Source organism: Clostridium beijerinckii (genome assembly GCF_036699995.1).
Taxonomy (GTDB): Bacteria; Bacillota; Clostridia; order Clostridiales; family Clostridiaceae; genus Clostridium; species Clostridium helianthi.
The window spans coordinates 3,638,701-3,696,371 of sequence record NZ_CP144906.1 but is presented as its reverse complement, the minus strand read 5'-3'; the positions used below and the strand labels follow the sequence as shown (position 1 = coordinate 3,696,371).

The 57,671-nt window shown below is 29.3% G+C and carries 51 protein-coding genes (1 of these 51 running past the window's edge); 44 read left to right on the top strand and 7 right to left on the bottom strand.

The window, feature by feature from the left end:
• A protein-coding gene (locus tag PZA12_RS17005; RefSeq protein WP_103698749.1) for a GGDEF domain-containing protein crosses the window boundary here: on the bottom strand, nucleotides 1–829 show its 5' end (the start). It extends 878 nt beyond the left edge of the window; the window shows 829 of its 1,707 coding nt (coding positions 1–829); its start codon is at nucleotides 827–829; its stop codon lies off the left edge, out of view.
• Nucleotides 830–1,207: 378 nt separating this feature from the next.
• Here PZA12_RS17005 and PZA12_RS17000 point away from each other — a divergent pair, with 378 nt between their 5' ends.
• Nucleotides 1,208–2,341, top strand: a complete 1,134-nt coding sequence (locus PZA12_RS17000; RefSeq protein ID WP_103698748.1) for a deaminase domain-containing protein — start codon at nucleotides 1,208–1,210, stop codon at nucleotides 2,339–2,341.
• Between the two features lie 85 nt (nucleotides 2,342–2,426).
• On the opposite strand, the gene PZA12_RS16995 is transcribed toward PZA12_RS17000, so the two are convergent.
• Nucleotides 2,427–2,729, bottom strand: coding sequence for a hypothetical protein (locus PZA12_RS16995; protein ID WP_242984861.1), 303 nt, complete (start codon nucleotides 2,727–2,729; stop codon nucleotides 2,427–2,429).
• 223 nt (nucleotides 2,730–2,952) lie between these two features.
• Between PZA12_RS16995 and PZA12_RS16990 the strand changes: the two genes are divergently transcribed.
• The 5 genes from PZA12_RS16990 to PZA12_RS16970 all read left to right on the top strand — a co-directional run bounded on the left by PZA12_RS16990 (nucleotide 2,953) and on the right by PZA12_RS16970 (nucleotide 8,921).
• The gene (locus PZA12_RS16990; protein WP_103698755.1) at nucleotides 2,953–4,671 is read left to right on the top strand and encodes an ABC transporter ATP-binding protein; all 1,719 of its coding nucleotides are present in this window, start codon (nucleotides 2,953–2,955) and stop codon (nucleotides 4,669–4,671) included.
• A 6-nt stretch (nucleotides 4,672–4,677) separates the two neighbouring features.
• Nucleotides 4,678–6,528 (top strand): ABC transporter ATP-binding protein, encoded by a 1,851-nt coding sequence (locus PZA12_RS16985; protein ID WP_103698746.1) that lies wholly within the window; start codon nucleotides 4,678–4,680, stop codon nucleotides 6,526–6,528.
• A 22-nt stretch (nucleotides 6,529–6,550) separates the two neighbouring features.
• Nucleotides 6,551–7,249 carry an MBL fold metallo-hydrolase gene (locus tag PZA12_RS16980; protein ID WP_078117463.1) on the top strand — a complete coding sequence of 233 codons (699 nt, stop codon included), beginning with the start codon at nucleotides 6,551–6,553 and terminating at the stop codon, nucleotides 7,247–7,249.
• 169 nt (nucleotides 7,250–7,418) lie between these two features.
• Nucleotides 7,419–8,162 carry a hypothetical protein gene (locus tag PZA12_RS16975; protein WP_023976481.1) on the top strand — a complete coding sequence of 248 codons (744 nt, stop codon included), beginning with the start codon at nucleotides 7,419–7,421 and terminating at the stop codon, nucleotides 8,160–8,162.
• 198 nt (nucleotides 8,163–8,360) lie between these two features.
• Complete coding sequence (locus PZA12_RS16970; RefSeq protein WP_078117464.1) at nucleotides 8,361–8,921, top strand: class I SAM-dependent methyltransferase; 561 nt, start codon at nucleotides 8,361–8,363, stop codon at nucleotides 8,919–8,921.
• 217 nt (nucleotides 8,922–9,138) lie between these two features.
• Here PZA12_RS16970 and PZA12_RS16965 read toward each other — a convergent pair whose 3' ends face one another.
• Together PZA12_RS16965 and PZA12_RS16960 are read right to left on the bottom strand one after the other, a co-directional pair.
• Complete coding sequence (locus tag PZA12_RS16965) at nucleotides 9,139–10,332, bottom strand: IS701 family transposase (RefSeq protein WP_103698745.1); 1,194 nt, start codon at nucleotides 10,330–10,332, stop codon at nucleotides 9,139–9,141.
• A 443-nt stretch (nucleotides 10,333–10,775) separates the two neighbouring features.
• The gene (locus tag PZA12_RS16960) at nucleotides 10,776–11,498 is read right to left on the bottom strand and encodes a hypothetical protein (protein WP_078117466.1); all 723 of its coding nucleotides are present in this window, start codon (nucleotides 11,496–11,498) and stop codon (nucleotides 10,776–10,778) included.
• Nucleotides 11,499–11,725: 227 nt separating this feature from the next.
• Here PZA12_RS16960 and PZA12_RS16955 point away from each other — a divergent pair, with 227 nt between their 5' ends.
• Complete coding sequence (locus PZA12_RS16955; RefSeq protein ID WP_078117467.1) at nucleotides 11,726–13,513, top strand: GGDEF domain-containing protein; 1,788 nt, start codon at nucleotides 11,726–11,728, stop codon at nucleotides 13,511–13,513.
• A gap of 254 nt (nucleotides 13,514–13,767) precedes the next feature.
• On the opposite strand, the gene PZA12_RS16950 is transcribed toward PZA12_RS16955, so the two are convergent.
• Nucleotides 13,768–15,099, bottom strand: coding sequence for a DUF346 domain-containing protein (locus tag PZA12_RS16950; protein ID WP_078117468.1), 1,332 nt, complete (start codon nucleotides 15,097–15,099; stop codon nucleotides 13,768–13,770).
• 376 nt (nucleotides 15,100–15,475) lie between these two features.
• Here PZA12_RS16950 and PZA12_RS16945 point away from each other — a divergent pair, with 376 nt between their 5' ends.
• The 14 genes from PZA12_RS16945 to PZA12_RS16880 all read left to right on the top strand — a co-directional run bounded on the left by PZA12_RS16945 (nucleotide 15,476) and on the right by PZA12_RS16880 (nucleotide 29,260).
• The gene (locus PZA12_RS16945) at nucleotides 15,476–15,907 is read left to right on the top strand and encodes a MarR family winged helix-turn-helix transcriptional regulator (protein ID WP_078117469.1); all 432 of its coding nucleotides are present in this window, start codon (nucleotides 15,476–15,478) and stop codon (nucleotides 15,905–15,907) included.
• Between the two features lie 53 nt (nucleotides 15,908–15,960).
• Nucleotides 15,961–17,694: an ABC transporter ATP-binding protein gene (locus PZA12_RS16940; RefSeq protein WP_078117470.1), complete on the top strand. Its 1,734-nt coding sequence runs from the start codon at nucleotides 15,961–15,963 to the stop codon at nucleotides 17,692–17,694.
• 31 nt (nucleotides 17,695–17,725) lie between these two features.
• Nucleotides 17,726–19,618, top strand: a complete 1,893-nt coding sequence (locus PZA12_RS16935) for an ABC transporter ATP-binding protein (RefSeq protein WP_103698754.1) — start codon at nucleotides 17,726–17,728, stop codon at nucleotides 19,616–19,618.
• Nucleotides 19,619–19,851: 233 nt separating this feature from the next.
• Complete coding sequence (locus tag PZA12_RS16930) at nucleotides 19,852–20,904, top strand: galactose ABC transporter substrate-binding protein (RefSeq protein ID WP_078117472.1); 1,053 nt, start codon at nucleotides 19,852–19,854, stop codon at nucleotides 20,902–20,904.
• An 83-nt stretch (nucleotides 20,905–20,987) separates the two neighbouring features.
• Nucleotides 20,988–21,212: a hypothetical protein gene (locus PZA12_RS16925; RefSeq protein WP_078117473.1), complete on the top strand. Its 225-nt coding sequence runs from the start codon at nucleotides 20,988–20,990 to the stop codon at nucleotides 21,210–21,212.
• Nucleotides 21,193–21,573 carry a DUF2085 domain-containing protein gene (locus PZA12_RS16920; protein ID WP_338481368.1) on the top strand — a complete coding sequence of 127 codons (381 nt, stop codon included), beginning with the start codon at nucleotides 21,193–21,195 and terminating at the stop codon, nucleotides 21,571–21,573. Before PZA12_RS16925 ends, PZA12_RS16920 begins: the two co-directional genes overlap by 20 nt.
• A 213-nt stretch (nucleotides 21,574–21,786) precedes the next feature.
• The gene (locus tag PZA12_RS16915; protein ID WP_078117474.1) at nucleotides 21,787–23,775 is read left to right on the top strand and encodes a methyl-accepting chemotaxis protein; all 1,989 of its coding nucleotides are present in this window, start codon (nucleotides 21,787–21,789) and stop codon (nucleotides 23,773–23,775) included.
• Between the two features lie 176 nt (nucleotides 23,776–23,951).
• On the top strand, nucleotides 23,952–24,932 hold the full coding sequence (locus tag PZA12_RS16910) for a substrate-binding domain-containing protein (RefSeq protein WP_078117475.1): 981 nt from the start codon (nucleotides 23,952–23,954) through the stop codon (nucleotides 24,930–24,932).
• Nucleotides 24,933–25,422: 490 nt separating this feature from the next.
• On the top strand, nucleotides 25,423–25,884 hold the full coding sequence (locus PZA12_RS16905; RefSeq protein ID WP_078117476.1) for a hypothetical protein: 462 nt from the start codon (nucleotides 25,423–25,425) through the stop codon (nucleotides 25,882–25,884).
• A 1-nt stretch (nucleotide 25,885) separates the two neighbouring features.
• A complete protein-coding gene (locus tag PZA12_RS16900; RefSeq protein ID WP_078117477.1) occupies nucleotides 25,886–26,209 on the top strand; it encodes a thioredoxin family protein in 324 nt (107 codons plus the stop codon).
• Between the two features lie 131 nt (nucleotides 26,210–26,340).
• Nucleotides 26,341–26,772: an HD domain-containing protein gene (locus PZA12_RS16895; RefSeq protein ID WP_078117478.1), complete on the top strand. Its 432-nt coding sequence runs from the start codon at nucleotides 26,341–26,343 to the stop codon at nucleotides 26,770–26,772.
• Between the two features lie 199 nt (nucleotides 26,773–26,971).
• On the top strand, nucleotides 26,972–27,442 hold the full coding sequence (locus PZA12_RS16890; protein ID WP_077839639.1) for a GNAT family N-acetyltransferase: 471 nt from the start codon (nucleotides 26,972–26,974) through the stop codon (nucleotides 27,440–27,442).
• A 600-nt stretch (nucleotides 27,443–28,042) separates the two neighbouring features.
• Nucleotides 28,043–28,834 (top strand): polysaccharide deacetylase family protein, encoded by a 792-nt coding sequence (locus tag PZA12_RS16885; protein WP_078117479.1) that lies wholly within the window; start codon nucleotides 28,043–28,045, stop codon nucleotides 28,832–28,834.
• A 141-nt stretch (nucleotides 28,835–28,975) separates the two neighbouring features.
• Nucleotides 28,976–29,260 (top strand): hypothetical protein, encoded by a 285-nt coding sequence (locus PZA12_RS16880; RefSeq protein WP_012059467.1) that lies wholly within the window; start codon nucleotides 28,976–28,978, stop codon nucleotides 29,258–29,260.
• 516 nt (nucleotides 29,261–29,776) lie between these two features.
• Here PZA12_RS16880 and PZA12_RS16875 read toward each other — a convergent pair.
• Complete coding sequence (locus PZA12_RS16875) at nucleotides 29,777–29,914, bottom strand: hypothetical protein (protein WP_161223461.1); 138 nt, start codon at nucleotides 29,912–29,914, stop codon at nucleotides 29,777–29,779.
• 276 nt (nucleotides 29,915–30,190) lie between these two features.
• Here PZA12_RS16875 and PZA12_RS16870 point away from each other — a divergent pair, with 276 nt between their 5' ends.
• The 17 genes from PZA12_RS16870 (at nucleotide 30,191) to PZA12_RS16790 (ending at nucleotide 49,532) form a co-directional block, all read left to right on the top strand.
• Nucleotides 30,191–31,174 carry an HD-GYP domain-containing protein gene (locus PZA12_RS16870; protein WP_078117480.1) on the top strand — a complete coding sequence of 328 codons (984 nt, stop codon included), beginning with the start codon at nucleotides 30,191–30,193 and terminating at the stop codon, nucleotides 31,172–31,174.
• A gap of 701 nt (nucleotides 31,175–31,875) precedes the next feature.
• Nucleotides 31,876–32,124 (top strand): hypothetical protein, encoded by a 249-nt coding sequence (locus PZA12_RS16865; protein ID WP_078117481.1) that lies wholly within the window; start codon nucleotides 31,876–31,878, stop codon nucleotides 32,122–32,124.
• 118 nt (nucleotides 32,125–32,242) lie between these two features.
• On the top strand, nucleotides 32,243–32,413 hold the full coding sequence (locus PZA12_RS16860; RefSeq protein WP_171983670.1) for a hypothetical protein: 171 nt from the start codon (nucleotides 32,243–32,245) through the stop codon (nucleotides 32,411–32,413).
• Nucleotides 32,414–32,579: 166 nt separating this feature from the next.
• Nucleotides 32,580–32,837: a hypothetical protein gene (locus PZA12_RS16855; protein ID WP_012059465.1), complete on the top strand. Its 258-nt coding sequence runs from the start codon at nucleotides 32,580–32,582 to the stop codon at nucleotides 32,835–32,837.
• A gap of 218 nt (nucleotides 32,838–33,055) precedes the next feature.
• Nucleotides 33,056–33,226: a hypothetical protein gene (locus tag PZA12_RS16850; protein ID WP_168983469.1), complete on the top strand. Its 171-nt coding sequence runs from the start codon at nucleotides 33,056–33,058 to the stop codon at nucleotides 33,224–33,226.
• A 655-nt stretch (nucleotides 33,227–33,881) separates the two neighbouring features.
• A complete protein-coding gene (locus PZA12_RS16845; RefSeq protein WP_012059464.1) occupies nucleotides 33,882–34,319 on the top strand; it encodes a YmaF family protein in 438 nt (145 codons plus the stop codon).
• 309 nt (nucleotides 34,320–34,628) lie between these two features.
• Nucleotides 34,629–35,777 carry a flagellin lysine-N-methylase gene (gene fliB, locus PZA12_RS16840; protein ID WP_103698744.1) on the top strand — a complete coding sequence of 383 codons (1,149 nt, stop codon included), beginning with the start codon at nucleotides 34,629–34,631 and terminating at the stop codon, nucleotides 35,775–35,777.
• A 648-nt stretch (nucleotides 35,778–36,425) separates the two neighbouring features.
• Complete coding sequence (locus PZA12_RS16835; protein ID WP_078117483.1) at nucleotides 36,426–36,893, top strand: hypothetical protein; 468 nt, start codon at nucleotides 36,426–36,428, stop codon at nucleotides 36,891–36,893.
• A gap of 255 nt (nucleotides 36,894–37,148) precedes the next feature.
• Nucleotides 37,149–37,970, top strand: a complete 822-nt coding sequence (nudC, locus tag PZA12_RS16830; protein WP_078117484.1) for an NAD(+) diphosphatase — start codon at nucleotides 37,149–37,151, stop codon at nucleotides 37,968–37,970.
• 796 nt (nucleotides 37,971–38,766) lie between these two features.
• Nucleotides 38,767–39,264 (top strand): DUF3850 domain-containing protein, encoded by a 498-nt coding sequence (locus tag PZA12_RS16825; RefSeq protein WP_078117485.1) that lies wholly within the window; start codon nucleotides 38,767–38,769, stop codon nucleotides 39,262–39,264.
• 666 nt (nucleotides 39,265–39,930) lie between these two features.
• Nucleotides 39,931–40,821, top strand: a complete 891-nt coding sequence (locus PZA12_RS16820; RefSeq protein ID WP_078117486.1) for a cation diffusion facilitator family transporter — start codon at nucleotides 39,931–39,933, stop codon at nucleotides 40,819–40,821.
• 605 nt (nucleotides 40,822–41,426) lie between these two features.
• Nucleotides 41,427–42,974: an acyl CoA:acetate/3-ketoacid CoA transferase gene (locus PZA12_RS16815; RefSeq protein WP_078117487.1), complete on the top strand. Its 1,548-nt coding sequence runs from the start codon at nucleotides 41,427–41,429 to the stop codon at nucleotides 42,972–42,974.
• A 30-nt stretch (nucleotides 42,975–43,004) separates the two neighbouring features.
• Entirely contained in the window at nucleotides 43,005–43,640 is a 636-nt protein-coding gene (locus PZA12_RS16810; protein WP_078117488.1) for a class II aldolase/adducin family protein, read from the top strand.
• Nucleotides 43,641–44,119: 479 nt separating this feature from the next.
• Entirely contained in the window at nucleotides 44,120–45,526 is a 1,407-nt protein-coding gene (locus PZA12_RS16805) for an amino acid permease (RefSeq protein WP_078117489.1), read from the top strand.
• Nucleotides 45,527–45,722: 196 nt separating this feature from the next.
• Nucleotides 45,723–45,932: an alpha/beta-type small acid-soluble spore protein gene (locus tag PZA12_RS16800; RefSeq protein ID WP_077840750.1), complete on the top strand. Its 210-nt coding sequence runs from the start codon at nucleotides 45,723–45,725 to the stop codon at nucleotides 45,930–45,932.
• 738 nt (nucleotides 45,933–46,670) lie between these two features.
• The gene (gene licT / locus PZA12_RS16795) at nucleotides 46,671–47,501 is read left to right on the top strand and encodes a BglG family transcription antiterminator LicT (RefSeq protein ID WP_078117490.1); all 831 of its coding nucleotides are present in this window, start codon (nucleotides 46,671–46,673) and stop codon (nucleotides 47,499–47,501) included.
• A gap of 126 nt (nucleotides 47,502–47,627) precedes the next feature.
• Complete coding sequence (locus PZA12_RS16790) at nucleotides 47,628–49,532, top strand: beta-glucoside-specific PTS transporter subunit IIABC (RefSeq protein ID WP_078117491.1); 1,905 nt, start codon at nucleotides 47,628–47,630, stop codon at nucleotides 49,530–49,532.
• Nucleotides 49,533–49,831: 299 nt separating this feature from the next.
• Here the strand turns inward: PZA12_RS16790 and PZA12_RS16785 are convergent, their stop codons facing one another.
• Entirely contained in the window at nucleotides 49,832–51,265 is a 1,434-nt protein-coding gene (locus tag PZA12_RS16785; protein ID WP_168983577.1) for a DDE-type integrase/transposase/recombinase, read from the bottom strand.
• A 173-nt stretch (nucleotides 51,266–51,438) separates the two neighbouring features.
• Here PZA12_RS16785 and PZA12_RS16780 point away from each other — a divergent pair, with 173 nt between their 5' ends.
• The 6 genes from PZA12_RS16780 to PZA12_RS16755 all read left to right on the top strand — a co-directional run bounded on the left by PZA12_RS16780 (nucleotide 51,439) and on the right by PZA12_RS16755 (nucleotide 57,265).
• Nucleotides 51,439–52,839 (top strand): prolyl oligopeptidase family serine peptidase, encoded by a 1,401-nt coding sequence (locus PZA12_RS16780; protein WP_103699394.1) that lies wholly within the window; start codon nucleotides 51,439–51,441, stop codon nucleotides 52,837–52,839.
• A 71-nt stretch (nucleotides 52,840–52,910) separates the two neighbouring features.
• On the top strand, nucleotides 52,911–54,356 hold the full coding sequence (locus tag PZA12_RS16775; protein ID WP_103699393.1) for a 6-phospho-beta-glucosidase: 1,446 nt from the start codon (nucleotides 52,911–52,913) through the stop codon (nucleotides 54,354–54,356).
• A 170-nt stretch (nucleotides 54,357–54,526) separates the two neighbouring features.
• On the top strand, nucleotides 54,527–54,682 hold the full coding sequence (locus PZA12_RS16770; RefSeq protein ID WP_173708287.1) for a hypothetical protein: 156 nt from the start codon (nucleotides 54,527–54,529) through the stop codon (nucleotides 54,680–54,682).
• Nucleotides 54,683–55,270: 588 nt separating this feature from the next.
• Nucleotides 55,271–55,531, top strand: a complete 261-nt coding sequence (locus PZA12_RS16765) for a hypothetical protein (protein WP_077841154.1) — start codon at nucleotides 55,271–55,273, stop codon at nucleotides 55,529–55,531.
• 344 nt (nucleotides 55,532–55,875) lie between these two features.
• A complete protein-coding gene (locus PZA12_RS16760; RefSeq protein ID WP_077843794.1) occupies nucleotides 55,876–56,133 on the top strand; it encodes a phage holin in 258 nt (85 codons plus the stop codon).
• Nucleotides 56,134–56,230: 97 nt separating this feature from the next.
• Nucleotides 56,231–57,265: a GH25 family lysozyme gene (locus tag PZA12_RS16755; RefSeq protein WP_103699234.1), complete on the top strand. Its 1,035-nt coding sequence runs from the start codon at nucleotides 56,231–56,233 to the stop codon at nucleotides 57,263–57,265.
• Nucleotides 57,266–57,671 lie beyond the last annotated feature (406 nt).

Here is a 57,671-nt window from a genome sequence, read left to right as displayed (position 1 = left end):
GCATGTGGTTTTTTATATCTAAGTATGAATATATAAATAAAACCCAGGTTGAAGCGGCCATTGCACCTAATGCTATAAGCCTGTTATTGCTGTTAAATCCCAAAACTAACTTTTGCATTCCAGATAAGCAAAATAGTAGTGAAAGCAGTGATCCTGTAAAAAGTGAATGAAATAAATACTTCTTATCTCTTGATGAAAAGAATAGAATCATATTCATAATAAGCATTCCTAGGAGCACACCCAAATTACCGATATAAAAACATGATAACAAGTTTTCAATAGTATAAAAGTTACTGTCTTTAGCTAGAAGCAAATTAAATACATTTGAATCCCAGGTTGAATTTATATAGATATCTTTATTAAAATCAATATTTTCAGGTAGATTAATATATGGAAAAATAAAGTATTCATTAGGCTTTTCTGTTACATACTTGCCATCAGTAGTTGGGATATAAAATTGAATATTTTCAATGAATTCACAATCAATGTACATTATATTATCAGTACTAACTTGTTTATCTTGTAATTTTAGTTTAAGCCAGACTTTTTGAACATCTTCAGGAAAGTAGATATTTTTAGAATTGTTTTTTTCAAATTTAATAGCACCATTGTCTGCTACTTGGTTTATTTCGGTATATTGATTATCTTTAGGGATGAAGTATTCTACATTGTTTGATAGGTTTACATATTTATCAGCATCAATAAGTTCAAAATAACTATACTTTAGAACTTTTACAAAGTTTGTTAGTAGTATAATTGAAATAATAATGATGCCTGTTAGAGCTATAAAATTTACCTCCTTTAATTTTATTGATATATTTTTTAACATACTGCCACCCCATATTAATGTTTTTAGATTAATAAACTTTATATTCCTGAAAATATTTATTAGATTTAATATATTTTATTTTATATGTTTCTACTATGTTCTTTATTTTAGTACATTATTAAGCTACTTTTTTCTATAATTAAAGCTAAATTATTTATAACAAAAGTATGATTAATTGCATTATAATTCACGATAAGTATTATTATACCATATAAATTTTACATGATATTTTTATGTTTATAATCTTATGATTATTTTTTAAATCGTATCGATATTTGATTATAATGATTTTAAAATTTATGATATAATGAAGAAATTATTAAAGAGTTAGAATTAGTAATACATATTTAATCAATCATGAAAACATAAGAGGGAAGTATGACCAAAAGAGAAATAATTTCAAATAGAAGAAAAAGAGAACGAATAAAGATTAATAATTTAAATGATTTTAAAGATGCATTGAAAAAAGAAGGCTATAAAATAAATTACTTTGATGAAGAGAAATTTAAAGTAGAAGTTGCCAATGCTTTTAAAGTAGAGAATAGCGTGATAGAGGAATTATATAAGTGTATTGGTCAAGAGGATGTGACTTATAGAGCAGATAATGTTAGTGATTTAATTAATTACATGAAAAAAATAATACTATTTGAATATGAGCATGATAGGCTATGGAAAAAAATAAATTCAATAAAAATATTAAATATAAATAGGATTGAATATGAGCGAGATGCAATATCTAGAGATGATGTTGAAGATATGTTGAGTGACATAAAAGAAGTTAAAAAAAATGTATCCAGAATAGTAAATGAAAAAGAAAAAGAGAAATTAGAAATTTTGGAAAAAGAAATAGATAATCATTATTTATATTCAAAGGATATTGAGCTATTGAAGAAAATGCTTCTTATTAAAGAAGGAAGGGTAAAAGAAAGTTATAATATTAATACTAAAGTTAAAACAATATCTATAGAAGTTCCAAAACAAATAGATTATCAGTATATTACGCCTCAAAAAGGTACTATTGAATATCATCAACATCTAAATAATAATATACCGAGAATGCAGCGATTAATAAAGAATATTAATAAGTATATGAAAGTTCATGAAGAAGAAAAATCAGTATTTAAAATAAATCAAAATAAGACATTACAGGATTCTATAAATATTGCAGTAGCAATATATGATAATAAAGAATTCAAGGCGATAAGTGGAAGTAATAATATAAAGGATTATTGTCATGCACCAACAAAAGATGAATCATTTTTTAAAAGTAATAAAGTTAACAAGTTGGGTGAGTTTGGAATAGGATATGACAGAATCAATGATAGTGAAAAAAAGATAATTGAAGAAATACATAAACAGATAGAAGCAAAAGTATTAAAAGATGAAGGAAACTTAACTTTATATAGTAAATGGGAACCATGTCCAAGTTGCTGTTTTGTAATTAGCCAGTTTTGTAAAAAGCATCCTAATATAGAAGTTCAAGTTAAGTACCATAAGAAATATGGTGAATAAAAAACACATATTATTTGAAAAATAAAGATGGAATCAACGACAATACATAAATATGCTGTCGTTGATTTTGATTTATATAGACAATTTATATTTCACCTTGATAGTCAAATTCATCATCATCTTTATGTATGTCAGAATCAGAATATCTAACTGATGTGGGAATTCTTTCTGTAGAGTCTGGATTGCTTGTATTAACAGGGCTTATGTCGCTTGAACCATGAGTATATTTTGAACGTGAAGCATGACTGTTAGCGTATCTCACTTTTTCTGAATCAAGGGATGGATCGTCCTCAGATGAATGGATATCAATAATTTTTTCAGTATCATAGACACTTGGTGTTTGATCATCTAGTGTTTTTCCTTTTCTCATTGAAATCACTCCTAACATAATAATCTAAAAAATTATTTATAGCATATTAAAATACTCTAAATAAAAATTTAAATAACTTAAAGATAAGTTATATAGTTATTATTGAGAAAAGTAAACTTATTAATACATGGAAGATTTAGTTTTATAAGCAGCTGGAAATATTTATTGTATTTTGAATGTAAAAATGATGTATAATATGGTATGGGAATTAGCATTTAAACAAAGGAAAGGAATAAAGGATATGAACTTATACAGTAAATATTTTAATAAGTATAAAATTCCATTTGGGATAGCTGTTTTTTGCGTTGCATCGGAAGCAATTTGTGATTTGCTTGGTCCAACACTTATGTCTAACATAATTAATACAGGAATTGAACAAGGATCACTTTCTAAAGTTTATTACTGGGGAATGCTTATGCTTATAGTAACTGCAATTGGAGCTTCTTTCGCAGTTACAAGAAATATTTTAGCAAGTAAGGTATCTCAAAGAATGGGAGCAGATCTTAGGTATGACTTATTTGAAAAGATTGTTTATTTTTCAGAATTAAGCACAGATAAGATTGAAAGTGGATCTCTAATTACACGTATGACAAATGATACGGCACAGGTTATATTGTTCGTTAATGGAATTATGAGAATTTTTTTAAAGGCTCCAATTACATGCATAGGTAGTATTGTGCTTGCAACACTGCTTAATTTTAGATTGAGTCTTATTATATATGGTGTTGTTGCGATTGTATCGATACTTATTATTATTAGTATGAAGTTAAGTTATCCGCGTTTTTATGAATTACAAAAGGCGATGGATAAAGTAAATTCAGTTGTTCAGGAATATCTTATAGGTGTACGCTTAGTCAAGGCCTTTGGAACATATGATAAGGAAAGCAGTAAGTTTGAAAATGCAAATACAAACTTAATGGAAAAAGGAATATCATCTCAAAGTGTTATTACATTTGTGTCACCACTTATAACTCTTACTGTTGGAATTGGAACAATAATTGTAATTTCAGCAGGTAGCAGTCTCTTTTCAGCAAATCTTGCAAATCCAGGAGATATATCAGCGTTTATAATTTATATGGCACAAATTCTTACATCATTAATTATGATAACAAATATATTCAATACATTTGTAAGAACCAAGGCTTCTACTGCTCGTATTAAAGAAATAGTTGATTGTGATGGAGATTTTTCTCATGATGGTGAAATGAAAGAATTAAATGGTGATATTGAATTTAGAGATGTTACATTTGCATATCCAAATGGTAGTGGTGTACCTGCTTTAAATAATCTATCATTTTCTATTAGAAGTGGACAAAGTTTAGCTATAATTGGTCCAACAGGAAGCGGAAAATCTACTATTGCATGGCTTCTTCTGCGATTTTACGATGTGAACAAGGGAAAAATTTTAATTGACGGCTACGATATTAAAGAATTAAATGTTGATTCTGTACGAAATAGTATCGCTATAGTGCCGCAAAAACCAATGCTTTTTTCTGGTTCTGTTGCTGAAAATATTAGATGGGGTAAAAGGGAAGCAAGTAATGTGATGGTTCATGAGGCTTCTGAAAGGGCACAAGCAGGTTTTATAAATAATATGAAAGATGGATATGAAAGTATGTTAGGGAGTGCTGGAGTTAATCTTTCGGGTGGTCAAAAGCAACGTATTTCTATAGCTCGTGGAATACTTAGGGATTCGTCTGTAATTATATTAGATGATGCAACAAGTGCATTAGATTCAGTAACAGAAGCAAAGGTTAGAGAAAACTTAAGTTCAAAAACAAGTAATCAAACTGTGGTTACAATTACTCAACGTTGTGGAACGGCGATGTTTGCAGACAGAATTTTGGTTATGGATAATGGATCTAAGGTTGGATATGGAACTCATGATGAATTAATGCAAAGCTGTGAAGTATATAGAGATATTTATAAAACGCAAATAGAGAGCAGCAAGGAGGTATAGGATATTATGGCACAACAATTTTCTAAAACTGAAGTAAAAGTACCTTCTATTAGTGGGAGACGTGTGGGTGGAGGCGGAAATCGCTTTGCACCTACACAAAAAGCTAAAAATGCTAGAGGCACATTAATGCGTATTATTAAAATATACATGCGTTTTGCTAAGACGATCTTTCTAGCTATGATTTTTACAGTTTTTTCATCAGCGATTTCTGTTGGGATTCCTTATTTTGTAGGAAAGACTTTTGATACATTTAGAATAGCAACAAGAACTGTAGATAAATCGACTCTTATATTATTTTTAACTATAATTGGGGTTTTGTATGGAGTTAATTGTCTTATTTCGTGGATAAATGGTGTTATTATGCTTAAGGTTTCACAAAAACTTGTTTTTGTAATACGTGCAGAGTTTTTTGAAAAGATGCAGAGGCTTCCTTTAAAGTTTTATGATATACGTTCCCATGGAGATACAATGAGTAGAATCACAAATGATGTAGACAATATTAGCTCTACAATTGCACAAACAACTACACAGTTAATATCAAGTATTTTAACTTTAGTTGGATCTTTTATAGTTATGATAGTGTTAAATGTTCCCCTTACACTAGTTGTTTTATTATGTATACCTCTAGTTATACTTTTAACACGTGTAATTGCAACGCATAGCCGCAAATATTTCCTAGCTCAGCAAAGAAATTTAGGCTCACTTAATGGAGTAATTGAGGAAAACATATTAGGACTGAAGATGGTAAAGGCTTTTAATAAGCAGGAGGATGTCTTGAAGCAATTTGCAGAGATAAACGAAAATCTATATGAAAGCAGCAATAAAGCACAGATATGGTCTGGGTATATGATGCCTCTTATGAATGTTATTAATAACTTTATTTTTGCAGTTGTTGCAATTGTTGGCGGTATGCTATCAGTGGGGTATGGGGTAGCTGTTGGAACTGTAGTTAGTTTTTTAAGCTATTCAAAACAATTTTCACAGCCATTAAATTCTGTAGCAGGTATGTTTAACACAATTCAATCAGCACTTGCCGGAGCAGAACGTGTTTTTGAAATTTTAGATAATGAAGAAGAAAGTGAAGACCTTAAAGATGCAGTTGAGATAAAACAACCAAATGGTGATGTAACCTTTGAAAATGTATATTTTTCATATGATAAGTCTATACCTATATTAAAGAATGTGAGTTTTAAAGTTAAAGCAGGGGAAACAGTTGCGCTAGTAGGAGAGACTGGAGCAGGAAAAACTACTATTGTGAATCTTCTAACTCGATTTTATGATGCAGACAGCGGAAATATATTCATTGATGATGAGCCGATTACGAATATTAAAAGAAATAGTCTTAGGAAATGCTTCTCTGTTGTGCTTCAAGATACTTGTCTTTTCACCGGAACGATTATGGATAATATTCGTTATTCTAAAAAAGATGCAACAGATGAACAGGTTGTAAATGCTGCTAAAATAGCTCATGCCCACGAATTTATTGATAAGCTTCCTAAAGGTTATCAAACAATGGTTTCTGGAGCTACAGATAACTTAAGTCAAGGGCAGCGCCAATTAATGTCTATTGCTAGAGCAGTTCTGTGTGATAGTCCGATTTTAATTTTGGACGAAGCAACTAGCAGTGTAGATACAAAGACCGAAAAAGATATTCAACATGCATTATTAAGATTAATGAAAAACCGCACTAGCTTTTTAATAGCACACAGATTATCGACTATTAGAGATGCAGATCGCATTATGGTAATTGGTGGTGGAAAAATATTAGAAAGTGGAAACCACAAAAGTCTTATGAATGAAAAAGGTGAGTATTACAAAATGGTTGTTAGTCAAATGGGAAAATTAATTGAGGAGTAAATTTTAATTAGGAGGAAGAAAAATGAAAATTGCAGAAGGATTAGATGTACTTGAATTGGGTAGCGAAGAAAGAAGAATGAATGCCACACTAATTTGGGATGATAAAAATGTAATTTTAATAGATGCAGGGTTACCTGGGCAACTAGAAAATATTCGCGAAGAAGTGGAAAAAGCAGGTGTATCCTTTGACAGAATTAATAAAATAATTATTACTCATCACGATTTGGATCATATTGGTAGCTTGTCAAGTATCGTTAAAAATTCTAAAAGTGAAATAGAAGTGTTAGCACATAGTGGAGAAAGACCTTATATTGAGGGAGATAAAATTGGTATAAAAATTACTCCTGAGCGTTTGAGTTCAATGCCGGAATCTATGAAGGAAACTATAAAGCAGCTTAAAACAAAAGTTAATAGGGTTGTTAAAGATGAAGAGGAACTTTCTTATTGTGGAGGAATAGAGGTAATTTATACCCCAGGACATACTCCAGGGCATATTTGTCTTTATCTAAAAAAGTATAAAGCATTGGTAACTGGAGATGCAATGAATGTTGTAAATGATGAGTTAATTGGTCCTAATCCAGAATATACATTTGATATGAAGCAAGCAATAGAATCTCTTAAGAAGCTTACAAAGTATGATATAGAAACTGTTATCTGTTATCATGGTGGAGTATTTACAAGAAGCTCAAATGACAGGATTGCAAAATTAGCTAATAGTTAAGAAGAATATAAAGATAGTGGCTTTACTATGAAGCTGCTATCTTTTTTATATTCTATTAAAAAAATTTCCATTAAATTTATAATTATTAGTGAAGGATATATTAATAATATTTTTTAATTATGAAGATAATATAAAGTAGCAAAATAAATGTAGAAGTTAGAGGCTGATTATGAAAAAAACATTATATGATTATAGAGATAAAATTAAAAAATTGCCATTAAAAGAGAAATACAATAAGAATGAACTATTGATAAACGATTTTTTAGTTGATAAGAAAGAAGAGCTTGAAATATATTATTCACCTCATAATGAATACATAAATTTAGACGCAAGGGTATTTATTGTTGGCATAACTCCAGGATTCCAGCAAATGAGTACGGCCATTGCTACTGCAAGAAGAGAGTTAGAGAACTCTGATAATATTAAAGAAATTCAGTATAAATGTAAGAAAGCAGGAAGGTTTAGCGGTAGTCTTAGAAAAAACTTAATTGGTATGTTAGATGAAATAGAACTTAATAAGAGTCTAAAAATAGAAAATTGCAGTCAATTGTTTGAAGAAAAGGATTATTTATTACATACATTTTCACTAATACCTTATTCAGTTTTTCTAAAAGGAAAAAATTATTCAGGTCATACTCCGAAACTTATTAAAAGTGAATTTTTAATGAAATATGTTTATGAGAATTTCACTTATGAATTAAAAGCATTAAATAATTTGGATAAAATTCTTATAATACCATTGGGTAGGTCAGTAGAAGAAGTGTTATACAAGCTATGTGAAAATAAAATCATAAGCGAAAAGCAAATATTAAAAGGCTTTCCACATCCATCTGGGGCTAATGTAAATAGGTTAGTTCAACTAGAGGAAAATAAGGAGAAAATGATTAATACAGTAAGAAATAATTTTAATTAAAAAGAACAAAAATCAAATTAAAAGCACATTATATATAAAATAAAGTCTAAAAGAGGGTTAAAGTGTATACCTTCTTTCTTTATATATAAAACAAAATTTAAAGATTCTTAAGATTTTACTAAATAGATTTTTAATATTTAAGATTTATACTAATTCTATAATTTAACTAAAAGAGAAGAATTCAAGGAGGCTTTTAATATGAAGCTAGTAAAATTTTTAATTGAATATTTTAAATCACCTAGAACTATAGGGGCTGTAGCGCCTAGTTCAGAGAAACTTGCAGAGAAAATGGTAGGAGACATAGATTTTAAAAATTCTGAGGTTATAATTGAGTACGGACCAGGGACAGGAGTTTTTACGGACAAGCTGGTAAAAAGAAAAAAGAAAGAGACATTATTAATGTTATTTGAATATAATGAAGAATTTTGCAGACAATTAGAAGAAAAATATAAAGGAGAAGATGATATTATAATAATAAATGATTCTGCTGAAAATGTTGATAAACATTTAGCAAAATATAATCTTAGCAGAGTGGACTATGTTGTATCAGGGTTGCCTTTTGCCAGTCTTCCTAAATCTGTTTCAAATAAAATTTTAAGACAAACTAGAAATATATTAAAAAGAAATGGATTATTTATAACATTTCAATATACTCTCTTAAAAAAAGAATTTATTACTGGATATTTTAAAAAGATAAATATAGAAAGAGTTGTATTTAATTTCCCGCCAGCCTATGTTTTGAAATGTATAAATTCCTAGGAAAAAGAGGAGATTTATTTTGTATATTCAAGAAGAAATGAAATATCATACAATAATCTCATTTAATCATATAAATACAAAAGAAGACTAGCAAGTAAATGCTAGTCTTCTTTTTGCTGAAATTTAGAATAAAATTTAAAGATAGATTATTTTTATTATATACTATAGTTGAGAATTTTTAGATACAAATTTTTACAGTATATATTTATACTATTACCTAAGCAACTTTCATGGTTTTTAAAACAGTTTCAATAGGAATATTGCTTTTAGCACAATCATAAATCCATTGAATATTATCTTTTTTAACATTATTTCTGCAAATTATTAAGCCTTTACTAAAAGAATCTTTAGCATCTTCTTGAATTGAACAGAAAATGTAAGTCACAGAAATTAAAACTAAGATTCTATCGATAGATTTAGGCGACCTTACTTGGTAAGAGTTTAATCCAAGATTATTCTTTGTTTGTTTAAAGAATATTTCTATGGGCCAACGTTTGCTATAATATTCAAGGATTGTTTTAGTGCTAAGTTCAGTGTCTGTGCATAAGAATGCGTGTAATGCTTTATCTTTCTTAAATGCATTTTCAGGCCAGCAAAACAAAACTACTGCATTATCTATGCCATTGAGGTTTCCTTCATAACGATAAGTCAAATATTTAGAATTGTTTACTGTAACAAGGCAAACATCATTCTTTTCAATATATTGAGCAAAATCCTTAACTTGAATACTAACTCCCTTGGGATAGATAACTCTGTTGGTTTTTAGTGCACCAATAAGATGATAACCTTTTTTGAAATGAGCATTTATAACATCCTTATTAGTGAACCACGAGTCGCAGAGACCGTAGGCTTTGCCTTTAGGCGAAGGAAGCTTAGCTACTATTTCACAAACCATTTCTATTTTACTTTTTACACCTTTTTCATAACATGAAATAGAATACGGCAAAACTTTTTTACCATTGGAAAGCATAGTAGTAAGTAATTGATGTCCATATACTTGTTTACCTTTTAAATGAGAATGATGAAAACTTGCTTTTTGAATTGTATTTTCAGCCTTTGACGAGGGCTTAGTTTTTTCAGAAATAGTGTCATCATAAATCGCAAATATAGGAGTATTAGACGATGTATTTTCAACAATTGTTTTTACAACAAACTTCTTTATGCCTTTCCAAGCATAATCAATATTCCATTTGCCTTCGCTTAAAAATTTACCGAAAGTAGTTCTATGACAATTAGCAAGGCTTAACAGGACGATATCAGTTACAGTTCCTTTATACCCCTTTTGTATAGAACCTTTTATAAATTGCTCGATATGCTTTAACACAGGTTTATAGAAGTACAAGAAAAATCCAAGTTCAAATAAAAACTGGTTAATTTTTGATTTTTCTGCTAAAATACTTCTATGAGACATACATATCACTCCTGTTGTTAAAATTTTCTCGCAAGCTAATTTATACAACAAAATGTGAAGTTTGTCTCTATTTTTTATGTTTTTTTGTAAATGTAAATATATGTTATGAAATTTTCTCAACTATAGTTATATAGATATTATAATCATAAACTATACTTAAACTATGAAATATATTCCAACCAGAAATGAGTAATATACTTTTGTGGAATGTTTCATTGGTAATTTTGATGGATGTGATTCTTTGGTTATAAGTTGTTCCAAAGTGCTAGTTCAAAGCTTGTTCTTTGAGGCTAGCACTTTGGGTGCAACTTTATAGCCTTAGAATCACCCATCAGAATTACCTAGAAACTGGAACAAAAGTATGTTACTCATTTCGGCGAGTTATATGCATAAGTTCAGGTCTTAGTTGGGATATCTATATTGCAGAGTCATATAAGAAAAGTTTAATCTACATTGATGGAATTAAGAACTTGGAATCTATCATTGCATAAATCTATTCTAACTTTACTATTTTCAAAAACATTTTTAGAAAGTTCCCTTGATATTGCCTTCATAGGTTCTACATAGCTTGTATCACTTTTATAGTCACCTTCTACAACAAGAGATAAAATATAGAGTGCATCTTGCTTATCAATTTTAACATCCACTTTTGAACTAGGAGTGAAGTATCCTTCTGAATTTAAATAATCTCCAAGTTTTTTCGCTTGGGATTCTGTTATCTTATTAGTATAAAATAAATGATTTTCGCCATAATCAAGAGCATTTTTTGGTACGTAAATTGAGTATAGAATTGAAGCAGCAGACAACGAAAAAATCAAAAGCCCTATGATTACAGGAAGTAAATATGAAGCACTTTGCCCGCCATTTTGAATATGTTTATTATACAGCTTTAACTGGGTGAACATAAGAATTATTCCTAAAGCTATATTAATACTGAAAAATATGATAGAAGTATTAATTGATAATATAGGCAGCAGTGCAATAAGTGCTATAAATACTAAGATGCTTGCTAAAAGAAATATCCACTTCTTTTTTTGACTTCCAGATCGTCCATAATTCAAAGCACACATGATCCCAGCTGGTAGAAATGAGAAAAATACGGAAAATATAATAAATGATTTCGGATTCCACAGTTTTGTTATAGGTAATTTATTAACCTTTGTCATGAAGATGCCTCCTTAGAATTGTCTTTACAATAATTATATCATAAGTTTATGGAAGCAAAATATGTTAATTCCAATTTATGTAATAAATTTGGCTTTGAATAGATAAACGTTTTTACATTAACTTAACAAAAATTATAAATACTTTTAATAAGATTATGTTATATTTCAACTATATTTACAAGAGCTACTATAATAGCTAATAAGAAGAAATATGGGGAGATTATAATATGTTAAATTCATTAGTTGATAATTTAAAATATAATGAGGCAGAGGAGTTGGAAAATATATTAAATAGTAAAAATATAACTACAGTTTATCAACCCATTGTTTCACTTTTAGATGGGGAAATCATAGGGTATGAGGCGTTAAGCAGAGGGCCGATAGACTCACCGTTGCAAAATCCAGATAAGTTATTTAACGCTGCTCAGGTTTATAATAAAACATGGGAGTTAGAACAATTATGTAGAATAAAAGCTATTAAAAGAGCTACAAATATTGAAAAAAATAAATATCTTTTTATAAATGTAGATCCTCATATTTTTAAAGACGAAAAATTTAAGAAGGGCTTTACTAAGGAATTTCTTTCAGAACACAACATGTCACCCGATTGTATAATATTTGAGATTACCGAAAAGACGTGTATAGAAGATTACAAAGGGTTTAAACAGGCCCTTAGCAATTATGTAGATCAAGGATATAAAATTGCAATTGATGATACTGGATCAGGATATTCAGGACTTAAGATGCTTAATGAAACAAAGCCACATTATGTAAAAATTGATATGGATTTAATTAGAGATATAAATGAAGATTCATTTAAACAATCATTAGTAGAGTGTTTTGTTAAGCTATCGGAAGCAACGAATATGAAGCTTATTGCTGAAGGAATAGAAACAGAAGAAGAATTGAGAACATTAGTAAACTTAGGCGTCTATGCGGGACAAGGTTTCTTACTAAGTCGACCAGCAGGAACTTTTCTAGATATACCCAATCATATTAGAGATTTAATTGTAAGGTGTAATAAATTTAAGGATAATGTGTATTATAACTATCAGTCAAGCAGTATAGGCGAAATTGTTAGACATGATAGTCCATTTGGGCCTAAAACTTATTGTGGTGATATTAAAGAATATTTTGATTCTAACGATATTACTGGGGCATGTATAGTAAATAATGATGTACCATTAGGTCTTATTATGAAACATACGTTAGACTCAGCGCTTGCTACAAAATATGGTGTTGCAATTTTTACAAAACGTCCTGTTTCTTTAGTTATGGATACAAATCCTTTAGTTGTAGATTACAACACACCAGTAACAGAAGTTTCAAGGCTAGCAATGTCTAGGAAAACACAAAATATATATGATTATATTATCGTGACTAACAATAATAAATACTGTGGAATGGTTACAATAAGATCTTTGTTAAATTATACTACAATGCTAGAATGTAACTACGCGAGACAACTTAATCCCCTTACTGAGCTACCAGGTAATACCGCTATACAAAATAATATAATGAATATAATTAAAACAAAACGTAAATGTTGTATTCTTTATCTAGATCTAGATAATTTTAAAGTTTATAATGACACATATGGATTTGAAAATGGGGATAGGATTCTTAAATATACAGCTCAATTAATACAAGCTGAAATAAAATCACTTTTCCCTTATAATGGATTTATTGGACATATAGGAGGAGATGATTTTGTAAGTATTTTAGAAAATCCAATTGAAGAATGTGAAGAAGTGTGTGAAAAAATTATAAAGAAGTTTAATGATGGGATTTTAAATTTTTTTAATGAAAAAGACAGAAGTAATAGATATGTTACGGCCACAGATAGATATGGAAAAAATGGTATATTTCCACTTACTTCGCTTTCAATTGCAGGAATTTATGGTGAACTTAATGATTATTCAAATTCAGAAGAAGTAGGGGTAGCTGTAGCTGCAATAAAAAAAGAAGTTAAATGTATTCTTGGAAGTTGCTATTTAATAAAACCGGTTAATTGAATGTATTGTTTATTTTAATAAAAATATAATTAGTTGTTTTTATTTATTATTAATACAACTTATTTCCATAGATTTTCGTTAAGCGGAAGAACAATACACAGATGCAGAAAGTTAGTTGTGAATTTATGAGTTTATAAAAAATCTATATACATTGCTTAACTTGTAAAGTTTATAGCAATAAAAAATGCTTAGTACAGAAAAAACTAAGCATTTTTTATTATTTTAGAAAATTATAATTCAGTAATTTATACTAATTAATCTCTCCAAATATGCAATAGAGAATTTCGTGGACCTTTTGCAAATACGTCAGTTCTATTAGAGCCCCAAGAAACAGCCGCAGGATCTAAAGTGAAGGAACCACCGATTGTTTGCCAATCGCTCCAGCGCGAACCGTTCCATGTCTTTGTAATTAATTGGTTACTTTGATTTCGTGCAAATACATCTAGCCTATTAGAAGCTCGAGAAGATACAGCAGGGGCAGATGCTAAATTTCCACCAAGGTCTTCAAAGTCATTCCAACGAGAACCATCCCACCATTTATGATATAGACGATTTCCCTGACCACGAACAAATACATCAATTCTATTATTTCCCCAAGAAACAGCTGCTGGGCCAGAAGTTAGAACGCCACCAAGGTTTTCAAAGTCGCTCCAGCGAGAGCCGTCCCACCATTTGTGATAAAGAGCATTATCTGTTCCACGGACAAATGTATCTATTCTGTTGGCAGCCCAGGAAGAAGCAGCAGGTGCAGATGTTAAGACTCCACCAAGATTTTCAAAATCACTCCAACGAGAGCCATCCCACCACTTATGATACATTGCGTTATTTGAACCTTTACCAAATACATCGATCCTATTATTTCCCCAAGAAACAGCTGCTGGACCAGAAGTTAGAACGCCACCAAGGTTTTCGAAATCATTCCAGCGAGAGCCGTCCCACCATTTGTGGTAAAGAGCATTATCAGATCCAGTTACAAATACATCAAGCCTGTTTGCAGACCAAGAAGAAACCCCAGGAGAATATTTTAAAACTCCGCCAAGATCTTCCCATTTACTCCAACCACTACTAGGCGATGGAGTAGGATTTGGACCAGGAGCTGGTGAAGGTTTAATGTTTCTAAGAGTAAATTCAATTATAGATCTAAAAGTGAGATTAATAACGTTGTTAGGAACACCTAGAGAACGAAGAGAAAGAAAAATTGAATTATTTCTTCTTCTAAAGTCATTAAAAATTCTATTTACACTTTGATTTATATTTCCTGGATATGTTTGAGCATTATCTAAAGTGAAAGCAATAGCGGTTCTAAAATAGTTATCGCCAACTCCTTGGAGTAGTGAGAAAAGTTGAGGCATTTGATTACGCATTAATCTTAATATTCTATTAACTTCTTGGTCAGAAGCTCTATAAGAATCTGAGTGAATTTCTTTAGTCAATAAGTTTGAATCTTGAAATTCATAAGAATCTTCGTATCTATCAAATCTTGACATTTGATCATCATCGCCGAAATTTTTCATTTGTTCATCAAAAAATGGACAAATATTTTTCTGCATACAATACGGACAGTAAAAAAAATCATCATTATACATTGAGAATCTCCTTGTATTTTTGCTATGGCAGTAAAGCCTGTCTCATTCATTTTATGATTGCGGTTTAGGTATGTTACAGAGATAGTAAATTTAATATATATGTAGCAATTGAGTTTCTATATTCAAAAAAATAATAGATTTAAAGCAAGAGTATAAATACAGTAATGAAAGGCTTCAAGTTGTTATTGGAGATTTTGATTCATAAAATGAAAATAGAAAATATCAGATAAAGAATTGATAATAAATAGAAGGAAACTAATTTCTAAGAGTTGAAAAGTACTATTTTTAAAATAAAATTATATTACCTTGACAAATTTAAAAAGTGAAACTAAAATAATATATGTTAGAAATCTAACAAATTGATGGGAGCATAAGTATGGATAAAGAGGTACACATTGGGAAAAAATTGAGTATGTTATCTAGGAGATTGCATAGAAGAATAGATAAGGAAGCTTCACAATATGGTGTGACTGGAGTTCAAGCTAGGATTCTTGGATTCATATATCATAAATCAGATAAAAAAGACATTTTTCAGAAGGACATAGAAGAAGAACTTGATATTAGACGCTCCTCAGTTACAAGCGTACTTCAATTGATGGAGAAGAATGGGCATATTAAGAGAATAAGTGTATTAGAAGATGCACGTCTAAAAAAAATAGTATTAACAGAAAAGGGAATGGAAATTCAAAGAAATGTATATGAGTTTATCCTTAGAGTTGAAAAATCATTAAGAGATGAACTAAATGAGGATGAATTTAATATATTAGTTTCTTTAATTGATAGATTGGCTAAGAAAATTGCAGATTAATGCAATTTTTTTTGAGCTATTAGTTAGAAACCTAACAAAGAAGGAGGAAAATTATGATAAAAAAATTAGCAGGTTTTGTAGCAGAATTTAAAAGAGATAGTATTCTAACTCCTCTATATGTAGCATTAGAAGTAGTTATGGAAACAATTATTCCACTTTTGATGGCATGGATTATTGATAATGGAGTAGGAAAAGGTGATGTAAAATATGTAAGTATTGTTGGTGGAGCAATGATAATAACATCATTTCTATCTCTAACTTTTGGAGTTTTGGGTGGTGTACATGCATCTAAAGCTTCAACAGGGTTTGCTAGAAATTTGAGAAAGGGAATGTATTATAATATACAAAATTTTTCTTTCTCCAATATAGATAAATATTCTACAGCTGGACTTATAACAAGGCTGACTACAGATGTAACAAATGTTCAGAATGCATTCCAAATGATAATAAGAATGGCTGTAAGGGCTCCATTTATGCTTATATCCGCTACAACAATGTGTTTTTATATTAATGCAAAATTATCTATGATATTTATAGGCGCAATAGTTTTTCTTGGAGTTATATTATATTTCATTATGACTACAGTACACCCATATTTTGTTGAAGTTTTTAAAAAGTATGATGATTTAAATGCTAGTGTACAAGAAAATTTAACTGGAATTAGAGCAGTAAAGGCTTATGTAAGAGAAGATCATGAAACCAGCAAGTTTTATAAAGCTTCTGAAACTTTATACAAATATTTTATAAGAGCTGAAAAATTAATCATAGTTAATGCTCCAGCAATGCAATTTACAGTTTATACATGTATCTTGCTTTTATCTTGGCTTGGTGCAAAAATGATTGTTTCAAATACTATGTCAACTGGAGAATTGATGAGTTTATTTACTTATACTCTTAATATATTAATGAGTTTAATGTTCCTTTCAATGGTATTTGTAATGGTAATTATGTCTAAATCATCAGCTGAAAGAATTACAGAAGTTTTAAATGAAAAAAGTGATTTGGCAAATGATGAAAATCCAGTTTATGAAGTAAAAGACGGATCTATAACTTTTAATAATGTTGGCTTTTCGTATAACAAAGATAAGGACAACCTTGTTTTAGAAAATATCAATTTGAAAATTAATTCTGGTGAGACTATTGGAATTATAGGAGGAACAGGAAGTTCAAAAACTACTCTTGTTCAGCTTATTCCAAGATTGTATGATACTACAAATGGTAGTGTTGAGGTCGGAGGAGTTGATGTTCGAAAATATGATATAGAAACACTTAGAGATGAGGTTTCTATGGTATTACAAAAGAATGTTTTATTTTCTGGAACAATAAAAGAGAATTTAAGATGGGGAAATAAAGATGCCTCTGATGAAGAATTAATTGAAGCGTGTAAACAAGCGCAGGCAGATGAATTTATAGAAAATCTTCCAGATAAGTACGATACTTTTGTCGAACAAGGCGGAACAAATGTATCTGGAGGGCAAAAGCAAAGATTATGTATTGCAAGAGCGCTACTTAAAAAGCCTAAAATATTAATTTTAGATGATTCAACAAGTGCAGTAGATACTAAAACTGATGCTTTAATCAGGAAAGCATTTAAAGAAACAATACCAAATACTACAAAGATTATTATTGCTCAGCGTATTTCTTCAGTTCAAGATGCAGATAAAATTGTTGTATTAAATGATGGGAAAATAGATGGATTTGGAACTCATGAAGAATTACTAAAATCAAATGAAATATATAGTGAAGTTTACGAATCTCAAATGAAAGGGGCGAGCGACAATGAGTAAAGATAATGCTAGCAATAGACCTCCTAGAATGATGGGACGTGGCGGACGTGCTCCTGTAAAAGCCGATAAAAATTCTTTGAAGATACTAAAAAGATTATTAGCGTATATACTTAAAGAATATAAGTTTTTATTTTTCATGGTACTAGTAACTATTATTATAAGTTCTCTTGCTAATGTTATTGGAACGTTATTTTTAAGAAACTTAATTGATGATTATATAACACCACTTTTAAATAAATCAGGAGCAGATTTTGGACCTCTTCTTAAAATGATAATTACGATGGCAGTAATTTATTATGTCGGGGTTATATCAACTTATATATATAGTCGTATAATGATTGTAATCTCACAAGGATCTCTAAAAAGAATAAGAGATGATATGTTTGCTCATATGGAGAATTTACCAATAAAGTTCTTCGATACACATGCTCATGGGGATTTAATGAGCTTATATACAAATGATACAGATGCTTTAAGACAAATGATAAGCCAAGGAATACCACAATTATTATCAGCTATCATAACTGTTGTTAGTATATTTGCTTCAATGATATATTTAAGTATTCCTTTAACAGGTGTTGAAATTATAATTATATTATTGATGTTTAGAGTTACTAAAGTTATTGGCGCAAAGAGTGGAAAATATTTTGGTCTTCAACAAAAAGATATAGGTGCAGTAAATGGATATATAGAAGAAATGATGGAAGGGCAAAAGGTTGTGAAAGTATTTTGCCATGAAGAAGAGGCAAAAGCTAACTTTGATAGATTAAATGATATGCTCTTTAATAGTGCAAATAATGCAAATAAATATGCTAATGTCTTGATGCCTATTATGGGTAACATTGGATATATAAATTATGTAGCAGTTGCTATCTTTGGATCAGTTCTAGCTATTGGTGCATTTGGTGGATTTACACTTGGTGGACTTGCAGCATTTTTGCAATTAACAAGAAACTTTAGTCAAACAATTAATCAAATGGCTCAACAATTCAATTTTGTTATTATGGCACTTGCGGGTGCAGAACGTATATTCAAGCTTCTTGATGAAAAGAAAGAAACAGATGAAGGTTATGTTACTTTGGTAAATGCTAAGGAAAATGAAAATGGGGAATTAGAGGAGTGCAAAGAGCGTACTGGAATTTGGGCATGGAAACATCCTCATGAAGATGGAACTATTACGTATACAAAGCTTCTCGGTGAAGTAGTATTTGATGATGTGGACTTTGGATATAATGATGAAAAAATAATATTGCATAATATAAAGCTCTATGCTAAACAAGGACAAAAAATAGCCTTTGTAGGTGCCACAGGAGCAGGTAAAACCACTATTACTAATTTAATCAACCGTTTCTATGATATTCAAGATGGAAAGATAAGATATGATGGCATTAATATCAATAAGATTAAAAAGGATGACTTAAGAAGATCTCTTGGAATAGTACTTCAAGATGCTCATCTTTTCACTGGAACAGTAGCAGATAATATTAGATATGGTAAATTAGATGCTACAGATGAAGAAGTAGTTGCAGCAGCAAAACTTGCAAATGCAGATACATTTATAAGACATCTTCCAAATGGCTATGATACAGTTCTTACAGGAGATGGAGGCAGTCTTTCACAAGGTCAAAGACAGCTACTAACAATTGCTAGAGCAGCAATAGCTGATCCACCAGTTTTAATCTTAGATGAAGCAACTTCAAGCATCGATACAAGAACAGAAAGAATTGTTCAAGAAGGAATGGATAAGCTTATGAAAGGAAGAACAGTTTTTGTAATTGCTCATAGACTTTCAACAATTAAAAACTCTGATGTAATTATGGTATTAGACCAAGGTAGAATTATTGAAAGAGGAAATCATGATGATCTAATAAAAGAAAAAGGTAAGTATTATCAATTATATACAGGAGCTTTTGAATTATCATAAAGCTGAAATTTAATGACCACAAAATTGTGGTCATTAAATTTTTTATTCCTTAGAAACTTATAATTCAGTAAAATATATGAATAATTTTTTGAACATATTAATTAGCTTGGTTTAGTATTTTTGAAGAATAAAAAATAAATAATATTCACTTGCATAAAATGCTCTTATATGCAGAATAAAACTCTTATTAAAAGACAATCTATGAGTATAACTAAGTATAGGAGGGTCTTGAAATGAGTGTATTTAAAAAGATACTTATATTTACTACAATTTCATTTGTAATAATAATTATGCTAATAGGTAGTATTTCGAAAAGTTTAGCAATTAATTTAAATGGGGCTTCGATAATTCCAGTAAAAGTAGCTATGTTTCAATCTAGAGAAGATGATCAATATAACATTGAGGTTAGAAAGAGCTTAGAGGAGATTCAGAAAGAAAATAAGGGCAAGGTTGAGTTTACTTTTTTTGATGGAAAAGGAAATCAGGTTATACAAAACGAAAGTATTTACGAAGCTATTGATGATCAGTTTAACTTGTTTGTAATAAATCTGGTTGATACAAAGGTGGATACTATAAGTGATGTAATTAATAAAATTGAAAAAAATAATATACCATTAATTTTGGATGGAACACCTAATAAAGATATATTAAACTTTATTACTCCTTACAAGAGTATTGTTTTTCTCGGAACAGACACTGAACAATCTGGAGTTCTAGAAGGTAATATAATTGTTGATTCATGGAATGCCAATAAGGGAGCTATAGATAAAAATAAAGATAACATGCTTCAATATATTATGCTTCAGGGAAAGATAGATCATCCTGGTACTATTGATAGGACAAAGTACTCTATTTCAACAATCAATGATGCGGGAATAAAAACCCAGGAACTTGCAATACAAAACTGTAATTGGGATGAGGAGTGTGCTAGGGCTAGTATTGATTCCTTGTTTTTAAGATATGGTAATAATGTTGAAGCAATTATAGCAAATAATGATGCTATGGCCATAGGAGCTGTTAAAGCGCTTCAGAAATATGGATATAATAAAGGTGATAAAAATAAAAATGTTTTGGTAGTTGGAATTGATGCAATTCCAGAAGCTATGGAATTAGTTGATAAAGGATTTATGACCGGGACAGTTATTCAAGATGCAAATGCAGAAGCTCAAGCAATATATTCTGTAGGCATGAACTTAGTTAAGGGAAAAGATCCTCTAGAAGGTACAAAATACAAATTTGATGATAATAGAATTTTACGTATGCCTTATCGTGAATATGTAAAATAAATTAGAATTTGGAGAATTATTGCAATGTAATATTTCTCAGTAGTATAATTATGGTAGTTTTATTGTTATGGGGGATACAGAGAATGAATAATGTAAATGTTGGATGTCCTAGATGTGGGAGTTTAAATGTCAGAGTAGTAAGTGATATTACTGAAACTACGAAAGGCTTTGGCGCGGGAAAAGGCTGCTTAGGATATATATGTTTAGGTCCTATTGGATTGCTATGCGGAATGCTCGGTATGGGAAAAACTAAAACTAAGACAAATACGTATAGGGTGTGTGCAGATTGTGGGGCAAGATTTAAATAATGTAACGGATAAGAAAACAAAGTTCTGGATACTTCTTATGAAAGCTGGTGCACTTAGTGGCTGCCATCAAATGTATGAAAGGAGTTTCAGTTTTAGGGGATTTCAATTTCCAGTGTGTGCAAGGTGTACTGGAATTTATTTGGGTTATATAATTGCAGTGATTTTGTTTGTAGTCAAAGCAAAGATTAGTTTAAAGATGTGTGGAGTATTGATTTTAATTATGATTTGTGATGGTTTACTACAATTATTTAAAATTAAGAAATCAACTAATATTAGAAGGCTAATTACAGGAGTTTCATTTGGAATCGGATTAGCTTTCTTATTAATGTATGCAATTAAAACATTATGTGAGAAATTATAAATATATAAAAATTATTCAATTAAGAATTGCAGATGAAGATATTGTCATCTGTGATTTTTTTTATAAAAACTCATTTTAAATAGATGATTTTAAAAAAATAAAGGAAAAATACAGAATAATGTAGAAATAAAGTATACTTAGAGTAAGAAAAAATGTATTATAGATATAGGAATAATGCTATTATAATCTATACTACCTAAAAGGGGGATATTTATGAAAAAAGGGGAAACTAAGTATACGGTTTCGATCAAAACAAAACTGCTTGGAATCATTATTCCAATGCTAGTAATAGTAATTTCATTGCTTATTTTTATTTCTTACAATAAGTCTAAAAATATAATAACTAACTCAGCTAATGATTTGCTAGAAACCTCAAGTAAAAAGCAGGTTGATCAAATTGAATCATTGTTAAATGAGAACTTGTCATCATTTAAAACTTTAAAAGATTCGTTAGAGGTTGCGAATTTAAGCGAAAAACAATTACAAGACTTACTAAATAAATATTATGGATACAGTGATAATTACAAAGAAGGATTTTACATAGCTGATGAGAGTGGAAAGCTATTTAAAGCAGAAAAATCCAATAAATCAGATAAAGATGTGCTTAACTCAGTGTGGTATAAAGAGGGACTTACTCGTGTTAATATGGCATTTGGATCACCATATAAGAATGAATTTGGTAAGAATGTTGTTAGTGCTTCAGCAATATTGAATGATAAATCAGGAAAGATAAAGATTTTTTCTGTGGATCTTTCACTGGACAAGGTATCGATAATTGTAAATTCAATGATTGAGATGCATGATGCAGAAGCTTTCTTAATAGACAGTAGTGATAAAACAATAGTGGCTAATAGAGATAGTGAATTAATTTCCACTAAACTTGATTCCAGCAATGATAAATTTTTTACAGATGTTTCAGGAAAAATTGAAAATAAAGATTACAATTCATGCGAGTTAGATAATAACAGGGTTGTTTTTAAAGAAGTAGAGGGAACAAATTGGATTCTTGTATCATATGTACCTACAAAATCTATTTTATCAGAACTTATAAAGCTTCGTACTTTTATGATTTTAATAGGCATTATCTCTATTATTATTTTAGCTGTTTTAGTGGAGCGAGTTGTACAAGTAGTTATAAAACCTATTAGAAAACTTACAGACACAATTGTATCTATGACTAATGGAGATTTTACAGTTGATGTGGAAATAAGGGGTAATGATGAAATTTCAGTTATGCTGAAAAGTGTAAAAGAGTTTATAACAGTAATGAGAAATATGATAAATAATATTAGCATAGTATCAAATAAAATGAGTGAACAATCTGAAGGCGGTATAAGAATCTCTACAGAGTTATATGATTCATCTAAACTTCAATCTGAGTCTATGCAGAATTTAAACCTCACAGTAGATCAGTTATCAAGTTCTGTAGGAGAAATAGCTGAGAATACAACAACTTTAGCTAATGTCGTTTCTAATACTAGAGATGATGGCAATAATGTGAATGATAAAATGAAGGAAACTATTAAAATCTCAGAAAAAGGCATAAAAGATATGGAAAAAGTAAGCGTAGCTATGGAAAATATAAGGACTTCAATAGGATCCCTTGAGCAGGCTATAAGCAACGTTGGGAAATCTTCAATTGAAATAACTAGTATTATAAATGTTATTGGAAGCATTGCAGAACAAACTAATCTTTTATCGCTTAATGCATCAATAGAGGCAGCTAGGGCTGGAGAAGCAGGAAAAGGCTTCGCTGTTGTAGCAAGTGAAATAGGCAAATTAGCTAATACAAGTTCTCAATCTGTTAAAAATATTTCATCTATTGTAAATGAAATTAACAAACTTGTTTCGGATACTGTAAAGCAATCACATGATAGTGCAGAATATATTAATGAAAGTAGTTATTTAATAAGTGGAACAGTTGATACATTTGATAATATTTTCAATAAAATTAATTCAGCAAATGATCTAATTCAAGAAATGATTGAAAAAGTTGGACATTTAGATGATGTTGCAACAACTGTAGCCGCTATAGCAGAGGAACAAGCAGCAAGTTCAGAGGAAATTTTAGCAACGTCAGAAGTCATGGTTGATCAATCAAATAATATTACTAAAAATAGTGAAAAAGTAGCTAATGATGCAGAAACTTTAGCAAATACATCTGATGAACTTAGCAAACAGATTCAAATGTTTAAAATATAGGGATATTTTTTATTTTCTGGGAATTTACATTAGAGTAAAATCTATGGGTATTGTGATACTTGCGAGAAATAAATTATCAAAAAGACAGATTTAGAAGGTTTCACAGTCACCTGCAATTTTGTTCTATTAGACTTTATGATTATTACATAACGAGTTTTAAGGGGGAAGTATATAGTATGAGAAAGAAAATATCTATATTATTAACTATAATTTTGATGTTTGTTATGGTATCAGGATGTAGCTCAAAGAGCAGTTCTTCATCAAAGAAAAACGTAAAAATTTTATTATCAATTTCAGATGCTTCAGATACATTTCGTAGTATACTAGCAACAAGTGCAAAAGATTTTGCTGATAGCGAAAAAGTGGATTTAGTTATTAAAGATGCGGCAGGTTCTATAGAAACGCAAGTGTCTCATATGAAAGAGGCAGCTTCTGGTGGATATAATGCTATAATATGCACTCCAGTGGATTCAAGTACAGGGCTACAACTTAAAAAAGCTGCAGGAAATCTTCCGATAGTATTTATGAATAGTAGTCCAAGCGAAGATTTGCTAGAGAAAGATAAGTACATTTATGTATCTTCAGATGAAAAGGTTGCAGGGCAATATCAAGCTGAATATATTGCAGATTATTTGAAAAATAAAAATAATATTAAAGTGGTTTTATTAAAAGGTGAGAAGAACCATGCAGCTACTAAAGGGCGCACGAAGGCAGTAAAAGAAACTTTCAAGGAAAAAGGAATAGATGCGGATTATGTTTTTGAGGATAATGCAGATTGGAGCAGGGCAAAAGCTAAGGAGATGTTTAATATATTCCTGTCTACAGGTAGAAAATTTGACTGCGTAATTGCTAATAATGATGAAATGGCACTTGGAGTAATGGATTCATTTAAAGAAAATAAAATCGATACTTCATTAATTCCGATTGTGGGAATTGATGCTACGTCAGATGGATGCAAGGCTATTGTAGATGGAGGTTTACAATTTACTGTTTATCAGTCTGCGAAAGACCAAAGTAAAAATGCTGTTCAGGCAGCTATTCAACTAGGATCAAATGGTGAGTTATCTAATATGGAAAATTTAGCACAGGATGGTAAACATATATGGGTTCCATTTGAAAAAGTAACAAAGGATAACGCGAAAAATTATATGAGTTAATTTTATATTAATAGTTTTAATAAATTAATCATATAAAATTCAAAGAAATGATAGTAGTTGATTTTAAGATGTGGTTATTTGATAATTACGTCAATTGCAGTATAAAAAGGTTATTTCAACTAATAGAGAAGACTTAAGTCTATAAAATATACTAATCAAAATCTAATAAATAAAGTCGTGCATGTAGTTAATATGCACGACTTTATTTATTATTTGGGGCTATATCACTAATAGGTTTACTATTTGAAAATTACTATTTTGCAAGAGTCACATGTAAGTAGGGGAGGAGAATACAATAAAAATAAAACAATAAAAATTATGTCTAAAGCTCTTCATATGTATGAAAGAAAAACTTGTATAATTAAGAGAATGAATTTACGATAGATGAGAAAACTAAGATTATTAATAATTAATAAAAAAATAAAACGGAGTATAATAAATATATAAACAGATTACGGATAATAATATAGCAATTGCGGGAGGGATAATTATGAACAAGTATTTATTAGATACTAATGTTGTAATAGGACTCTGGAAACAGTATCCTTCGATTATTAATAAACTCATAGAAGATGAGAAAATAATAATTTTAAAAGAAGTGAGTGAAGAGCTTGTTGTCAAGGAAAGGAAACAATACAAAGGTCAACAAGTACTATCAGAAAGATTCTGTAAATTGCTATTTTCAATTATAGAAATAAATAAGAGTAATCTCGAAGAATTTTCATCAAAATTAAATATAAAGTACTCTAAAAGTGGTAATATATATTTAAATAGTATAAATAAATTATCACAGAATGATTTGTTACTTTTATATGGGTGTCATTCAGATGATAATCTTATATTAGTAACAGAAGATAAATATTTATATAATGCTGCAAATCAAATATTAGGTGAGGATAAAGTTATGACATTAAATATGATGATAGAAGAGCAATATAGTGAGGTAAATTAAGTTGGACAATTTGAATAATGATAAGGAACTATTAGATTTAATAGAAAACAAAAGAATGAGCGCGATATATTTCACAGGAGAAGCTTGCTGGGCGTGTGAAGTCATTAAAACTAAGATTGAAGATATTTTAAAAAGATTTCCTGAAATTAAGAGTGGAGAAGTAAATGCAGAAAAGCATTTAGATTTAGCAGCAAAATATAATGTATTTTCTGTGCCAATATTTCTACTTTATATAGAAGGCAAGGAAAGCATAAGAGTTGGAAGAAATTTAGATTTACTAGAATTAGAAGCAAGTGTAAAGAGATATTATGAAATGATATTCTAATTTAAAGGCGAATACAACTTTCTATAGATTATTACAGTATAAAAAAACTGCTTTGGATATTAATTTTATAGCAGTTTTTTGCAGTGAATGTAGAATAAAATATAATTTGACTAGTAAAAGGAGGTGGGGATATGTTAGAAAAAGCTATACGTATAGCAGCAAAAGCTCATGAAGGTCAGGTGGATAAAGGTGGTAAACCATATATTCTTCATCCTCTTAGATTAATGCTTTCAAGGACAAGTCAAGAAGAAATGATATGTGCAGTGCTTCATGATGTAATAGAAGATACTGATATTACAATAGATTATTTAAAAAATGAAGGCTTTTCAGAAGAAATACTATCTGCACTGGATGCTTTAACAAGACGGCATAATGAAACATACGATGGGTTTATAGAAAGAATAATTACTAATAGTTTAGCATGTGAGATAAAACTAGCTGATTTAAAAGACAATATGAATCTATCAAGAATCGAAAATCCTTCTCAAAAAGATCATGAAAGAATAAAAAAATATAATAAAGCTGCAGATAAAATACTTAATGCATTAGAATTTTATAGATAGGAGTAATATAGAGGAGATGAAGAACAGTTTTTCTTTTGATATGGAAAATATTATAGATAATATGAAAGTTTCAGGAGCATTTTTATTTTAATTGTTATATTAAATGGAACATTCTTAATTAATATTGATAAATAAGTAATTTTATTGTATCCTATTATATAAAAATTAAACTAGTACTTTAGTAGTGGGGGAAAGCTTTATGATAATAAGAGAAATACAGGAAAGAGATAATGAACAAGTAGAATCTTTAATAAGAACTTGTTTGATAGAATTTGGGGCTAATAAACCAGGTTGTGCCTGGTCTGATCCTAACTTAGGATGTTTTTACCAAGTCTATAGAGGTGAAAAATCTAAATATTGGGTAGTTGAAGAAAACGGCAAGATAGTAGCAGGCTGTGGGATAGGGCCATTGTTAGGAACTGAAGATGTATGTGAATTACAAAAAATGTATTCTTTAAAAGAAGCAAGAGGCTCAGGTATCGCAAAGAAATTGCTGGATCTTTCTTTAGAATTTGCGAGAGAACATTATAAAAAATGTTATTTAGAAACTTTTGATAATATGGAGGCGGCTAAGAGATTTTACGAAAAGAATGGATTTCTTAGATTAGAAAAACCTTTAGTTGAAACTGAACATTACGCTTGTGATGTGTGGTACATAAAGGAATTATAAATTTTATTGAAGTTTAAGAGATATAAATAGTATAAGATAATAAACTAATACAATATACAATAGTTTAGATGTATATTTATTAGTTTATTTTTATGCCTATAGATAACTCAACTATAATCTATACTTATGCGTATACCTTACCGAAATCATAAATATTTTGATTCCGAAAAGCTATGAAAATATCGCTGAAGGTTCTAAGCAGCAGGTTGTATCCATTTTAGCATGTTCCAACTTTCCTAGGGAAGCTCGACTCATTACATTCGCTGAGGAAGTTCGAGAACCCAAAATGAAATTTTGGACTCTCACTTCACAAGCTAAAATGGAACAACCTACAGCTAAGAACCTTTAACAGCTCATTTTCAAATGTTTTCTCCATATTATGACCCTTGTGGTTACAAATATATTTATGATTTCTAGTGAAGATATGAACTCAAGGTTTTAGCAACTTTGTAAATCTGTTCATCAAGTAAGTTGAATTGTTATTGTTTATCGCTAAAGTAGATGTTCAAAATTACCACAAATAAAAAATTTAAATATGTAAATTATAAGAAGTGTTGAGAATTATAATTCTAAAATGGATTATAAAAGGAGGGTGAGAAATTGAAGAATAGAATAAAATATTTCTTATTTTTATTAAGTGGTCTTTTTGTTATGTTTATATGCGTGAAAAACGTAAGTGCTATTCCGATATCATCTAATGAAACAACTAGTGAAAATCATGATCTGGATAAAAAAGTTTCGCATGATATGAAGAAGGTAATTTATCTGACTTTTGATGATGGTCCTAGCTATAAAGTTACAGATCGTGTTCTAGACATTTTGAAGGAAAAGGATGTTAAAGGAACTTTTTTTCTAATAGGAAGCCAGATTGAGGGAAGAGAAGAAGTTGTAAAAAGAATTTATGATGAAGGAAACAGTATAGGCCTTCATACTTATACTCATAAATTTAATAAAATTTATTGTAGTGAAGATAAATTTATACAAGAAATGCTTGCATGCCGTATTCAGATAAATAATGTTATTGGAATTTCACCTAATATAATAAGGTTTCCAGGTGGAAGCAGTAAGCATTTAAATAATAGATGTTTAAAGAAATTACATGATAATAATTTTAAAGTATATGACTGGAATATGGATAATACAGATGGATTAAATCCAAAGCTTTCTCCATATAGTTTATATAGGAAGGCAACAAAGGGAAGCGAGAAATTATCAAAAGTAATATTGCTTTTACATTGTACGGATATGAATAATAATACTTGTGAAGCGTTGCCGGAAATAATAGAATACTATAAATCGCAAGGATATGAATTTAAGACAATTACAGAAGATACACAAGAGTTATATTTTCCTATATCAAGAAGAACATTCACATTCTTTGAGGGTATGTAAGGAGCAGATATAAAAAATATTCTTTATTAACTCTATATAATTCATTTTTTGGTAATATGATGTTTACAAAAGGTTAATAACTTTGACAAACTACTGACAAAAATAAGTATTAATATAGTTATTAGAAAGGGTGTTTATATCATGGAAAAAGAAATTGAGGATCTAGAAATTAGAGATGATAAAGAATTAGAAATTAGAAATAAAGTTACAAAAAGGGATAAGAAGATATTGCAAAAAGCAATAAGTGGAATAAAGGGATGGAGTTTTAATCCAATAGCTGTAGTAAGTAATGGAATAGAAGAGTATTATTTTATTTGTAAAGTAAAAACAATAATAGAAAATTTGCAAATGACTATGGCAAGGATATATATTAAAGTTCAAGATGGAAATAAGCCTAGATTGCTAGCAATAGAAGAAATAGTATAAAAGTTTTGCGACAAGTAAAATTGTTGCATAGGAATGGTTTTTAAAATAAAAAAATGTTAATAATTAAATTGTTAAACCTTTTTTCATAATTTATCAAAAGCAGCAATTAGGAATTGTCCAATTGCTGCTTATATTTATTTTCTTAGAAATAATTATAAAGAAAGATATTCATATAGATAAACAATATATAGCTTAGTCTTATGAAACAATCTACCGAAAGGAGAAACATTGTTATTTCACAGGGATATGAAAATTTCGCTGAAAGGGCTAAATTACAGAGTGCACTACTAGTGATTGCTCTCAATTTCGTTGTGAGAAGTATTAATTCATATATTAGTTGATAAAAAATATCAATTAATATTGATTATTCTATGATAATGTGCTAATATATAAACATACAAAAGATATTCAAATCCCCTTTACCTTAACCCCTCATAATTAATAGATAAAAAAATGCAGTCATATGATGGCTGCATTTTATTTTGCAATTTAAAACAGCGATATTAAGTTTTATTATTATTTTATTATTTTCAACTCATCTTGCAACTGTTTTTGCATGTCCTGCATATAGTCATCTATATTTTTATTTTTCGCAGAACTCCAAAATATATTTATTCCTATAAAGATTAAAAATATTAGACTTAATATAATCATAAACTACACCTCACTTATTTAAAGTATTAACAAAAAAACATAATTGTATTACGACTATTTTCAACAATTAGAATAAAAATAAAAAAAATGTCTATATAAGATTCTATCAATAAATAATTTAATAAAACTTAACATATTAAGTAAATGTGGAATAAAATGATTTATTAAGATCAGAGTGGATAAAGTGAAAAAATTGACCAATAAAGTATATTTTATTATAATTTATAGTAACAGTATAAAAACAGATGAAATATTTATGAAGAGGAGAAGAACGGTATGAGATTAGTTATATTAAATGAAAAAGCAATGGACAAAGAGTTAGCGGTTCCTATTTATACGCAATCAGGAATGATATATTTAAATAAAGGTGCAAAAATTAATGAAAGAAATATTGAACAAATAAAGAAAATAGGTATAAATACAATCTATATAGATGATGGTATAAATGATGTTACTTTACAAGAAATATATGACGCACCATTAAGGCTAAAGGCAATCAAAGAGTTAAAGAATGTATTTGATGAATGCAAAAGGAAAAAATATGTCCCTGAACAACCAGTGATAAAAATAGTTGAAGAAATAATTGAAAATATAAATATTTCAGAAAATGCCTATTTATATAACAACTTAGCTAAAAATGATAAAGATCTTGAATTATGTACTCATTCGCTGAATGTAGCATTATTATCAATAATAATTGGTTACAAGAAAAAATATAGTCAGGACAAAATTTTAAAACTAGGGATTGGAGCTATATTACATGATATTGGTAAAATAGTTTCTGATGGAGATGATCATACTATTGAAGGGTATAAATTGGTAAAAAATAATAATTATTTTTCAGCAACATTATGTACTTGCATACGTTCACATCATGAAAATGAAGATGGCAGTGGTTATCCTGAAAAATTAAAAGGGGACAAGATATATGAATTTGCAAAGATTGTGTCTATTTGTAATGAATATATTAATATATTAGAGTCTGATGATTCTATTTTACCACACCATGCAATTGAAGTATTAGCAGCAATGGGCCAGCAAAGGTTCAGTAACGATATATATAAGGATTTTGTAGGATCAATTTATTGTTACCCTAATGGTTTAACTGTAAAGTTGAGTAATGGGTTAGAAGCTATGGTTATTAAACAAAATATAAATATGCCAACAAGACCTATAGTTGCATTTAAAGAAAATGATAATATAAAATATATTGATTTAGTTAATAACCTTACTATATTCATTGAAGAAGTAGTATATTAGATTAGACATTTTAGTTAGCCACGAGATTGTGGTTAACTATTTTTTTATTCTTTAGGAATTTATATTCCAATAAAATCTGTGGATAACTTTATAGTAGTATATTTTACTAAGGTTAATTACTATAAAAGAATAAAAAAGTAAATCATATTCGCCTGCATAAAATGTTCTTATATGCAGAATAGTTCAGTATTGTAGCATAGCTACTCTTTTTATAGGTGCATAGCTGCCATTTCTGATGTGCAGATTTTTCTCACATGCGTTCGAAAAGGCAGATGCGTGAAAAAATCTACACATATGAAAAGAGTGCGAAGCACAATACGGAACTTAAACACAGTCGCCTGCGATTTTTTTATTAAAATTTGAAAGAAAAAATGATGAATGAAGAATACTTATGATTATGGCCTATTGTTAGTGACATATATTAAAGCTTCTTCATATTATGTAGAGTAGAATAACAAATTTTATTGTATATACAATTGATATAGGAATCATAATTTAATATTCTCTTGATAAAAATTTGGGTTACTCTACAATTAATTTTATTTTTGGAATTTCATCATTAAATATACGATGCTTCTAGATCGGAAAAGACACAGATAAAAAATTGTACGTTTTATTAAAAATGTTTGCGTAAGGAATTGACTTAATTCATGACAAATATAAATATCGATAAGCGTATTTTATGAGAGAGGGTATATGGCATGCTAGCAAATGATTTAGAGATTAGGAATACAATTACAGCAAAGGATAAGAGAATATTAAGAAAAGCATTAAATGAAATAGTTGGATGGGAATTTGTTCCTGTATTTGTGATAATAAATCATAAAGGCGATTATTATTTTATATGTAAAGTAAAAGCGAATAATAGGCAAATGAAGATGGCCAAAATATATATTAAAACTAAAAATGATGGAAGCATAAATTTACTAACTATTGAAGAAATATTATAAGATATATTATAGAAAATTAATTATTTTAGGATATGAGAAAATACTTCATACCCTAAAATTTTAGTACCCAAATTTATATACTCAAATTGTATTATAGATATAGAAGGAGGTGGTAAATATGGGGAATATAATTAAGATAATTATGTATTCGGAGATTAAGAAGAATAATAATAGTAAAATTAAACTAAGAGTTTTAGAAGAAAATATCTTAAAATATAACTATTGGTTAAAAGTAACGCACAGAGAGGATAAAATTGAAAATTATGAAGAATTTTTACGAGCTCGATAATTACTAAGAGGTAGATTAGATTTTAAGTTTAATCTGTCTCTTTTGTTTTTAATAAAGCAGAATCTTTATTTTTTTGTAATATTATATTAAGAAAAGCTTTATATAATTGATTAATAACTGACAAAAACCGGTAATAATATAGTTACAGGAGAAGGTGTTTGTTTATATGTTAAAAGAAAATAGAAAAATGGAAATCAGAAGTGAAATTTCTATAGAAGAAAAAGTAATGCTAAATGATGCGTTAGATGGCATAAATGGATTCAAATTTGATCCTATCACAGTAATTACTAATGGTGTCGAGGACTATTACTTTATATGCAAAGTAAAGGTAATAATAAAAAGTTTGAGAATGAAGATAGCAAAAGTACATGTTAGAGTTTCTAATAACAATCCTCAATTATTAAGGATTGAAGGCATAGAATAAATTTATTTTAATTTTTATGAGACCTATGTAATTATATACAGATATAATTCTAAAGTATTTTATTTATTTATTTTTGAACTAGATAAAAAGTGAATATAATATAATTTTAAAAATAACAAATAATTATTATTAAATAGTATGGAATATTTTATAATAATGTGGTAATATATATTTGAAGAGAAAAAGTAATAAATAATATTTAAGGAAGGGGAGTTATTATGGGTAACTTAATGAAAATCAATATATACGCTGAAAAAAAGAAAAAGAATGGAAAAGTGATAAAAATAAACAAGTTAGAAGAGACTATTTTAACTTATAATAACTGGCTAAAGAAGAATAATAGAGAGGATAGAATAGAGAGCTATGAGGAATTTTTACAAGCTCAATAATATTTATTATTAGAGGTAAATTAAATTGTATGATTTAATTTACCTCTATTTTTTTGAATTTTAAGAATATTAATCAATAAAAGTTATTAATTAATATGGACTATTTTTAAATAATATGCTATTATATAAATACACAATATATTCAAATCCTAAATAACTCTCTCTCAAGTTTAACCATTGGATGCAGTCACTATTTGACTGCATCTTTATTTTATTAGTCTTAATTTATATTACATTTTTGAAAGAGTTGTGACACATTTTGTCAAAATTTATGTTATGAAAAATAGTTACTAATTTAAGATATTGTGATATTATAAAGGTGATTTGATAAAAGATTCTTCATTTTATAAAGGTGGCATTGTCATGGACAATGCCACCTTTTTTATTTCGATTTAATTTTAAGAATTAGAATATTATGATGTATTTGCGATTATTTAAAAAGATTTTTTATATGGAAATTTTAATTTTAATGATCCAGTGTTAAAAAATGGTGATGACTAACTTATATAAAACTTTATAGAAATTAAATCTACTTGAAATGATGGATTTACTATAGGAAAGCAATAAAAATATGGTACGTTACTAAGTAATCACACAAATATACGAGCAAACATAAAATATTATATATATTTTAATAACGGAGGAGGAGCTTACGGTGAGATACAATTGTAATAATAACGGGAGATGCAGCTGTGGTTACAAAAATAACCAAAATGATAAAAATGAGGATAACTGTAACTATGTAGATATTAGCTATAGAATAAAGAATCATAATCATGAATATTTATCAAGTACAGATTATGCAAAAGATGATGAATGTGTGAGACATAATCATCGGATTGCCGGCATGACTGGTCCTGCAATAGAATGTGGTAATTCACACGTTCATAAAATAGAAGGACGTACAGATACTTTTTGTGATCACTACCATGATCTTTGTGATACAACAGGTCCGGCTATTTATCTTCCAGACGGAAAGCATATTCATTTAGTAAAGGGTAAAACAGCTTGTGCAGATGGACATTATCATGATTATTATTTTACTACTTTAGTTGAAGATCCTACAAACGTTCCTAAAGATAAAGATTGCTAGATTTAAACACCAATAAAAGAAGCTTACCATTAAATAACTTCTAAAATATATATTATAGATGTTTGATTATCACACTTTATGCATAATAGAGTGTGATTTAAATTTCGTCTTATATATTTTAGTACAGTATTTCATCTATGATGTACATATTTGCGAGATTAAGTATGATATAATGAAATTGAAATAGTAATAATAACATTATATAAACTTATTGAAATTATATCTCTAAATAAAGTGAAATATATAAATAAGTCTATATTAGAATATGATAAATGACTCTTAAGGACGTAAGAAGATTGGAGCTAGTAAATGAAAATAAACGTTTTTTTACCCAAATATATGGAAGACTTTAAATGCATAAACTCAAGTTGCATTGATACTTGTTGTGCGGGATGGGATATAAATATAGATGAGGATACTTATAATAATTACACTAATAGTACTGGTGAATTTAAAGAATTATTGGAAGGAAAGTTTTTTGTGAATGAAGCTGAACACGATTTTTTTAATAATGGTTTCATGGCACTAAAAGATGGTAATAGATGTCCTTTTTTAAATTGTAATATGCTTTGTGATATACATGGTGGTTTTGGAGAAAAGAATCTTTGTATAACTTGCAAAAGTTATCCTAGAGTATTTAATATTGTTGATAATATTTATGAAAAGAGTGGATTACCTTCTTGCATAGAAATATGTACAAAAGCGTTCTTAAATAAAGAAAAAATGGAGTTTATAGAGAGCGAAGAAGAAATAAATGAGAATGATATTGAGATAAAAAGAATTATAGATAGTGAAGCCTTTGAAGGGACGGAAAGCCTTTTTCAATATTTTTGGGATATAAGAGTAATATCTATAAATATTATTCAATCGAGAGAATATTCAATAGAGGAACGGTTAAATATTCTTAAGAGTTTTTATGGAAAAATTCAGAGTCTATATAAACTAAATGATTTTGATGGAATAGAGAAGTTATTAGATGATTTTAATAATGAGTACATAGATTATGAGTCGTTAAAAGGAATGAATTTCAAAGAAAATAATGATTTTTATATAGATATTGCTGAGGCTGATCTGTTTGAAAATATAAGAGGGATTAGGCTTAAGCAATGTGTTAATGAATATAAAGATGGGATTTTTAATAAAAGTGATTTACGCACGTATCTAGAAGAAAATCCTAGATATTTTAATGAGATAGATGACTATTCATACATTCTAGAAAATTACTTAGTAAATCAGATTTTTAAAGACTTGATTCCTTTTAATAAAGGAGAAGAGTTTTTGGAAAGTATTAAAGTTCTTATTAATACTTATAAAATAATAAAAGCTTATATAATAGGAATTGCTATGAATTCCAAAGAAAAGATAAATGAACAGCAGATTATAAGAGTTATTCAATCTCTAAGCAAAGACATAGAGCACAATAAGGTGTTTAAGGAATTGTTGGAAAGGTATAATTAGAAGTTAATTTAGAGGAATATAATAGAGATAGTATTATTAATTAAAAAATACTATCTCTATTTTTAAGTGTGGTTGAGTAATAATGCTTTCCTTTAGAATTATTGACAGGGTAGTAAATAAATATACATATCTTTTGAGATTATTATATAAAAATTTTACATATTAAATATACATGCTGTAATGATAAATTCGCATCCAAAATCATAGTAAGCTAAGAACTCAATTAAAGCGAACCATGCGGAAATTTAATCGCAACACATATTATAGTTACTATAAATAAATTTAAAATAAAAAATAGAGATAGTATTAGTGAATTCTAAAATACTATCTCTATTTTAAATTTAGGTCGGGTTATTATGTTTTCAATAATATTATTAACAAAGTACAGAAAAATATACGTTTTTCAAATAACTTTTATAGTTTTATTATTCAGGTTAAAGTTGAGATGAGTTGGAATATTTCTTTAGTAATTAATAGCAAATATTATAAATCAGCATAATATAATACTAAGTGATTGTTAATTTTAACAAAGTTCTAGTAAAAAAATGTTATCAGATTTTTAATAGCATAGTAGATAAATTAAAAGCTATATAAATAGAGCTTCTATAAATCAAACAATTTTATGGAAATTACAAAGGAGAGAAAAAAATGGATTACAAAGATAATAAAGAAGAATACAGTTATTATTTTGAAAATGAGCTTGACTTTGATTTTGATGACCTAGAGGATGAGTTTGATTTCTTTGGAAAAGAAGAATGCGAATTTGAAGAAAAAGACGATTATGAATATGATAAAAAAGAAGATTATGGATATGATAAAAAAGAAGACTATGGATATGACAAAAAAGAAGAGTATGAATTCGCAGAAAAAGAAGATTGGGATTTAGGCGGAAAAGAAGAGTGCGACTTTGATAAAGATGAAGATTATATCCCAAAGATGATGGAAAAAGTTTTCAAAGAAGGTTTTGAAAAAGGAAAGTATGAAGGTTATAAAAAAGGCTGTAGAGATGGTTATGAAAGAGCAAAACGTGAACTCATAGAGTATATGAAAAAGAATAAATGCTGCTTCAAATGTCGTAAATCTCATCACAAACATCACTGCTGTAAAAAACACTAATATCAAGCCAAGGATTATTATATAAAATAATAGTTTGTTTATTAAGAGGGGTTATACAAAATGCTCCTCTTTGTATGTTTAATAAGGCAAATTTCATTGAATTATTCGATACATAAGTTATTTTTAGTTCACTTAAATTAAATGTATATGCTTACCTTAATTTAAATTAAATGTTATAATAAAGATTATTTATTATAACTTTACATTAGATATTAGCTTTAAATGGTAAAGTGTTTTGAAAGGAATTAATTTAAGATGGAAAATAATTTTAATATATTATCTAATATAGTGAAAAAAAGTACACCAGAAGACTTATGTTTTTTAATATTCAAGGGAAGTTTATTAGTTAAGAGAAATGGAGACGTATTAAGCATTCCTGTTTTTGATGAAATTATGAAATTAGGAGCTAAATATGAAAAAGAGTTCCTTCTTGGAAAAATTGAAGATAAGTTTTGCTTTGCAATAGAAGTTTCTTCAGAAATTAAATTGGAAAATAATTTTGAGCTGATATCATTATATGAAATTGGACCGCTATTAGAAGAAGAATTATTTTTAGTAGCAGGAAGGGCTAACCAAATATTAAATTGGGATAGAACACATAGATTTTGCGGAAAATGTGGATCTAGAACAGAAGATAAAATTGATGAAATGGCCAAAGTTTGTCCGAGCTGCAATAATGTAATGTATCCTGTAATATGTCCTGCTATAATAGTTGCTGTTATAAAAGGAGATAAAATTCTTCTTGCTCATAATGGAGGATTTAAAAATGATATGTATAGTTTGATTGCAGGATTTGTAGAGGCTGGAGAAAATTTAGAGAGTACAGTTAAAAGAGAAGTTTTTGAAGAAGTTGGAATAAAGGTTAAGAATATTAAATATTATAAAAGCTCTCCTTGGTCATTCCCTAATTCATTAATGGTTGGATTTTTTGCAGAGTATGAATCAGGAGAAATAAAGGTCGATGGAAAAGAAATAGTTGATGCACAGTGGTTCTCAAAAGAAAACTTCCCTAATATACCTAAAAAGTTTACGTTGGCAAGAAAATTAATAGATGAATTTATCGAAAAAGTTAAGTAATGAATTAGAACATATCTATAAAAGCTGGTATTTTATAAAATACCAGCTTTTATAGATAATCCAACTAAGACCTGAACTTATGCATATAACTCGCCGAAATGAATAATATACTTTTGTTCCAGTTTCTAGGTAATTCTGATGGGTGATTCTAAGGCTATAAAGTTGCACCCAAAGTGCTAGCCTCAAAGAACAAGCTGTGAACTAGCACATTTGGAATAGTTCAAAGGAAACTCGACTCACTTCGTTCACTGAGTAATTTCAATTGACCAAATCATAGATTTGGAATTTCAATTAAGAATCACATCCATCAAAATTACCAATGAAACATTCCACAAAAATATATTACCCATTTCTAGTTGGGATATATTTCATAGTATAAATCTAACTTATAATTGGCTTATCTATAACTTATACATAGCTATGATTTATACTATGAAATAAATACTATGCTAGAAAGCAGAAACATTTTTATGCAGCAGGCATTGAAAATAAGCTGTTAAAAGCTCTTGATTGTAGGTTGTTCCACTAATGCTTGTCACAATGAAAATGGGAGCAAGCATTAGTGATGCAACCTGCAATTTAGCACTTTCAGCGAAATTTTCATAGTCCTGCGAAATAACAATGTTTCTACTTTCGGTGGATTATCTATATGCTAATCAGAGATTATGTAATTTAAAAACTTTTATTAAGAATAGTTGAAGTATTTTTTGAAACAATAGTTATATGGAGCAAATACTCAATTTATTTAAGTCGAAAATTTTAAAATATAATACACTATAGAAAGAAGATGATTTAAATGATACATGAGCTAAAAATAACGCCTAATAACTATAAAGTGATAAGAGATGGAAGTAAAACTTTTGAATTAGTAAAATACAATAGGGATTTTAGTGTTAGAGACATTCTTGTATTTCAAGAATATGAAGACTCGAGCGGATATACTGGAAGAAAAATTATTAAAGAGATTTCATATGTTTCTAATAAAGGCGAAGATGGATTAAGTGAAGATTTTTGTATACTTGGGTTAAAAAATACATTATGTGTAGAATTAAAAAATATAGATTCTGATGAAATAACTTTAATGAATCAGTTGAGAAAAGTTGAAAAGGAAAATAATGAGTTTGAGACTGCAGTGGTGAAAAATCATGTAAATAGAGCAGTAGAAGAATTCTGGGATAAAGTACAATCTTCATTGGGGGCATTAGAGAAGATTGGAATAAAGGCTGATATCGTAATTCAGGATTATCCAAAGCACTTAGAGAAAATTAGAAGTGAATTACCTGATAAAGTATAAAAAATATAGCAAATTACATAAATATAGTTCTATAAAATATTTAACAAAATGCTTTTTTGAATTAATATTAATACTCTATTTGCAATAGATTTTTAAAGTAATTTTATATTTTTGTACAGGCTGGTATGTGTGGAGGTTATTGGATATATTAGAAATAAAGATTTTCGAAAATGGTTATATATATTGAAATTCACAATGCACATTTAACAATTCATAATTACGGTTAAAATTCTTGTAATATTTTTAGAACTAAGATGAAAAATTATTTTTGCAATATATTAATTTGAAATAAAGGATTCGGAAAATGTGATTCTGAGTCCTTTTTGTTGTTTGTATTTCTTTTTATATAATATTTGAACTAGTAGGTTATGAACTATATGAGCTATCAATTAGAATTTATTTTCAACTGATAATAATAAGTACTTGATATATTTCTAGATATATTAACATATATGGAACAATAACATACTATAGAAGTATAAAATATATTACCAATTGATAATTAATAAGCAAACTATTATTAAAATAATTGATGAAGTAGGATGTAGAATAAGATTTTTTAGAAGTAATATAAAGAAAAAATAATGTATTAGTCATCTAGAGTTGAATTTATCAACAAATTTATTATAGTTACTTAAATTTTATTAATTAAAAGTAGGTGTAATTTTGGAGAAAAACAATTTTAAAGAAATAAAAAGAGTGCTTTGGATTATTATGCTTGCAAATATAATAATAGCTTTTATAAAAATAGTAATTGGTACTTTTGCAAATAGTTCAAGTATAGTGGCGGATGGATTTCATTCAATAACAGATGGATCATCTAATATCATTGGACTTATTGGGGTAGGAATAGCAGCCAAGCCTATTGACGAGGGGCATCCTTATGGGCATAAGAAGTATGAAACACTTACAGGATTATTTATTGTTGGAATGTTAGTTTTTATAGGTGGAAAGATTATAATCGATGGAATTAATAAATTTATGCATCCAGTTAGACCAGAAATTACAACGATCAGTCTAATTGTAATGCTTGTTACACTATGCATTAATATATTTATTACGAAGTATGAATATAAGAGGGGGTTAGAGTTAAAGAGTACAATTCTAATTTCTGATTCAATGCATACAAAAAGTGATGTATTTGTAACCATTGGTGTAATTATAGCTATTAGCGCAATAAAATTAGGAGTATCGCCACTTATAGATAGTTTTGCTTCTGTTGTAGTTGCTATCTTTATATTTCATTCTGCCTATGAAATATTCAGAGCTGCTAGCGATATTTTAGTTGATAGTATTGCAGTAGAAGCTGGGACAATAAAAAAAATTACAATGTCCCAGAAAAGTGTAAAAGGTGTTCATAAAATAAGAAGTCGTGGAACTATTGAAGATATGCATATAGATATGCATGTTTTAGCAGATTCAAAGATGAGTCTTGAAGAGTCTCATAAGTTAACTCATGAAATTCAAGATGCGTTAAGAAAGGAATTTAATAATAATGCTGATGTAATTGTTCATTTAGAGCCATATAGAGAAAATATGAATAATAGAGCAACTTAATATATAACATATATTGCTGATTATAAATCATAATTGTAACAAAAGAGAAAACAATATAAGTTTTATATTTTATAACAAAGTAATAACTCCTTTGATTTTAAGACAATCAAAGGAGTTATTGCTGTATTAAAGAGGGGAAATTTTAATGTTATATGGTCCTAGTAGAGAATATATATTGAAAAAATTCTAGCTATAATTGTGAATTGTGCATTGTGAATTGCAACATATATGCTAAATCGATATGTGAAATATAATGTTGTTATTTGGTAATCAATAATAAATTGAAAAATAGTTAAAAAAATATCAATATGTAATAACCAATATGTGGTTATTTTCATAAAATATAAGTATAATTAGATAATAAATATTTTGATTTAATTTTATATTTTTAATTTTCTTGAAAAATATGGGAAAAATAGAGAAATGTTAGCGATATCAATACATTAACAATAAAAAATAGATTTTTGAATAATAATGTATTAAAAAATAATTCTGAATTGTCAGAAAATTAGATTGACAAAAAATAGACAAGCTATTAAAATAAAGGTAAGAGGAATTGATAAAAAAATAACAAAGGCTATTATATTTTTCAGGAGATGATATTTATGGTAAAAATAATTAATTCTAAAGAGGCAGCAGATTTGGTAAAAGACAATAACGTTTTGGCAACATCAGGTTTCGCATTACTAGGAGTTCCAGAATCATTAATCAAAAGTTTGGAAGAAAGATTTTTAGAAGAAAATAGCCCAAGAAATCTAACATTAATGTTTGCGGCAGCATCAGGTGATAGAGGAAGTAAAGGATTAAATCACTTAGCACATGAAGGGCTAACAGGTAGAGTTATAGGAGGACACTTTGGCTTAGCACCTAAGATAGGCGCATTAATTAGAGATAATAAAACATATGCATATAATTTACCGCAAGGAGTTATGTGTCATATGTTTAGAGATAAAGCAAGTAATAAGACTGGCACTATAACTAAAGTTGGATTAAATACTTTTGTAGATCCTAGAGTAGAGGGAGGAAAAGCAAATTCAATAACTAAGGATGATATAGTACAAGTAATAGATATATTAGGTGAAGAAAATTTAATATATAAATGTCCAAAGATAGATATTGCTTTTATTAGAGGAACATATGCAGATGAAAAAGGAAATATTACAATGGACCACGAAGCTACTTATTCTGAGGCTGCATGTATAGCTCAAGCTGTTAAAAATTGTGGAGGAACTGTGGTAGTTCAGGTTGAGAAGATTGTTAAATTTGGAACATTGGATCCAAGAGCTGTGAAGATACCTAGAATATATGTTGACTATATAGTTGAGGCAGAAGATAAAGAAGATCAAGCTCAAATATTAGGATACAATTATGACCCTTCATTAACTGGAGAGGCAAATATGGTAGTCGATGGATTAGCACCTTTAAAATTAGATGAAAGAAAAATTATCGGAAGAAGAGCTGCAATGGAATTAGTAAAAGGACAAGTTGTGAATATCGGGATTGGAATGCCAGAAGCAATTTCAAATGTTGCTAATGAAGAAGGAATATGTGATTACTTTACGTTAACCGTAGAACCAGGAGCTATAGGCGGGATTCCTCAAGGCGGCAATAAATTTGGAGCATCAATAAACCCAGAATGTATGTATGATCAACCAACACAATTTGATTTCTACGATGGAGGCGGATTGGATATAGCATTCTTAGGTCTTGCAGAAGTAGACAAGCAGGGAAATATAAATGTAAGTAAATTTGGACCAAAGGTGCCAGGCTGTGGTGGATTTATTAACATTACTCAAAGTTCGAAGAAAGTAGTCTTCTGTGGAACTTTTACAGCTAAAGGATTGGACATAAAAATAGAAGATGGGAAATTAAAAATTATAAATGATGGATCAAATAAAAAATTTGTAGACTCTGTTCAGCAGATTACTTTTAGTGGAAATCGTGCAACGAAGTTAAAACAACCTGTTATGTATATAACAGAAAGAGCTGTATTTGAGTTAAAAGAAGATGGATTACATTTAACTGAAATTGCACCTGGAGTAAATCTTGAAAAAGATATATTAGCTGCAATGGATTTTGCGCCAATAGTAGATAAAGATCTTAAATTGATGGATGCTAGAATATTTGAAGATAAAGTAATGGGATTAAATTAAGTGAGCGTTATGGTGAAGGAGAGTGTAAGTATGTTAGAAAATTTAAAAATTAAACTTATAAAAATTGTAAAAGATGCAGAAAAATATAACTTATGCATAGAAAAAATCGGAAGTTTTAGTATTAAAGACGAAAGTTCTGGTTATGTAATTATAACACCTTCAAAAATTAAAATAGAAGATTTACGCCAGGAGCATGTTTGTGTTGTAGACCTAAATGGAAATAAAGTTGAAACAATGGACGGAGTTGAACCAAATAGTGATATGCAAATGCATCTTGATATATATAAGGCTCGAAAAGATATAAAAGCTTTTATGCATATTCACCCAGTTTATGCGACTACTTTTGCGGTAGCTAATAAAGTAATTCCCCCAGTAACTTATGATGCTGCAAATTATGGCGGTTATATATATTTAGCGAATTATGAAAAAGAAAAAACTAATGATCCAGCAAAAGATTTGTTAGAAAGATTAAGCACAAGTGATGCTTGCTTATTAGAAAGTAATGGTGTAATTGTTGTTAGTAAAGATATAGAAGATGTACTATCTAAAGGAAGATATGTTGAAAAAGTAGCTGAAGTTTATTATAGAGCATTAACTTTAAATCAATTTAAAGAACCTAAAAGATTTACAAGGGAAGAATTGATGGCGTATCTTATAGGTCAATAAAAATTTATAACAACCTTATTATAGAGTGCCGAGCTTATGTCTCTTATCGTTTTATAGTAGTGATAAGAGATATAAGTTCGGCATTTTTTAATAAATTTCTTCATTTATTACTAATATTATTCTTATATTTGCTTAAAATAATGATGGATATTATAGATTTAAATTTATTTAGAAACATAGATTAAAAATAATGCAGCAATTTTTTGTTGGATTTTCGTCGTTAATTTATGAATTTCTTCCTTATATTAGGACTTTGCATAATATTATGTTAAAAAGTATTGTTTTTTTAAGAGAAAAATTAAAAAATATATAAATTATTAATGTGTTAATGTCTTGCCTAATATTATAAAAATATGATAATATATTAATTGGTTTGTTGTACTTTTAAAATTTCTAGATAAATATTTAATATGTTATATAGAGGTATATAGTTATTAAGAGATTTTTGACGAATGGATTAAGTAAATAGGAGGACCTATATGAATATTTTTAAGAAAAAATCGTTAGATAAAATGTTGGAAGGGGCACAAAAGACAGCTTTAAAGAAAAATCTTAAAGCCAAAGACATAGCTGCCTTCGGTATTGGAGCAGTAGTAGGGGTAGGTATTTTTGTTGCGACAGGAACAGGCGCACATTTGGCTGGACCAGCTGTAATTATTTCATTTATTTTAGCAGGTATAGTAGCTGGACTTTGTGCATTGTGTTATTGTGAACTTTCAACTATGTTTCCAGTTGCGGGAAGTACATATTCTTATTCATACATAGTATTTGGTGAAATAGTAGCTATGATAATTGGATGGTGCCTTACTGCAGAATATTTAGTTGCATGTAGTGCGGTTGCATCAGGTTGGTCAGGAACCTTTATTGGAATATTAAAATCAGTAGGTGTAACACTTCCACAAGCTTTGATAACGTCACCAAGTAAAGGCGGAATAGTTGATCTACCAGCAGTATTAATAATTGCAGTGATAACCTACATATTATATTATGGTATGAAGGAGAGCGCTAGAGTTAACAATTTAATTGTTGGAATAAAAATAGCTATAATTCTTATATTTATAGTTCTTGGAGTATCACACATAAATCCATCTAACTATCAACCTTTTGTACCATTTGGATTTAAGGGGATTTTTGCAGCAACAGCTACTATCTTCTTCTCATTTATAGGATTTGATGCAATATCTACAGCAGCAGAAGAAGCTGAAAATCCTAAAAAGGATATACCACTTGGACTTATAATTTGTTTAATAGCAGTTACTTTGCTTTATGTTTCCGTTGCAGTTGTTCTTACTGGAATGGTACCTTATAATGAAATAATTTCAGAAAATGCAGTGCCTGGAGCCCTAGCTAGAGTTGGTATAAACTGGGGAGCAGCGTTAGTTGGAACTGGAGCTATACTTGGAATGGTTTCTACTATGATGGTTGTACTTTATGGCCAAGTTAGAGTATTCATGGTTATGTCAAGAGATGGACTTTTACCAAAATTATTTTCAAAAGTACATCCAACACATAAAACTCCACACATTTCAACTATAATAACTGGAACTATAGCAGCAATAATAGCAGGATTTTTACCATTAGATATTATTGTAGAATTTTTAAGTACAGGAACATTATTAAGTTTCATTTCTGTATCTCTTGCAGTTATAGTGCTTAGAAAAACTATGCCAGATTTCAAAAGAATCTTTAAAACTCCAGGAGTACCATTTACTCCATTGATATCAATAATATGCTGTATAGTTTTATTATGCGGATTAAAATTAATAACTTGGATTGGATTCTTAGTATGGCTTGCTATAGGTTTAATAGTGTATTTTGTTTACGGAAGAAAGCATAGTGCACTTCAAAATGAAAGCAATCAAGAAAATTCAGACAAGGCTGTATAATTTATAATACATTAAAAAGTAGTAATCGTAGATTGCTACTTTTTTTATGAATTTTAGTACAAGGTATTGAAAGTTTTTTCTAATTATAATTTATGATGCTACTTTTGTTAATATTTTTATAGGTTATAATTCATCATAATGGTTAATATATTACTGCCAAGCAAAATTTATATTAATTTAAGGGAGGTAGATATATATGTCTTCAAACAATAGTGGAAGAAACAGAACATTAATACCAGAAGCAAAACAAGGGTTAAACAGATTAAAAACTGAGGTTGCTTCAGAAATTGGATTACAAGACTATGAAAATCAAGATAAAGGAAACCTTTCTTCAAGACAAAACGGAAGCGTTGGCGGTTTCATGGTTAAACACATGATTGAAAGCTACGAACAAGGTTTAAAGTAATTAAGAACTAAGAACGTAGAAAAAAGTTTTCTTTAAAAAACTGTAAATCTCAATTTGCGGTTAAGTAAGGCTGGTAGAACATTTTAGATTAAATGTTCTACTGGCTTTTTTATTTTTTAGGAATTTATATTTTAATAAAGTCCGTGGATAACTTAAAAAAGTTGATTGACTAGTTTTTGTATCAAAAAAATAAAAAAGAAATCTTATTCGCCTGCCAAATTTTTCTCACATACGTTCGAAAAGGCAGATGCGTGAAAAAATCTCCGGCTCCACAGTCGCCTGCGATTTTGTTCTTCTCTAGAAATTTATATTCATGCTAAATTTGTAGATAGTTTGCCACTTATGAATATAAATTATAAAAAACTGATTCAAAAGTCTATGCTTTGAGAGAGAATAAAAAAGAAAATATATTAGCTTGCATAAAATGTTCTTATATGCAGAATAGCTGCCATTTCGGATGTGCAGATTTTTTACGTGGACTTAAAAGATAGATGCTAAAAAATCTTAAGATTAACAGCTGATTATAATTTTTCTGATGAAAATAATAACAAAATTCTTGACATTTAATAGTAAAGAAGTTATTATAAAAATATGGATAAACGATTACAAAATATTAGGATTGTTACTGACTAGATCAGGCGAAACCTTAATTAATGAGAAGAGATATTGCTTAGTCTCTTTTGATTAATTGGGGTTTTTATATTCTAATTTATCATAAACTTTGATTGGGGGATAGGAATGATAATAAAAAAGATATTTAATAATAATGCTATTTTAGCCAAAGACTTAAGTAAGCAAGAGATTGTTATTATGGGGCGTGGAGTTGGCTTTAAGAAAAGTGTAGGAGATCAAGTAGATGAAAATCTAATCGAAAAAACTTTTATACTAAAACAAAAAGATGCCTCAGAGAAATTTAAATTATTATTAGAAGATATTCCTACTGAACATGTATCACTATGTTATGATATTATTGAATACGCCAAGAATATGCTAAGTGTTGAACTAAATGATTATATATATATTACTTTAACTGATCATATTAGTTATGCATTAAAATTATTTGATGAAGGATTAAATCGTCCAAATGCATTAATCTGGGAGATTAAAAAGTTTTATCCTAAAGAATTTGAAATTGGATTAAAAGCATTAGATCTAATCCAGAGTGAAACTAATAAAAAATTACCAGAAGATGAAGCAGGAAACATAGCTCTTCATTTAATAAATGCCCAGACTAATAATTCGAGTAATAAAGTCGAAGACATTGCTCATCAAACAAAAATGATACAGGATATATTAAATATAATTAAGTACACTTACAATATTGCACTTAATGAAAAATCTCTTAACTATGAAAGGTTTGTTACACATTTAAGATTCTTTTTTCAACGATTAAGTAAAAACGAAAAGATGGAAAAGGAAGAGGATGATTTTTTATTAAAGCAAGTTAAAACTAAATATAAAAAAGCATATGAGTGTATGCTTAAAATACAGAAGTATTTAGAAAAAGAATTATCTGATGAAGAGCAATTATACCTAACGATACACATCCAGCGTGTGACTCAAAGATAAATTAAAATAATAAAAGTATTGGATTGTTACTGGTAAAGCAGGCGAGACCAAATATGGATAGAAAAGATATATCTATCCATATCTGGTCTCGTTTTTTTATAAAGATATATGAAAAGGAGAATTATTATGAAATATGAACAATTAGCAAAAGACATAATTAAGAATGTCGGTGGTAAAGAAAACGTTAATAGCTTAACGCACTGTATTACTCGCTTACGTTTTAAACTGAAAGACGAAAGTAAAGCAAATACTGAGGTATTAAAAAATATGGATGGAGTCGTTACTGTTGTAAAGAGCGGAGGACAATATCAAGTGGTTATTGGCAATCATGTTCCAGATGTTTTTGAAGATGTTGTTGCTATTGGTGGTTTTAAAACTGGAGCATCAGAAGATGTGTCAGAAGAAAAACTGAGTCCATTTAACAAATTTATAGATACTGTATCAGGTGTATTTACTCCGATTTTAGGAGTACTAGCTGCAACAGGTATGATTAAAGGATTTAATGCATTATTCATAGCGTTGCATATACTTAACACTACTGATGGAACTTATCAAATTTTAAATGCAACTGGAGATTGTTTATTTAACTTCTTCCCAATTTTCTTAGGCTATACAGCAGCTAATAAGTTTAAAGTGAATAAATTTATTGGTATGGCAATAGGTGCAGCGTTAGTTTATCCATCATTAGCAGGATTGACAGCACCACCAGCTCAGCCTTTATATACCTTGTTTGCTGGTTCAATAATTGAATCACCAGTTTATATAACTTTTTTGGGAATTCCAGTTATATTAATGAGTTATACATCAAGTGTTATACCAATTATTTTAGCTACATATGTAGGTGGCAAAATTGAAAATGGATTTAAAAAGGTAATTCCTGATGTAGTTAAAACATTCTTGGTTCCATTTGGTACATTACTAGTTATTGTTCCTTTAACATTTATAGTTATCGGGCCTATTGCAACTTGGGCAGGTAAATTACTTGGTGCGTTAACACTATCAATTTATAACTTAAGCCCAGTTATTGCAGGATTATTTATGGGTGCTTTCTGGCAAGTATTTGTTATCTTTGGATTACATTGGGGTTTCATTCCTATAGCAATAAATAATTTAACAGTATTACATCAAGATCCAATTCTCGGACTTATATTTGCAGCTTCATTTGCTCAAACAGGTGTAGTTGGAGCTATTTTACTTAAAACAAAGAATAGTAAATTAAAGGGATTATGTATACCAGCATTTATTTCAGGAATTTTTGGTGTTACAGAACCAGCTATTTATGGTATTACATTACCACGTAAGAAACCATTTATTTTGAGTTGTATAGGAGGTTCGCTAGGTGGCGCAATATTGGGACTTATGGGTTCTAATGTATATATTATGGGAGGCCTAGGTATTTTTGGAATACCAGGTTATATTGGTCCAAATGGAATGGATAGGGGCTTCTATGGTTCAATAATTGCTATGATAGCAGGTTTCTTGATTGGATTTATATTAATGTTATTTACAAAACTAGAAGATAATACGGATTCCGGTAAAAGTAAGAACGATTTAAACACAGTACAGCCTTTAGTTAGACAAGAAATTTTAGTAAGTCCATTAAAAGGTGAAGTTAAACCTTTATTAGAAGTAAAAGACGAAGCATTTTCAAAAGGTGCACTAGGAAAAGGTATTGCAATAGAGCCAAAGGAAGGTAAAATTATTGCACCTGTAGATGGAGTTTTGACAACATTTTTCCCAACAGGTCATGCACTAGGAATCACAAGTGCTAACGGTGCGGAAATATTAATTCATGTGGGCATGGATACTGTACAGCTGGAAGGAAAATACTTTTACCCTAAAGCAAAGCAAGGAGATACAGTAAAAGCAGGACAGGTACTACTAGAGTTTGATATTAATGCTATAGAGAAAGAAGGGTATTCTTTAATAACGCCAGTAGTAATTACTAATTCAGATAGTTATTTAGATGTTATTGAAACTGATAGAAAAATTATTGATTATAAAGAAGAACTACTAACAGTAATGATATAAGATATTGGAGAATAATTTAAAATATGCTGGGGATTAGTCTATAATAAATGTAATGCCCAGTATATTAAAATATGATAAAGGTAGTGTAAAAAATATATGAAAAATCAATCCAACTACCATTTAATGTTAAATTATGTTTGCTAGTTGCCCTTGACACACCTAAAGATAAATGGTCTTAGGCAGTTAAGGACGGGTGAATGATAATTTTGAACATGACTAATAGACCCGCCTATTGAGATATTTTACCATTTATCTTTGTGGGCGTGTCAAGGGTGCGTTTCACCAACTGCTTTAGATCATTAGGCAGTTATTGTACAGTTATTTAGAACAAAGTCTTGAGATAGTTCAATAAATTTGCACCATCTAGTAGGCATGTTGGACATTGACTCTAACTCTTCAAGGATTACAGGAGTTTTGCCTTCAAGGGCAGAATGTGGTCTTAGAAAGTTAAAGTATGCCACAAACATAGTTACAAATGCAACCGACCCGTTAGGACTTCCGAAGCCAGTAGTAGCTCTATAATTGCCTTTAAAGGTTCGGTTAAGACGTTCAATAATTTGCTTCAATGGCCTATATTCTTTTGAAACTTCATCTTTATTGGTTAAGCCTATAACTTGAGTAACATCGAATTTTATACTATGGCTTGCAAAGAAGTGCTGTGCAAGAAGATATATAGGGTTACCATCAGTTATAAGATTAAGATCTTCAGGTATTTCTTTTAACTTACTTAGAACATCATCGATGGCTTTTACAGCCGTTTCGGTATCTCTATGTGGTGATACTCTGTAAGATAGAATAATCTTTTTAACAGCATCAAAAAAGAAGAAAATATAGTTCCACTTACCGTTAACTTTTATGTAGGTTTCATCGCCGCAGAAAGAGTCAGAAAGTTTATAATCGTAGTTATCTATAAATGGCTTAACTACAATTGAAACGGCATTAACATAGTTTAAAATTGCTTGATGAGATATTTTAATATCATGAATATCTTTAAGCAATGCAGCTGTCTTTCTGGAAGATAAACCGTAGTTAACGTAGTAAGTTAGAATGAGTCCTAAGGTGTAAGAAGAAATCATAATGTTTGGAAGAGAAACCTTTGATTTTACCGGACTTTCTTTAGAAAGTGGCTTAAAGTCAAAAGTGAAATCTCTAAATATGTATCTAACTTTGAACTTACCAGGATTCTTCTTAAAATCTTGTTTTTCAGATTTTGTCATTGATTTAAGATTATTTTGGTAAAAAGAGCAATTATCATTCTTACACTTATAAACGTAGAAATCCTTACGCGCCTTGATTCTTTCAAGTGTTTTACTGCAGTGAGGACATCTTAACACTATGGATTTCTGATAGTAATTTTTAGGATTGAATGTGGTATCACAGACTTTGCAAAGATATTGTCCTCGGCCTCCGTTATTATCGTAAAGATAGGTATGTGGAGCACCACACTTAGGACAGATAACATCCTTAGGAGCTAACGCTTTGTTTTTGCGAGGTTTCACAGGAGCAAATTCTTTGCCGTGCTTAAACTCATATTCAGCTATTAGAAGCTTATAGTTAAGTTTTTCGGGAACATCAAAGATTGGTTGATCATCTACTTGAAGCTTTCGGTATTCTTTCTTAACAGGTTCGTCCGAAATGCTTTTAAGCAAGTTTTTGCCAACCAGCAAAGTCATGAGATACTTTATAATTTCAATAAGATAAATTACAGTTTCAAGAAGAAACTTATTAATCATGGTAATAGCTTGCCTCCTTTTTTAGTTCAGTGTTTTTGTTTTGCAAGTATAAAATATCTTAACTTTTTGGGGGTGGCAAGTTATTTATATAAAAAATAAGAAAAATTAAAGGGTTGCTGCCTTAGTTAGATAAAAAACTTTGACAGTACCATGATAAATCAGGGGGGAGTTAAATGAAAAAAATAATTAGTAAGCATGGAAAAATCATTATGTCAGTTATTATGGCAGTAACTATGATAAGTACACCTCATGTTGGTGCTTTTGCAGCTGATAATAATAAGAATCAGGAACCATCTTATCGTACTACTACAGAGGTATTTGATTGGGGACCTGCAATCACAAAAATAATTGTTGATTTAGGTGAAACAATACCACAATCAGCAATTACTAAGGATACATTCGAAGTGCATGTATTAAGGACTGAGAATAGAGCAAATTCACCTATATTAGGAGAAGCAGAAGGAAATTGCAAGATTAAAAACTCATATGTTTCTGACGATATTGGAAGTATTCAAAGCAAAGGGAATTATATTACTTTTGATTTGGAAGTTGGACCTGATGTATCTTTAACTTCGCCAATCAACTATAATTTAACTACTAATCTTAATGGCTGGGTTAATTGTGATTTTACAATTAAGCAGAAGAATGATATTGTTACGGATTCAGGCAAAATTTCTGGTTTAGTTATAAATAAATTTGCGGGTGGAACTAAAAAGCTTGTTGATGATTTTAAAATTGGAAGTGCAACTTATGATAACGTTACTCTAAAATATGCAAGCTATACACCAGAAAATGATTATAGTAAAAAGCCATTAATTATTTGGTTACACGGTATTGGAGAAGGCGGAACAGATGGGCTTTTACCTATATCAGGGAATAAAGCTGTAAATTTTGCATCAAAAGACATACAAGCATATTTTAATGGTGCATATATTTTAGCACCTCAGGCACCAACTTTTTGGATGGATGGATTTACTGGTTTTGGAGATGGAAGCTCAAAGTATGAAAAAGCGCTTATGTCATTAATCAAAGATTATGTCTCAAAGAATAGTAATATTGACACAAATAGAATTTATATAGGTGGAGACTCCAATGGTGGCTATATGACAATGCTTATGATACGTGATTATGCTGATTATTTTGCAGCAGCGTTCCCAACTTGTGAGGCGCTAAAGGATACATTGATTACTGATAAAGATATTGAAGCGTTTAAGAAAGTGCCAATTTGGTTTACAGCAGCTAAAACAGATGCAACAGTACCTCCGGCTGATTATGTAGTTCCAACTTATAATCGTTTAGTGCAAGCCGGTGATACAAATGTTCATTTTTCATTTTTTGATAATGTAATTGATACTACAGGTCTATATAAGAAAGCAGATGGAACACCATATGAATATATGGGTCATTGGTCATGGATATACGTATATAATAACCAATGTTCAGCAATAATAAATGGAAAAGTAACAACGCTTATGGAATGGCTCTCTGACCAGCAATTAAATAAAGAAACGAAATCTCAAACAGGAATGAAACCTATTACGGTATCTCAAACTATTACTGTATCACAAAATTAATAAAGTTACTGTCACAACGAAAAGAAGTTTTATTTTTATAATATTTTTAAACATATGGAGGATATAATAAGATGAATGATAACTCAGAAATAAAGGGATTTCCAGAAGGATTTTTATGGGGAGGAGCTACAGCAGCAAATCAGTGCGAAGGCGGATACTTAGAAGGTAATAAAGGTTTATCTACAGTTGATGTAATTCCAGCAGGTAAAGACAGGTTTCCAGTGATGCTTGGAAAGATGAAAATGATGAAATGCGATGAAGAACATTATTATCCAAGTCATGAAGCAATAGATTTTTATCATAACTATAAAGAAGATATAGCATTATTTGCTGAAATGGGTTTTAAGACTTTCCGTCTATCTTTATCTTGGGCACGAATATTTCCAAATGGAGATGATAAAATGCCAAATGAGGAAGGATTAAAATTTTATGATAATGTTTTTGATGAGTGCCATAAATATGGTATAGAGCCATTAGTTACTATAACTCACTTTGATGTACCAATGCATCTCGTAGAGACAATTGGTTCATGGAGAAGTCGCAAAATGATACATTATTATGAAAGATTATGTGAAGTGATTTTTGAACGTTATAAAGACAAAGTGAAGTATTGGCTTACTTTTAATGAAATAAATATGCTGCTACATCTGCCTTTCATTGGTTCAGGTTTAGTTTTTGAAGAGGGAGAAAATGAAGAAGCTATAAAGTACCAAGCAGCACATCATCAATTAGTTGCAAGTGCTAAGGCAACTCAAATAGCACACAAGATAAATCCAGATTTTAAAATTGGTTGTATGCTTGCAGCTGGTAATACCTATGCAAATACTTGCAATCCAGAAGATGTATGGAAAGCCATGGAGAAGGATAGAGAAAACTATTTCTTTATTGATGTTCAGTCTCGTGGGGAATACCCAAACTATGCAAAGAAGATGTTTGAAAGAATGAATATAAAACTAAAAATTGAACAAGAGGATGAAAAATTATTAAAAAATAATACTGTTGATTTCATTTCTTTCAGCTACTATGCATCAAGATTGACCAGTGCTGATCCAGAAATAAATGCACAAACAGAAGGAAATGTATTTGCTACGCTAAAAAATCCATACCTAAAAGCAAGTGAGTGGGGGTGGCAGATTGATCCTCTTGGACTTAGAATTACTTTAAATTCTTTGTATGATCGCTATCAAAAGCCGTTATTTGTAGTTGAAAATGGATTAGGAGCTGTTGATACTACAGATGAAAATGGATATGTGGAAGATGATTATCGTATTGATTATTTAAGGGAACATATCAAAGCGATGAGAGATGCGATTAATATTGATGGGGTTGATCTTATTGGATATACTCCATGGGGATGTATAGATCTTGTAAGCGCATCCACAGGAGAAATGAAAAAAAGATATGGTTTTATTTACGTTGATAAAGATAATGAAGGCAAAGGAACATTAAAGCGTAGTAAGAAAAAGAGCTTTTTCTGGTACAAAGAGGTCATTTCTACTAATGGAAAAGATTTATAGAAAGCACTTTATATTTTAGAAAAGAGATTCTTATAGATAATAGCTATTAAAGCTCTCCTTTTAACTTTAAAGCGTATTTCATAGCGTTCATGAAATATTTTTAAATAAAGTATGTATAAAATATTATTTATTATGCACATTATGAATATAAGTCAAAAGGAGAGAAAAATATGAATAATAAAGTTGATTACAATTCTATTTGTGATAATGAATTGAAGGAAAAAACTATAAAGGAATTTCATAGAGCAATAGTTAAAGATCTTATTAATAAATATGGAGCTCAAACTATGAAAGATGTTATGAGGAAAGTAAATTTACAGCGTTAGAGAGTTTTTTATTAATTAAATAGAATAGTTAAAGAGAAGTGTTTCATATATTTGGAACACTTCTTTTTATTATTTAGTTCTATCACCACATAAATCCATATCTTCACCTGAAATCATAAATATATTTGTGTAGAAAACATTTGAAAATGAGCTGTTAAAGGTTCTTAGCAATAGGTTGTTCCATTTTAGCTTGTGAAGTGAGAGTCCAAAATTTTATTTTGGGTTCTCGAACTTCCTCAGCGAATGTAATGAGTCGAGCTTCCTTATGAAAGTTGGAGCATGCTAAAGTGGATACAACCTGCTGCTTAGAACCTTCAGCGATATTTTCATAGCTTTTCGGAATCAAAATATTTATGATTTCGGTAAGTTATCACATAAATCTAGATTTGAAGTCGGATATCTATAATCACCAATGCATATTACAATTGATTTTCTATATTTTATTTTTTAAAGCAAATTTGCTGCACTTCTAAATTTTCTTTTGGAAATTAGTTAAAAAATTCGAATAATATGAATATGCTATAGTAAATCGAATGTTATATAATCGTTTTCCAAAATTTAAGGGGATATAAATGAGAGGAGAATTCTATGAAGATATCAAGAGGATGGAAAGTTCACAATAACATAACAGATGATGATATAAATGTGCTTAAGACAGCATTGAGTGAATTAATTGGTGTTGAGTATGAACCTAAAATCTTAGCTACTCAGAGCGTAAACGGAACAAATTATTGTTTTATATGTAAGTCAAAGGTTGCAGCACATAATGGACAAGGTATTTCCAAAGTGATGATTTATAAACCGCTTACGGGAAAAGCAAAGATAACAAGCATTGAGTGTATATTATAAAATAAATCACAATAAAATTAGTTCAGCTGAAAGTAGAGATAGTATTTCTATGCTTAGTAAAATATTATCTCTATTTTTATTTGAGTTTTATATTACATTGCCTCTTCTTTAAATAAATAACTTTAACATAAATTTAAGGTATTACTTAGATTGAAATTTTAAATAGATTCTAAAAATGGCATTCATAATATATTTTTAAACATATATATTCTAAGAGGTATTAAAGTAATGAGTGATAGTACCACTTATAAAATAGAATTCGTACTGTTAGTTCAATTTTAAGTCGCCATTAAGAGTTTTAATTCATATTATGTATATATAAAAGAAGAGAGGTGAAGATAGGTATGTTAGGTATTGATCTTCAAGCAAGATTAAAAAACAAAGCTTTTTGGGTTGCAATGGCCAGTGCTATAGCATTATTAGTACAACAGTTAGGATTAAATATAATTCCTGATAACTATACAGAAATTGTTAATACTATTTTGACAATCTTAACAATGTTAGGAATTATAGTTGATACTAGTACACCAGGTTTAAGCGACCAAACTACAAATGATGAAGCAGAAACTGTCCAAGCTTCAGATTCTAAAGAAAATAAATAAAAGCAATAAGTTAATGAAGCAATAGTAACTGAATATTTGAGAGTAACCCTTTTGGGTTACTCTTTATAAATATGAAAATCGAAAGGGAGTATGAATTATGGGGTATATAAAAGGTATAGATGTATCAAATAACAATGGAAATATAGATTTCGGAGCTGTTGCAGGAGATGGAGTTCAATATGTTTATTTAAAGGCAACAGAAGGGGCAACATTTAGAGATAGTAAAATGGAACAATTTTATAGTAGATGCAAAAATAATAACTTAAAAGTGGGAGCATATCATTTTTTAGTTGGGACAAGTACACCAGAAGCGCAAGCCCAGAATTTTTATAATAAGATAAAAGACTATAATTGGGATCTAGTGCCTATGATGGATGTAGAAACTAACTTTAGCGGACTTGCAGATTATGTTATAAGATTTGTTACCGCATTTGGCCAGCTAACGTCTATTCCATTAGGCATTTATAGTTATACAAGTTTTATAAGTTATCTTACTAATGCAAAATCAGTTATACAGGATATGCCTTTCTGGGAGGCCAATTATAACAATGATCCTTGGAATTTGCCATCAAATTTCTTTACCAATAGGGTAGGGCATCAATATACGGAAACTGGCAGAGTAAATGGGGTAAGTGAAGATTGTGACATAGATTCATTTACTGATGGAGTTTTAATAAGTAATGTTACTAAACCAGGACAATGGATTATACAGGATAATAAGTGGTGGTATAGGCACACTGATGGAAGTTATACTAAGAATGGATGGGAAAAAATAAATGGAAAGTGGTATCTATTTGATAGTGAAGGTTGGATGCTTTATGATTGGAAGTTGAGTGGAGATTATTGGTATTATCTAGGAAATTCAGATGATGGATCAATGAAATCAGGATGGTTATTGAAAAATAATAAGTGGTATTATCTTGGAGACCCTAGTGATGGCTCAATGAAGACAGGATGGCAAAAAATAAATGGTAACTGGTACTACTTTGAAACAGATGGAGCCATGGTTACTGGATGGTTTAATATAGATGGATACGATTATCTAACTTATTCTACTGGTGAGTTGATTACCAATATAGATATATACGGATATCGCTTTGATGAGAATGGACATGCTACAAAGTTAAGTTAACTTGAACAGGTATAATAATGGGATTTTGAGCATAGGGAGCGATAGATAAACCAACCAATAGCTTGATTTATAATTTGTAAATAAAAGATAATATCTTGATTAGTAACAAGATATAAGTGGTGAGTATAGATAATTCAATTATAAGTTAGATTTATACTATGAGATATATCTTAACTAGAAATGAGTAATATACTTTTGTAACCACAAGGGTCATAATATGGAATGTTTCATTGGTAATTATGATGGATGTGATTCTTTGGCTATAAGTTGTTCCAAATGTGCTAGTTCAAAAAGTGAGAATCGAAAAGTGATGCTCCAAATTTTACATTTGGTAAGCAGAACTTTCTCTATGAGCATTTTATATTTCGTTCTTCGAACTTTCTCTGTGAGCGCTTGTTCTTTGAGG

Coding starts and splice junctions, on each gene's coding strand:
- PZA12_RS17000 (WP_103698748.1), top strand. CDS start 1,208: ATGACCAAAAGAGAAATAATTTCAAATAGAAGAAAAAGAGAACGAATA.
- PZA12_RS16995 (WP_242984861.1), bottom strand. CDS start 2,729: ATGTTAGGAGTGATTTCAATGAGAAAAGGAAAAACACTAGATGATCAA.
- PZA12_RS16990 (WP_103698755.1), top strand. CDS start 2,953: ATGAACTTATACAGTAAATATTTTAATAAGTATAAAATTCCATTTGGG.
- PZA12_RS16985 (WP_103698746.1), top strand. CDS start 4,678: ATGGCACAACAATTTTCTAAAACTGAAGTAAAAGTACCTTCTATTAGT.
- PZA12_RS16980 (WP_078117463.1), top strand. CDS start 6,551: ATGAAAATTGCAGAAGGATTAGATGTACTTGAATTGGGTAGCGAAGAA.
- PZA12_RS16975 (WP_023976481.1), top strand. CDS start 7,419: ATGAAAAAAACATTATATGATTATAGAGATAAAATTAAAAAATTGCCA.
- PZA12_RS16970 (WP_078117464.1), top strand. CDS start 8,361: ATGAAGCTAGTAAAATTTTTAATTGAATATTTTAAATCACCTAGAACT.
- PZA12_RS16965 (WP_103698745.1), bottom strand. CDS start 10,332: ATGTCTCATAGAAGTATTTTAGCAGAAAAATCAAAAATTAACCAGTTT.
- PZA12_RS16960 (WP_078117466.1), bottom strand. CDS start 11,498: ATGACAAAGGTTAATAAATTACCTATAACAAAACTGTGGAATCCGAAA.
- PZA12_RS16955 (WP_078117467.1), top strand. CDS start 11,726: ATGTTAAATTCATTAGTTGATAATTTAAAATATAATGAGGCAGAGGAG.
- PZA12_RS16950 (WP_078117468.1), bottom strand. CDS start 15,099: ATGTATAATGATGATTTTTTTTACTGTCCGTATTGTATGCAGAAAAAT.
- PZA12_RS16945 (WP_078117469.1), top strand. CDS start 15,476: ATGGATAAAGAGGTACACATTGGGAAAAAATTGAGTATGTTATCTAGG.
- PZA12_RS16940 (WP_078117470.1), top strand. CDS start 15,961: ATGATAAAAAAATTAGCAGGTTTTGTAGCAGAATTTAAAAGAGATAGT.
- PZA12_RS16935 (WP_103698754.1), top strand. CDS start 17,726: ATGGGACGTGGCGGACGTGCTCCTGTAAAAGCCGATAAAAATTCTTTG.
- PZA12_RS16930 (WP_078117472.1), top strand. CDS start 19,852: ATGAGTGTATTTAAAAAGATACTTATATTTACTACAATTTCATTTGTA.
- PZA12_RS16925 (WP_078117473.1), top strand. CDS start 20,988: ATGAATAATGTAAATGTTGGATGTCCTAGATGTGGGAGTTTAAATGTC.
- PZA12_RS16915 (WP_078117474.1), top strand. CDS start 21,787: ATGAAAAAAGGGGAAACTAAGTATACGGTTTCGATCAAAACAAAACTG.
- PZA12_RS16910 (WP_078117475.1), top strand. CDS start 23,952: ATGAGAAAGAAAATATCTATATTATTAACTATAATTTTGATGTTTGTT.
- PZA12_RS16905 (WP_078117476.1), top strand. CDS start 25,423: ATGAACAAGTATTTATTAGATACTAATGTTGTAATAGGACTCTGGAAA.
- PZA12_RS16895 (WP_078117478.1), top strand. CDS start 26,341: ATGTTAGAAAAAGCTATACGTATAGCAGCAAAAGCTCATGAAGGTCAG.
- PZA12_RS16890 (WP_077839639.1), top strand. CDS start 26,972: ATGATAATAAGAGAAATACAGGAAAGAGATAATGAACAAGTAGAATCT.
- PZA12_RS16880 (WP_012059467.1), top strand. CDS start 28,976: ATGGAAAAAGAAATTGAGGATCTAGAAATTAGAGATGATAAAGAATTA.
- PZA12_RS16875 (WP_161223461.1), bottom strand. CDS start 29,914: ATGATTATATTAAGTCTAATATTTTTAATCTTTATAGGAATAAATATA.
- PZA12_RS16870 (WP_078117480.1), top strand. CDS start 30,191: ATGAGATTAGTTATATTAAATGAAAAAGCAATGGACAAAGAGTTAGCG.
- PZA12_RS16865 (WP_078117481.1), top strand. CDS start 31,876: ATGCTAGCAAATGATTTAGAGATTAGGAATACAATTACAGCAAAGGAT.
- PZA12_RS16860 (WP_171983670.1), top strand. CDS start 32,243: ATGGGGAATATAATTAAGATAATTATGTATTCGGAGATTAAGAAGAAT.
- PZA12_RS16855 (WP_012059465.1), top strand. CDS start 32,580: ATGTTAAAAGAAAATAGAAAAATGGAAATCAGAAGTGAAATTTCTATA.
- PZA12_RS16850 (WP_168983469.1), top strand. CDS start 33,056: ATGGGTAACTTAATGAAAATCAATATATACGCTGAAAAAAAGAAAAAG.
- fliB (WP_103698744.1), top strand. CDS start 34,629: ATGAAAATAAACGTTTTTTTACCCAAATATATGGAAGACTTTAAATGC.
- PZA12_RS16835 (WP_078117483.1), top strand. CDS start 36,426: ATGGATTACAAAGATAATAAAGAAGAATACAGTTATTATTTTGAAAAT.
- nudC (WP_078117484.1), top strand. CDS start 37,149: ATGGAAAATAATTTTAATATATTATCTAATATAGTGAAAAAAAGTACA.
- PZA12_RS16825 (WP_078117485.1), top strand. CDS start 38,767: ATGATACATGAGCTAAAAATAACGCCTAATAACTATAAAGTGATAAGA.
- PZA12_RS16815 (WP_078117487.1), top strand. CDS start 41,427: ATGGTAAAAATAATTAATTCTAAAGAGGCAGCAGATTTGGTAAAAGAC.
- PZA12_RS16810 (WP_078117488.1), top strand. CDS start 43,005: ATGTTAGAAAATTTAAAAATTAAACTTATAAAAATTGTAAAAGATGCA.
- PZA12_RS16805 (WP_078117489.1), top strand. CDS start 44,120: ATGAATATTTTTAAGAAAAAATCGTTAGATAAAATGTTGGAAGGGGCA.
- PZA12_RS16800 (WP_077840750.1), top strand. CDS start 45,723: ATGTCTTCAAACAATAGTGGAAGAAACAGAACATTAATACCAGAAGCA.
- licT (WP_078117490.1), top strand. CDS start 46,671: ATGATAATAAAAAAGATATTTAATAATAATGCTATTTTAGCCAAAGAC.
- PZA12_RS16790 (WP_078117491.1), top strand. CDS start 47,628: ATGAAATATGAACAATTAGCAAAAGACATAATTAAGAATGTCGGTGGT.
- PZA12_RS16785 (WP_168983577.1), bottom strand. CDS start 51,265: ATGATTAATAAGTTTCTTCTTGAAACTGTAATTTATCTTATTGAAATT.
- PZA12_RS16780 (WP_103699394.1), top strand. CDS start 51,439: ATGAAAAAAATAATTAGTAAGCATGGAAAAATCATTATGTCAGTTATT.
- PZA12_RS16775 (WP_103699393.1), top strand. CDS start 52,911: ATGAATGATAACTCAGAAATAAAGGGATTTCCAGAAGGATTTTTATGG.
- PZA12_RS16770 (WP_173708287.1), top strand. CDS start 54,527: ATGAATAATAAAGTTGATTACAATTCTATTTGTGATAATGAATTGAAG.
- PZA12_RS16765 (WP_077841154.1), top strand. CDS start 55,271: ATGAAGATATCAAGAGGATGGAAAGTTCACAATAACATAACAGATGAT.
- PZA12_RS16760 (WP_077843794.1), top strand. CDS start 55,876: ATGTTAGGTATTGATCTTCAAGCAAGATTAAAAAACAAAGCTTTTTGG.
- PZA12_RS16755 (WP_103699234.1), top strand. CDS start 56,231: ATGGGGTATATAAAAGGTATAGATGTATCAAATAACAATGGAAATATA.